Source organism: Tolypothrix sp. FACHB-123 (assembly GCF_014697075.1).
Lineage (GTDB): Bacteria > Cyanobacteriota > Cyanobacteriia > Cyanobacteriales > Nostocaceae > Aulosira.
Genome location: NZ_JACJRE010000052.1, coordinates 1 through 50,761, shown reverse-complemented (window position 1 = coordinate 50,761; position 50,761 = coordinate 1). Strand labels below are relative to the sequence as shown.

Annotated in this window: 41 protein-coding genes and 1 pseudogene; 13 read left to right on the top strand and 29 right to left on the bottom strand. The window is 40.9% G+C overall.

What is annotated here, in order from left to right; translation table 11 throughout:
* Positions 1-218, bottom strand: a pseudogene (locus H6G41_RS26335) (photosystem II q(b) protein); the annotation flags it as partial.
* A gap of 398 nt (positions 219-616) precedes the next feature.
* Positions 617-1,456: a prephenate/arogenate dehydrogenase gene (locus H6G41_RS26330; protein ID WP_190750156.1), complete on the bottom strand. Its 840-nt coding sequence runs from the start codon at positions 1,454-1,456 to the stop codon at positions 617-619.
* 83 nt (positions 1,457-1,539) lie between these two features.
* On the opposite strand from H6G41_RS26330, the gene H6G41_RS26325 reads away from it, so the two are divergent.
* The 3 genes from H6G41_RS26325 to H6G41_RS26315 all read left to right on the top strand — a co-directional run bounded on the left by H6G41_RS26325 (position 1,540) and on the right by H6G41_RS26315 (position 4,710).
* Complete coding sequence (locus tag H6G41_RS26325; RefSeq protein WP_190750154.1) at positions 1,540-3,105, top strand: pentapeptide repeat-containing protein; 1,566 nt, start codon at positions 1,540-1,542, stop codon at positions 3,103-3,105.
* Between the two features lie 57 nt (positions 3,106-3,162).
* Entirely contained in the window at positions 3,163-3,756 is a 594-nt protein-coding gene (locus H6G41_RS26320; protein WP_190750152.1) for a DUF1517 domain-containing protein, read from the top strand.
* A gap of 69 nt (positions 3,757-3,825) precedes the next feature.
* Positions 3,826-4,710: a hypothetical protein gene (locus H6G41_RS26315; RefSeq protein ID WP_190750150.1), complete on the top strand. Its 885-nt coding sequence runs from the start codon at positions 3,826-3,828 to the stop codon at positions 4,708-4,710.
* A 271-nt stretch (positions 4,711-4,981) separates the two neighbouring features.
* Here H6G41_RS26315 and H6G41_RS26310 read toward each other — a convergent pair whose 3' ends face one another.
* The 3 genes from H6G41_RS26310 to H6G41_RS26300 all read right to left on the bottom strand — a co-directional run bounded on the left by H6G41_RS26310 (position 4,982) and on the right by H6G41_RS26300 (position 7,243).
* Entirely contained in the window at positions 4,982-5,425 is a 444-nt protein-coding gene (locus tag H6G41_RS26310) for a tellurite resistance TerB family protein (protein WP_190750148.1), read from the bottom strand.
* A gap of 177 nt (positions 5,426-5,602) precedes the next feature.
* Complete coding sequence (locus tag H6G41_RS26305) at positions 5,603-5,740, bottom strand: hypothetical protein (protein WP_190544584.1); 138 nt, start codon at positions 5,738-5,740, stop codon at positions 5,603-5,605.
* Between the two features lie 582 nt (positions 5,741-6,322).
* Positions 6,323-7,243, bottom strand: a complete 921-nt coding sequence (locus H6G41_RS26300; RefSeq protein ID WP_190750146.1) for a histone deacetylase — start codon at positions 7,241-7,243, stop codon at positions 6,323-6,325.
* Positions 7,244-7,448: 205 nt separating this feature from the next.
* Between H6G41_RS26300 and H6G41_RS26295 the strand changes: the two genes are divergently transcribed.
* Positions 7,449-8,723, top strand: a complete 1,275-nt coding sequence (locus H6G41_RS26295) for a hypothetical protein (protein ID WP_190750144.1) — start codon at positions 7,449-7,451, stop codon at positions 8,721-8,723.
* A gap of 117 nt (positions 8,724-8,840) precedes the next feature.
* On the opposite strand, the gene H6G41_RS26290 is transcribed toward H6G41_RS26295, so the two are convergent.
* Positions 8,841-9,338, bottom strand: coding sequence for a hypothetical protein (locus tag H6G41_RS26290; RefSeq protein ID WP_190750142.1), 498 nt, complete (start codon positions 9,336-9,338; stop codon positions 8,841-8,843).
* 163 nt (positions 9,339-9,501) lie between these two features.
* On the opposite strand from H6G41_RS26290, the gene H6G41_RS26285 reads away from it, so the two are divergent.
* Positions 9,502-11,403: a serine/threonine protein kinase gene (locus H6G41_RS26285; protein ID WP_190750141.1), complete on the top strand. Its 1,902-nt coding sequence runs from the start codon at positions 9,502-9,504 to the stop codon at positions 11,401-11,403.
* Between the two features lie 187 nt (positions 11,404-11,590).
* Here H6G41_RS26285 and H6G41_RS26280 read toward each other — a convergent pair whose 3' ends face one another.
* From H6G41_RS26280 to H6G41_RS26270, 3 genes are all read right to left on the bottom strand, one after another.
* A complete protein-coding gene (locus H6G41_RS26280; protein ID WP_190750139.1) occupies positions 11,591-12,808 on the bottom strand; it encodes a M20 family metallopeptidase in 1,218 nt (405 codons plus the stop codon).
* Between the two features lie 190 nt (positions 12,809-12,998).
* Complete coding sequence (gene bioD / locus H6G41_RS26275) at positions 12,999-13,679, bottom strand: dethiobiotin synthase (protein ID WP_190750137.1); 681 nt, start codon at positions 13,677-13,679, stop codon at positions 12,999-13,001.
* 162 nt (positions 13,680-13,841) lie between these two features.
* Positions 13,842-15,530, bottom strand: coding sequence for a serine/threonine-protein kinase (locus H6G41_RS26270; protein ID WP_190750161.1), 1,689 nt, complete (start codon positions 15,528-15,530; stop codon positions 13,842-13,844).
* Positions 15,531-16,296: 766 nt separating this feature from the next.
* Between H6G41_RS26270 and H6G41_RS26265 the strand changes: the two genes are divergently transcribed.
* On the top strand, positions 16,297-17,319 hold the full coding sequence (locus H6G41_RS26265; protein WP_190750135.1) for a ribose-phosphate pyrophosphokinase: 1,023 nt from the start codon (positions 16,297-16,299) through the stop codon (positions 17,317-17,319).
* A gap of 425 nt (positions 17,320-17,744) precedes the next feature.
* Here the strand turns inward: H6G41_RS26265 and H6G41_RS26260 are convergent, their stop codons facing one another.
* Positions 17,745-19,034 carry a serine/threonine-protein kinase gene (locus H6G41_RS26260; protein WP_190750133.1) on the bottom strand — a complete coding sequence of 430 codons (1,290 nt, stop codon included), beginning with the start codon at positions 19,032-19,034 and terminating at the stop codon, positions 17,745-17,747.
* 254 nt (positions 19,035-19,288) lie between these two features.
* Here H6G41_RS26260 and typA point away from each other — a divergent pair, with 254 nt between their 5' ends.
* Positions 19,289-21,079 (top strand): translational GTPase TypA, encoded by a 1,791-nt coding sequence (gene typA, locus H6G41_RS26255; RefSeq protein ID WP_190750131.1) that lies wholly within the window; start codon positions 19,289-19,291, stop codon positions 21,077-21,079.
* A gap of 210 nt (positions 21,080-21,289) precedes the next feature.
* Complete coding sequence (locus tag H6G41_RS26250; RefSeq protein WP_190750124.1) at positions 21,290-22,204, top strand: hypothetical protein; 915 nt, start codon at positions 21,290-21,292, stop codon at positions 22,202-22,204.
* 78 nt (positions 22,205-22,282) lie between these two features.
* Here H6G41_RS26250 and H6G41_RS26245 read toward each other — a convergent pair whose 3' ends face one another.
* Positions 22,283-23,083 (bottom strand): SDR family oxidoreductase, encoded by an 801-nt coding sequence (locus H6G41_RS26245; protein ID WP_190750122.1) that lies wholly within the window; start codon positions 23,081-23,083, stop codon positions 22,283-22,285.
* A gap of 318 nt (positions 23,084-23,401) precedes the next feature.
* On the opposite strand from H6G41_RS26245, the gene H6G41_RS26240 reads away from it, so the two are divergent.
* Positions 23,402-23,710 carry a WGxxGxxG family protein gene (locus H6G41_RS26240; RefSeq protein ID WP_190750120.1) on the top strand — a complete coding sequence of 103 codons (309 nt, stop codon included), beginning with the start codon at positions 23,402-23,404 and terminating at the stop codon, positions 23,708-23,710.
* 175 nt (positions 23,711-23,885) lie between these two features.
* Here H6G41_RS26240 and H6G41_RS26235 read toward each other — a convergent pair whose 3' ends face one another.
* A complete protein-coding gene (locus tag H6G41_RS26235) occupies positions 23,886-26,981 on the bottom strand; it encodes a tetratricopeptide repeat protein (protein WP_308796484.1) in 3,096 nt (1,031 codons plus the stop codon).
* Positions 26,982-27,246: 265 nt separating this feature from the next.
* On the opposite strand from H6G41_RS26235, the gene H6G41_RS26230 reads away from it, so the two are divergent.
* Positions 27,247-29,706, top strand: coding sequence for a dynamin-like GTPase family protein (locus H6G41_RS26230; RefSeq protein ID WP_190750116.1), 2,460 nt, complete (start codon positions 27,247-27,249; stop codon positions 29,704-29,706).
* A 294-nt stretch (positions 29,707-30,000) separates the two neighbouring features.
* Here the strand turns inward: H6G41_RS26230 and H6G41_RS26225 are convergent, their stop codons facing one another.
* The gene (locus H6G41_RS26225; RefSeq protein WP_190750114.1) at positions 30,001-30,261 is read right to left on the bottom strand and encodes a hypothetical protein; all 261 of its coding nucleotides are present in this window, start codon (positions 30,259-30,261) and stop codon (positions 30,001-30,003) included.
* A 711-nt stretch (positions 30,262-30,972) separates the two neighbouring features.
* Entirely contained in the window at positions 30,973-31,797 is an 825-nt protein-coding gene (locus tag H6G41_RS26215; RefSeq protein ID WP_190750112.1) for an alpha/beta fold hydrolase, read from the bottom strand.
* A gap of 560 nt (positions 31,798-32,357) precedes the next feature.
* Between H6G41_RS26215 and H6G41_RS26210 the strand changes: the two genes are divergently transcribed.
* Positions 32,358-32,879 (top strand): DUF4878 domain-containing protein, encoded by a 522-nt coding sequence (locus H6G41_RS26210; RefSeq protein WP_190750110.1) that lies wholly within the window; start codon positions 32,358-32,360, stop codon positions 32,877-32,879.
* Between the two features lie 108 nt (positions 32,880-32,987).
* On the opposite strand, the gene H6G41_RS26205 is transcribed toward H6G41_RS26210, so the two are convergent.
* On the bottom strand, positions 32,988-35,057 hold the full coding sequence (locus tag H6G41_RS26205; protein ID WP_190750108.1) for an AarF/ABC1/UbiB kinase family protein: 2,070 nt from the start codon (positions 35,055-35,057) through the stop codon (positions 32,988-32,990).
* Between the two features lie 232 nt (positions 35,058-35,289).
* On the opposite strand from H6G41_RS26205, the gene H6G41_RS26200 reads away from it, so the two are divergent.
* The gene (locus H6G41_RS26200) at positions 35,290-35,655 is read left to right on the top strand and encodes a hypothetical protein (protein ID WP_190750106.1); all 366 of its coding nucleotides are present in this window, start codon (positions 35,290-35,292) and stop codon (positions 35,653-35,655) included.
* Positions 35,656-35,666: 11 nt separating this feature from the next.
* Here H6G41_RS26200 and H6G41_RS26195 read toward each other — a convergent pair whose 3' ends face one another.
* The 7 genes from H6G41_RS26195 to H6G41_RS26165 form a co-directional block, all read right to left on the bottom strand.
* Positions 35,667-38,606, bottom strand: a complete 2,940-nt coding sequence (locus H6G41_RS26195) for a CHAT domain-containing protein (protein ID WP_242038049.1) — start codon at positions 38,604-38,606, stop codon at positions 35,667-35,669.
* Positions 38,607-38,733: 127 nt separating this feature from the next.
* Positions 38,734-40,164, bottom strand: coding sequence for a CHAT domain-containing protein (locus tag H6G41_RS26190; protein WP_190750104.1), 1,431 nt, complete (start codon positions 40,162-40,164; stop codon positions 38,734-38,736).
* Between the two features lie 254 nt (positions 40,165-40,418).
* On the bottom strand, positions 40,419-40,922 hold the full coding sequence (locus H6G41_RS26185; RefSeq protein ID WP_242038048.1) for a tetratricopeptide repeat protein: 504 nt from the start codon (positions 40,920-40,922) through the stop codon (positions 40,419-40,421).
* Between the two features lie 528 nt (positions 40,923-41,450).
* A complete protein-coding gene (locus H6G41_RS26180) occupies positions 41,451-42,017 on the bottom strand; it encodes an RNA 2'-phosphotransferase (RefSeq protein WP_374939445.1) in 567 nt (188 codons plus the stop codon).
* Positions 42,018-42,089: 72 nt separating this feature from the next.
* A complete protein-coding gene (locus H6G41_RS26175; protein ID WP_190750100.1) occupies positions 42,090-43,403 on the bottom strand; it encodes an amino acid permease in 1,314 nt (437 codons plus the stop codon).
* A gap of 515 nt (positions 43,404-43,918) precedes the next feature.
* A complete protein-coding gene (gene mutS / locus H6G41_RS26170; RefSeq protein ID WP_190750099.1) occupies positions 43,919-46,525 on the bottom strand; it encodes a DNA mismatch repair protein MutS in 2,607 nt (868 codons plus the stop codon).
* A complete protein-coding gene (locus tag H6G41_RS26165) occupies positions 46,482-46,742 on the bottom strand; it encodes a hypothetical protein (protein WP_190750097.1) in 261 nt (86 codons plus the stop codon). The genes mutS and H6G41_RS26165 overlap by 44 nt, the downstream gene beginning before the upstream one ends.
* A 239-nt stretch (positions 46,743-46,981) precedes the next feature.
* Between H6G41_RS26165 and H6G41_RS26160 the strand changes: the two genes are divergently transcribed.
* Positions 46,982-48,235: a competence/damage-inducible protein A gene (locus tag H6G41_RS26160; protein ID WP_190750095.1), complete on the top strand. Its 1,254-nt coding sequence runs from the start codon at positions 46,982-46,984 to the stop codon at positions 48,233-48,235.
* 328 nt (positions 48,236-48,563) lie between these two features.
* Here H6G41_RS26160 and H6G41_RS26155 read toward each other — a convergent pair whose 3' ends face one another.
* The 7 genes from H6G41_RS26155 to H6G41_RS26125 all read right to left on the bottom strand — a co-directional run bounded on the left by H6G41_RS26155 (position 48,564) and on the right by H6G41_RS26125 (position 50,674).
* Positions 48,564-48,767 (bottom strand): hypothetical protein, encoded by a 204-nt coding sequence (locus tag H6G41_RS26155; protein ID WP_190750093.1) that lies wholly within the window; start codon positions 48,765-48,767, stop codon positions 48,564-48,566.
* Positions 48,768-48,778: 11 nt separating this feature from the next.
* Positions 48,779-49,030 carry a CTB family bacteriocin gene (locus tag H6G41_RS26150; protein WP_190750092.1) on the bottom strand — a complete coding sequence of 84 codons (252 nt, stop codon included), beginning with the start codon at positions 49,028-49,030 and terminating at the stop codon, positions 48,779-48,781.
* A 53-nt stretch (positions 49,031-49,083) separates the two neighbouring features.
* Entirely contained in the window at positions 49,084-49,335 is a 252-nt protein-coding gene (locus H6G41_RS26145) for a CTB family bacteriocin (protein WP_190750091.1), read from the bottom strand.
* A gap of 53 nt (positions 49,336-49,388) precedes the next feature.
* Positions 49,389-49,640: a CTB family bacteriocin gene (locus H6G41_RS26140; RefSeq protein WP_190750090.1), complete on the bottom strand. Its 252-nt coding sequence runs from the start codon at positions 49,638-49,640 to the stop codon at positions 49,389-49,391.
* Positions 49,641-49,693: 53 nt separating this feature from the next.
* Complete coding sequence (locus tag H6G41_RS26135; protein WP_190750089.1) at positions 49,694-49,945, bottom strand: CTB family bacteriocin; 252 nt, start codon at positions 49,943-49,945, stop codon at positions 49,694-49,696.
* A gap of 53 nt (positions 49,946-49,998) precedes the next feature.
* Positions 49,999-50,250 carry a CTB family bacteriocin gene (locus tag H6G41_RS26130; protein WP_190750088.1) on the bottom strand — a complete coding sequence of 84 codons (252 nt, stop codon included), beginning with the start codon at positions 50,248-50,250 and terminating at the stop codon, positions 49,999-50,001.
* A gap of 172 nt (positions 50,251-50,422) precedes the next feature.
* Positions 50,423-50,674: a CTB family bacteriocin gene (locus H6G41_RS26125; protein WP_190750087.1), complete on the bottom strand. Its 252-nt coding sequence runs from the start codon at positions 50,672-50,674 to the stop codon at positions 50,423-50,425.
* Positions 50,675-50,761: the final 87 nt, after the last annotated feature.

The following is a 50,761-nucleotide window of genomic DNA, read 5'->3' as shown; positions in this document are numbered from 1 at the left end:
TAGAGTAAGGAACCTGCTACTGGTTCGCGGATACCATCGATGTCTACTGGAGGTGCAGCGATGAAGGCGATTACGAAGCAAGCGGTTGCGGCTAATAGGGTAGGGATCATTAATACACCGAACCAACCGATGTATAAGCGGTTATTGGTGCTGGTGATCCATTCGCAGAAGCGATCCCATACGTTGGCGCTTGAGCGCTGTTGTAGAGTTGCTGTCATTGTTTTATGATTGCTAGTTGCGTTTTTTGTACGCAGGAATAATTACTTATGATGTTTTTATCTTAGAGACTTTGTTACAGATTGTAAAGAAGTTTTTCAAAAAATTTACTTAACTCGTTTATAAGTTTTGCTGATATATCTAGAAGATTATGAGAGCAGCATCTCAGCTTTGGTCAGTGAGGCGATGAGGAAGACAAGGGGGACAACGCAGGGGGCACAGGGTGCAGGGTGCAGGGTGCAAGGGGGACAAGGAGGACAAGAAATTTTAGATTTTAGATTTGCGTTAGCGAGTCCGCGAGCGTCTTTTGGATTTTAATCTAAAATCTAAAATCCAAAATCCAAAATTGTTTCCAATGCCCCATGCCCCATGCCCAATGCCCCATGCCCAAAACAGACTATTAATCAACAAAATCTGGTCGCACTTTTTGCGTAGATTGCAATTTTGCTTCTAAAGCTGTCCAATCTTCCTGTTCTATTAACTTGATTACTTCATCAAGCTGCTGGCGATATTGTTGCAATGACCCCAGCAACGCTTGCTGGTTAAATTGCGCCATCATTACTCCTAACTCTGGATTACCACCACCAACGCGGCTGGTATCGCGAAAACCGGAACTAGCTAAATTTTTCGCTAGTTGTAACACTGTAGGGTCGGTTTCACCCATGCAAGTAGCAATTAAGGATGCGCTGACCATTACAGGTAGATGGGAAATCCAACTGACTGCGCGGTCGTGTTGCTCTGGCTGACAATGGTAAATTTTTGCGCCAAGCGATCGCACAATTTCTTCTAATACTGACACTGCTGATGTGGGTGTTGTAGCAGTTGGTGTCAGTACGTAAGGGCGATCGACAAATAAATGCCGTTGTGCTGCTTCTATGCCGCTATCAGCGGTTCCTGCCATTGGATGACCGCCGACGAAATTCTGCCATAAAGGCGATATAGCCTGAACTATCGGTGCTTTTACCGATCCCACATCAGTAACTATTGTGGTAGCAGATAAATGCGTAATTAATTGCTGAACTTGGGGAACAATAAGAGCTATCGGTGTACAAATAAATACCACTTCTGTTGTAGCTAAGAGACTCAGATCTGCTGAAGCCTCATCAACGCTCCCCAGAGATACCGCCTTTTGGCAGGTTGATTGACGACGACTCACTCCGAAAACTTGATGTCCTTGCGATCGCAAATCAAAGCCCAAGGAACCACCGATCAGTCCCAGTCCTAAAATCCCAATTTTCATTTTTGATTTTGATAGTTAATCTTTTAAGTATTTTCTTTGTACTTGACCACCAATTTAAAGTTGGCATCTGAGGGGTAGTATTTATGACTATAGAAGACTTGTTGAGAAAATACACCGCTGGAATTTATGACTTTAGCGGTATCGACCTCTCTGAAGCCAACTTAAGTGGGGTGAAATTAATTGGTGTGAATCTTAGTCAAGCTAACTTGAGTGTTACTAATTTAAGCGGTGCCAATCTCAGCAAAGCTAACTTAACTAATGCCATACTCAATGTAGCTAGGCTCAGCGGTGCTAATCTTTCCCAGGCGATTCTCAATCAAGCTAGTCTCAACGTTGCCAATTTAATCCGCGCCGACTTGAATCAAGCCCAATTGCGGGAAGCTTCTTTAATTCGGGCTGAGATGATTAGAGCCAATCTCAGCGGTGCAGATCTATTTGCTGCTAACCTAACCAGTGCCGATTTGCGAGAAGCCACACTCCGACAAGCAAATTTCCGCAAGGCTAATTTGAGCGGTGCAGTTTTGCGAGGTTCTTCCTTAAGAGCCGCCAATTTAGAAATGGCTAATCTTCACTCTGCTGATTTAGTACATACAGATTTGAGTGGTGCTAATTTGCGCGATGCGGAACTGAGAAAAGCCAATCTCAGCCGCGCTAACCTCAGCGGAGCCGATCTGAGCGGTGCTAACCTGCGTTGGGCTGATTTGAGTGGCGCTAACCTGCGTTGGGCTGATTTGAGTGGCGCTAAGTTAAGCGGCGCTAAGTTAATCAGTACAGATTTAAGTAATGCTAATTTAACCAATGCCAGTTTAGTACATGCCGATTTAACCCAAGCAAAATTAATTAAGGCGGAATGGATTGGAGCCGATTTGACATCAGCCATTCTCACTGGAGCGAAACTTTACGCCACATCTCGGTATGGCTTGAAAACTGAAGGTATAACTTGTGAGTGGATTGATCTTTCTCCCACAGGCGATCGCTCCATCATCCAAAAGTTTAACGCTGAAGATGCGGGAGACTTTTTTAATGAAACCTCCCCCATCATCAGAATTATCGTTGACGCCCCCCTTGAACACGAAGCTAACTTTACCCTAGCTGGGGCTTACTACCAAATTTCTCGGCAATATCGGCGGCTCAAACAACCACCAACTATGGAAATTGGTCGTCGTCGGACTGTATTTACCTTCCGAGTTGAGCGTGACGAAGACTTATTTCCCCTTGCCTATATAGCTATTCTGCCATTTATGGATGCTAGCAGCACTCAACAAAGTATTGAAGATGTGATAGACATAATTAAAGGTGAAGATATTTCTTACATGGGTGTAAAAATACCCCATCGGGTGAGGCAATTAAGGGCAGCGATCGAGGAAGCTAGAAATAAAGCTCAGTCCCTTAAGGAAGTGCAAAAAACTCTGGCTTTAGCAGCCAAATTAAAATTTTTTAAAACTCCTACTCAAACAATTTTAACCAACTCTAGCGCCCAAACTTTGATTATTTATGACAATCCCTCTTTCGGCAAACGATTTATTAATCAACAGGATAAAAATGGTTCATTTTTTGATACTATATCCAGTGAATCTAGCCAATATCTTTTACCTACAGTCAAAATGATTAAGGATTTTGTTAAAAGTTTTCATTACATTGAAGAATGAACAATTATCAAGAGAATAATCCTTAATTAATAACTGATAAATTTGTGGAGGATGCAGATGCGTGATACTTTTAATAAAATGATCGGGCGGACTCGCTATGTTGTCTGCCGTTTATTTCTGCATTTAGGCGGCTCAGAAGTAGCGCCAATTTTAGGTATATTTAATAGTGCCGCTAGAGACGCAATCGATGCCGAAGGCGACTTACATGTCTTAGGAGAAAGCTTAGTAGAAATCTGTGAAACTCTAGCACGGTATGATGATTACTGGCTTTCTGCTGCTAACGAAGGTGATGTATTTTGGAACGAAGGCGAAGCTGGAGATTACGTCAATGAACTGTTTAGTGACTCTGCTGCTAGATATGGTGCGGAACTAGATTTAAATGATGATTCTGGATTTAACGATCCTTTATCTCTACCTGTAACCCGCAATATTATTGTGATGATTACAGTCGCTTTTGAAGGAGAAGTACCAGAGTTAGAAACAGATTTATCTAACGTTCAAGCTTTGAAGCAAGCTTTAAAAGCCCTAATTAATTTACACTACAAAAATAAATTACGGGCAGTGCAAGTGCATTTTTCACCAGCACAATTAGGTGATGAACTGACTAACGATCAGCTGTTGCAATATTATCCGGAATTAATTCCCTTGTAATTGGTGGGGTAGTCCGTACTTACAACATGTAGAGAGAAATTGTTAAGCTCATATAAGGATACTAGTGCAATGATCATGACCATATTGCGTAGATTTACAGCCGTTTGTTTAGCTATGAGTTTGTGTTTGACAACAGTAGCTTGTGGAGGCGGTTCCGACCAAGCCAACTCCCCAGCCAGCAATGTCAGCCAAACTTCTACAACTACCAAGCTAAGTGATGGGCAGTATCAATTACAACAAGCAACTTACGATGATGCTACTGGCGAGTATACGCTGTTTTTGATTAACAGTAAACCACCAACTTTTGTTACCGAGAACTTACAAATGGCTCGGCTGACAGATGAGGAAATCAAAGAAGGTAAGAAAAGCTATTTAAAAGTAGAAAGTGGACAGCCCATCTTATATTTAACAGAAGACTTTAAAATAGAGTACGTCCATAATGTCGTAGAGAACAAAACTAATCCCCAAACAGGACGCCAAGAAACAGTTGTTGTCCGTCAAGAGAATAGCTTCTGGACACCATTTGCGGCGGCTGTGGCTGGGAATATAGCAGGTCAGGCGATAGGTAGTCTCTTATTTAGACCCCAGTATTATGTCCCTCCTGTTTACCAACCAGGACAAGTTTTAACTGGTTATGGTGGGTATGGTAGCAGCTATGACCAAGCAGTTTCTAGCTACCGCAGCCGTTATAATCAGCCACCAGCAGCCGTGAGAAATCGCACTGCATTCCGCACTACAGGAACAATTAGAAGAACATATCCTAGCGGTTCATCAGTACGCAATACCCCAAATCGTAACAGTAATAGCCGTCCTAGCGGTTCTGGTTTTGGCGGTAGCGAACTCAGACCTTCTAATTCTGGATCTTCTAGACGCAATCCTAGCGGTAGTAGCTTTGGTAGCGGTGGACGTAGTAGCGGTCGTCGCGCACCTTCTTTTGGTGGTAGACGCCGTTAATTAAAAATCTCTCGGATGTAAAAAGTAGGGGTAGGTTTAGCGATATCATTAAACCTACCCCTATATAATCATTTTGTAGTTAGGACTTCAGTCCTGAATTATCAAGCTATTTATTGCTTGACAATGAATCACCAGTTAATGACTATAAGTCGCCTATTCTATAATTTAAGGTTGACTTAATAAATCATTTTTAATCCAATTAAATATTATTTTTTTGAGAGCCTATAGTTCTAAAAGCGATCGCTTAATAAAGTAGAACTCAGTTATCTTATCAACAATTTTTGATCGACATTACTTGCACAATCTGTATCGCCACTTCTCTAGATATCCCTAAAGCTTGATACAGATCGTTTAAGAAATATCTTTCTTCTTCTGTAACGATACCCTCAGTTAGGAGCAAATCTGTAGCTACAGCAAAAGCCGCTTCTCGCAATTCTTGGGTTAGGGATTCTTTCGCCGCATCAAATAAAACATTTATCCCATCACGCCGGAGGATGTTCAGGATTTTGTCAAATAACCTGCTCATCAACTCGTTGGTATAATTTCTAAAAAGCTTTGACCTTAATAAAACTGAGGAGATACAACGCACTTCATTATCTGACAAATGACCATCTATCGCGGTTGCAGCCAGAGTAATAGCAGCAAAGGCTTCTGCTGGACTAAGTGTCACTTGAACCTGGCTTTCTGTATCTAATACTGTGTCCAATAAACCCATTGTAGTTGCTCCTTGGTTGAGGTCTCAATAGCGATACAGTTCCCTGGAGGTTCTATCACTTTCAGACGAGCCTGTAACGCTGTGAGACTTTCATAAGTTTAGTGTTCCCAAGATTTCTTGACAGCGAACACATGCACTTAATAGGTTTTTGGCAAACAATCAACAGCCAGGTATTATTTAGCGTTCTCCAGTCTTTTCAATTGTTTCTATGACTGCCAAACCTATACCAGAGGCTGCTATGAGCACTATTGCTGATATCAAAAAGGCGTTGACAAGCATTTGCAGGGCATCATTGAAGAAAATGTAGGTGGTCATTACACTTCACCTTTATAACTCTGTGTTGCTAGTGCTGTTTAATCTCTTCACACCGTGATTGGTGTATTTCGTTGATAACTTCCTAGCAATTGCATCTTAACAAAACTTTAGCTGTTTAAAAACACATCTCGAATTTTTTCTTTTTGAAGATTCCATGAATTTTGCCGATTATTTGTGCAATTCAATACTGAAAATCGATTTATGTTAAAAATAAATCAACTTACTTATAAATATAAATACTTAACAATGGAGTTATTAGAAGCACTTTTAATATAAATGTTTGTTTTTATAAAAATGCACTTAATTGTCCTTTGGGCAAGGAATATAACGAAAGTATGTCAACGATTTAACTGATAAAAACACTAGTTATCAATGTGCTATTAAGCTCATAGCAAATAATAACAAAAAATTTTTTATAGCTAGCTTAGTAAAACTACAAAATTACTCAGTCAGCCACAGCCATTTGGTGTTAGTCCCCTCTGGTTTCGCTGGTTGAAGTCACTGCCGATGGATAAGCGAAATAAAACTTTATGAATAAATGTTAAGACTAGCTCGCTAGAACTGGAAGTCTGTGATCAATGCCTAAACTAAGCAGCGTTCGATGGTGCTGACAACGGATTCGGAAAGTGAGTCTAAATCATAACCACCTTCTAAGCCAAAAAGAATTTTACGAGTTAGCCCTAAACAATAGTCCATGAACAACCCATAATCTACTGGTTGCAAATTCATACTGGCTAAGGGATCGTCAGCATTAGCATCATAACCAGCGCTAATAATCAGTAAATCAGGTTGAAATTGGGCTAAAAAGGGCACTACTGACTTCTCAAATATAGGTTGATATACAGCTATATTGCTACCTGGAGGTATAGGTACATTTAAAACATTATTATGCAAGCCGCGTTCTGAGGCTCTACCGGTACCGGGGTAGCAGGGGTATTGATGGAGAGAACAATAGGCGATTTGCGGGTGATCTTCGACGATCGCCTGAGTACCATTACCGTGATGTACATCCCAATCGAGGATAGCGACGCGGTTAACTCCTGGTTGTTGTAGGGCGTAAAAAGCGGCGATCGCAGCATTAGAAAATAAACAAAAGCCCATACCTGCATCACTTTCCGCATGATGTCCAGGGGGACGGGCGAGGACAAAGGCGGGATTTTCGCTGGCTAATACAGTGTTAACGCCATCCAACCAAGCACTAACTGCTAACAATGCCACATCATAACTGCGAGGTGATACTGGTGTATCACCATCTAAGTAACCGCCACCGGCGATCGCGATCGCCTGGATTTTGTGGATGTAATCTGCTGTGTGCGCTTGTAACAGTACAGACATCAGCGATGAATTTTCTAAAACTGGTGTCGGCGATCGCCAGGAAATTTGATCTGCAAAATCAGCTGCTTTGATAGCATTGGCGATCGCGGTTAAACGTTCTGGTGTCTCTGGGTGATAATTTCCAGTCTTGTGATCTAGAAACTCATCGGAATAGATGACTGGTAGCATGGGGCAATAAGAGTGAGCAGCAAAACACTAAATGCTATTGTATCTTCCTCAGATTATCTAGAGCGATCGCTACATCAAAGTCTTGTCAAATCGCAGATAGATTTTTTAGCTGGACACAGTACCAACATATGTCACTGATAAATAAGATACAATGCCAGCAGCAATTCAGCTAATAACCTAATATTTAGACAATCGGAGCGTGCTTATGTCTAATGTTTCCAATATAACTAATCAAACATCAGAAAATAGTACAATCAGCAATCTCCAAAATACACTAGAGCAAGCTAAGAATAAAGAGAAAATTTTTGACAAATTTCTCAGAGAGGGAATTAATGCAGGTTCCACTGCTGAAAAGCTAGCATTATTATACAGAGGTGTAGAAAGTTCGCCTTATTTACAAGATATTAATAATTATCCAGAGCGGCTCAAACAACAACCAAATCCTGAAGATTTAATCTTTAAACCTTATCCTAAAGTTGGAGAAATGCCGCAAATTGACCGACAAGGTTTAGAGTTTCTCCATCCAGATATTAAAGAAGCTTGTATCTGTATTGGTCGCGTTAATGAAGGTAAAATCAAAGCTCATTGGCTCGGAAGAAATGCCCTCAATAAAAATCAGTTCTGGAGTGGTACTAAAATCATTCCTTTGCTGAATATTGTATCTCAAGCTAATACAAAATTTTTGCAATCAAGCTTAGAAAACTGTGTGATTAGAGATTCAGCAAAGCGTCAGAAAGATACTCCGTTTTTGGACATAGCATCTGACATCATTAGTTATCAAAAGCAGGTAGCAAGCTCTAATTCGCTAGCTGCTATGTGCAAAAGATTCGAGACTTGGGAAGGTTTAGAAACCTGGGTTAAGAAAGTCACTGGAAACCAAGATTTAGTCTTCCGGGGGCGTTATGGTGAAGATCCTTTTATTAATCAGCCTGAGCTGTTTGATTTAAAAACAAAAAAAGTCTTGCTCAGTGCTGCACCAGAAACAAATAGAGGCGATAATCTTGTCACGGCATACGATTTACTCCGGTTGCTGACCATGCTAGGGTGGCACCATCAGCTACCAGTGGAAGCAAGATTACCGGGCGCGCAATGGCACAGCTTAAGTCTGATTGTCAAAGCTTTGGGTAAAGATGCTTGTCGCTATACTGATATAGCCATCGAGACATTGGGATTGAAAAACTTTATTAGTTCTCCAGTGATTATCTCTAAATTAGGCGATGGCTACAGCGACACACGCAAAAGTACAGAAATAGTTTATATTGCATTCATCCAATTTATTTTGGATTTGCCACAATCTGGGAGAAAACCAGCCGATTTGATAACTTTGGGTTTAGCTTTACGGGGAGCAAAACCTTTCCTGGAAACTAATCCGGCGGCGATTGAACAAGCAAAAAATCGCGATGCAGTTGAGTTAGATGCCAGAATGGTAACTGAAGTCACTGAGATTTTGCGGCGAGTAGTTACACAAGAACTAGTGTAATTTTTATACTCAAGAACCACTTTATTTTTAACGAACCGCATTAGATGCCAAGAAGAGAGCAAAAAGAGTTTATAAGGAAACCCGTTGAAAATCCAAACGTCTTTAGACAGGGGAGTGTCAATCAGTAGGTAAATTGGCAAATACCTGTTCCACTAACTCTTTAGTCTTAACTTCCAAATGTGGCCAATCGACTTCTCCCATTTCATCTATTAAACTAGTGTCAATTTCTACAGCTTCGGCATTTACTGCATTGGGGCTGTAATTGATAAAACACACCTGATAACATAGATCCCACAAATCTATAGTTGCTTGCTGCTCTTGACGCTGCAAACGTAGGTGATATCCTGGATGGGGCACGGGTAGATGAGAAAGAGTTTTTCTAATTTCATCTGCCTGTTCTGGTGTCGCAGTTTCCATTTCTTGCAACAAATTAGTCACCATTGCTTTAGTTTCATCAGTAATATTCCCAGGCCAAATCAATACATCATGATAAGTCCCAATCCAGGAAGACATGTCTAGTTGCTTGCGAATATTATCAACTACACGGATGAAAGCAGGCTGCATCAAAATTTCAGCCTGTTGCCAAGTGACAGAATCGTTTATTTTCGGTGGCATTGCTAATCAGAAAGGATGTGAAACAAAAATTAACAAAGTGTGTTTTTTAAGAAAATTACATTTTGATTCCAAATCTTTTCTCAAGATAGCGGATTTCATGGAGGAAAATTTGGAGATATTGATTAGCATCTGGAAATTTGGGTGTTAACTCTGGGGAGGGAATATGATCGGTAAGCTACTAGACCATCGTTATAAAGTAATTAAAGTCCTCGCTACGGGAGGATTTGGTCAAACCTACATTGCGCAAGATACTAGACGGCCAGGTAATCCTATCTGTGTTGTTAAGCATCTCAAGCCGAGTAGTTCTGACCCCAGAGTTTTTGACACAGCCAAGCGCTTGTTTAACAGCGAAGCCGAAACTTTAGAAGTTTTGGGACAACATGACCAAATACCTAGACTCTTAGCTTATTTTGACGAAAAGCAAGAATTTTATTTAGTCCAAGAATTTATTGACGGAAATACTTTAAGTGAAGAACTATTACCTGGTCAGCGCTGGAGTGAAACTCAGGTAGTGCAATTATTGGTAGAAGTTCTGAGTATTTTAGAATATGTTCACAGTCAAGGTGTAATTCACCGCGATATTAAGCCAGATAACATTATCCGTCGTAGTTCTGATAGTAAATTAGTTTTAGTGGACTTTGGCGCGGTTAAACAATTACGTACACAGTTAGTTACGGCTGGGGTACAACCTAGTGCCACAATTGTGATTGGTACTCCTGGTTATATGCCTACAGAACAAGGACAAGGTAAACCCCGTCCAAATAGCGATCTTTATTCTTTAGGTATTATTGCTATCCAAGCTTTAACTGGAGTCCCAGCCGGCGCTTTGCAAGAAGACCCGAATACAGGCGAACTTTTATGGCAGCATTTAGTAAATGTGAATTCTGAGTTAGCGGCTGTGTTAACGAAAATGGTGCGCTATCATTTTAAAGACCGCTACCAAAACGCCACAGAAGCGCTACAAGCCTGCAAACAGTTTATGATTCCAATGGCGGTTGGTACAAAACACCAGGAATTGCAGCAAAATACTAGCAATCAAGCTCAAGTTAATAAAACTCCTACTCAAGCATTACAGCAGAAAACTGTTGCAGTTGCACCAGCGAATAAAGTAGCTGCTAAACCTATTCCTATTCGTCCCGATTCTAATAAACCAGATCCATTACCTTTTATAGTCGGGCTGATGTTGGCGGGTGGTGCTGCGGCTGTAGTCACAAATGTTTATCCTAGTATCAAAAATTTCGCAGCGAATTTAACAGGTAATAATGATGCTGCTATAGCTAACAAGTGTTTAGCGGTTGTGGTGGGTAATTCTAATATTAGGTATGAACCGAGTGCGATTCATTCTGATAATGTAGTGCAAACAGTGACTAATAATAGTAAGTTTGAGGTAACTGGAAAACGTACTAAATTGGGATGGATACAAGTAAAACTTAACTCCGGAAAATCCGCTTGGGCACATTCAGATGTCATCGCCAATAATGACCAATGGATTGCTTGTTTGCGCGATAAAGGTATTGCGATTAAGACAGTAAATGATAGTACTTTAATTGCCGATCGCCCTTTACCCAAACCCCAACCTCCTAAAGTAGCAACTTCATCATCCAGTAAATCTGACCCATTCCGTTCTGAGCCATTTACTTCCAATGGAGAAAAATCAGAGCGATCGCAGTCTACCGAGAACAGCGCCCAAGTTTTGGAACAAGCCAAGGAAAAGTATAATTCAGGAGATTTATTTGGAGCGATCGCTCTCCTCAAATCTGTACCCAAAACAGCCGCTTCTGATTTTAAAGAAACTGCGGATATGATTGCTCAATGGCAACAAGATTGGGCGAAAGCTGATGCTTTATTTAATGATATCAATACTGCTTTAGCACAAGGTCAATGGGATAAAGTTCTCGAATATAAGAAAAATCCGGAAAAACTGCCCAATATTAAATATTGGCAAGATAAAATGTCTCCCTTATTTCAAAAAGCTGCGGAAAATCTAGCGAAACAAGGACAACCTCAAGCCGAGCAAAAAGGTAATAGCGATTTACCAATTCAGGAGAAATCAAAGGGTCAATAGTCTTGCCTTAAATTGGGCATTGGGCATGGGAAGATTAATTTTTATTGTTCCTTGTGAGCGTAGCTCATTCGTTTCTCCTTGTGCCTACTTTGCGAGATGCTGCGCGAACGCCGAATGTGTGAGCTTTTCATAAGCATACTCAACAACGCCAAAATATTTATGCAATAAGTCTATTATTGACAAATGACTAATTCAAAAACTTCTCCACAAATCTAATAAATATTTCCACACCCATTGGTAAGGCGGTTTCATCAAAATCAAATCGGGGATGATGATGGGGATAAGCTAAGTCTTTTTCAGGATTTGCAGAACCAAGGAAGAAATAGCATCCAGGAACTTCTTGCAAGAAAAAGGACATATCTTCACCGCCCATTGTTTGACATTCTGGGACAATTCCGATGGGTGTTTCTACAACTTCTGCGGCGATAGATCGCACTAATTCAGCAATACCAGGATCATTAATGACTGGGGGATAAAGTGACACATATTCAAAGTCGTAATTTGCGCCATGACTGTGACATAATCCCGCAATTATTTGCTCAATTCGCTGGTGAAAATATCCTTGAAAAGCTGGATTAAAATACCTGACTGTACCTTTCATATTCGCGGTGTCAGCAATGACATTGTGTGCTGTACCAGCATGAAGCGCGCCTACAGTCACCACAGCAGAATCAATTGGATTAACGTTGCGTGCCACAATGGTTTGTAAGGCGTTGACAATTTGGGCGGCGACAACAATCGAATCTACTGTTTGATGGGGTATTGCGCCATGTCCACCTTTACCGCGAATTGTACAGTCAAATAATTCTACAGCTGCCATTAATGCCCCAGGTCGCACGCCAACGGTTCCCAAGGGTAAGTTATTCCACAGGTGTAAGCCAATAATTGCATCGACATCTGGGTTCTTCAGTACCCCGGTTTCAATCATTGGTTTTGCACCTCCCGGCCCTTCTTCTGCTGGCTGGAAGATAATTTTTACAGTACCAGCAAAATCATCGCGATGCTGCTGGAGATAGTAAGCTGTACCTAGTGCGATCGCAGTATGTCCATCATGTCCACAAGCGTGCATTACTCCATCATGCTGGGAACAATAGGGTACTTGATTGAGTTCCTGGATGGGTAAAGCATCCATATCCGCACGAATCGCCAATACCTTATCGTTACCGGGTTTGTTACCTTTAACAATCGCCACAATCCCAGTTTTAGCTATACCGGTTTGATGTTCAATTCCCCATGCTTGCAACTTTTGGGCGATAAACTCAGCTGTGAGTTTTTCTTGAAAACCTAACTCTGGTTTTTGATGTAGCGATCGCCGCCATTCTACCAGTTGCGTTTGCAATGAACGAATCGACAAGCGAACGTGAGATAAGTCAACAGTACCGGGATTTGGGAAGGTAGAAACCATTGTGAAGACACGCTAGTAGAAGACAACTGGTGGAAACGTTTAAGCTAATGCGCGTCTAAATTGCAAAACTATCAATCAGGGCTGTTAACTGTTGACTGTTGACTGTTGACTGTTGACCGTCAACAGCCTTCACGATAAATTGTGCAACTTAAAAGCAGAATAGCTGATGAGTTATGTTCTCAGTGTATCGTTATCTAAAATTTAGTGTTTCTAAATTTAAATTTGATGCTACTTGGGCTAGTTTATCTAAATCAGTCAGGTTATCGAGATGAGGTAAACAGCCTAAAACTGGGGTATGGGTGAGTGATTGAATTAACTCTGGTGGCGTTAAGTCGGCTATTTCTGCATCGGAACGGGGTTGTACGCAGTTGAGCACAATTCCTTTTAAATCGATGCGCGCTTGTCTAGCTAAGGCGACGTTAGCCACCGCTTGCGCGATCGCGCCTAATCTCACTGGTACTACTAAAATTGTCGGTAAATGCCAATCTCCGGCTAAGTCTGCTACCGTCAATTCGTCGGTGATGGGCGAGCCTAAACCCCCCAATGATTCTACCAGCACAAATTCTCGTTGCGATCGCAATTTAGAAAAAGCTTGCCAAACCACAGCTAAATCCACTTGGCGATTTTCCTTAGCGGCGGCGATTGGCGGTGCGAGAGGTGCTTGAAAGTACAATGGTGTAATTTCTTCGGCCGTTTGCTCTAGGGAAAACAGCTTTTGATACCACTCGCGATCGCCTTCTCCCGATTGAATTGGTTTCATAATTCCCCAGTTGCGCTGCGGAAAATATTTTTGCCAATAGGCTGCTAATGCTGTTGTCAAAACAGTTTTGCCAGCCTCAGTATCAGTGCCAGTAATTAGTAATGTATTCAACAATTTGTTCTAGAAAAATTGACTAACAGCTTCTATAGTTATTTTTCATCATACTTATATTTAGATTTATTTACAAGTGGCTTACTAGTTATAATTTTTATTGTTCTAATAACTAATAAACTATTAATTACTAGCTGAGGATATTGTGTAATTTATTTATATTTAAATTCCTGGACTAGTATTTGGAGTAGGTAGATCGATTGGGTTTTCTGTTGCAGTCGGACTTGTTGATGGTGTAGGTGTGTCGCTAGGTGATGGTGATGGTGATGGCGTTAGCGTTGGTGTAGGCGTTGGTGATGCTATAGGCGATGGCGTAAATGTTGGCGTTGGTGTTGGTATAAATGTTGGTGTTGGTGTTTCCTTAATTAATTTTTCTAACTCCACATTCAGAGTATAATCATTTTCGGTAATTCCAGGTTCTAGAGTTAATTGAATCGTGTATCTACCTGTTAGGGGTAATCTGCCATCATAAGATGGAACTTGATTTGCTAGATTATCGATTGGTTGTTTCTTACCATCTAAAATTGATAAAACTATGCCATTACCTGGCTCTAATACCGCAGTTAATCTTTGTCCTCTTTGACCAGCAAAACTATACTGAACTATTTGATTTTCTTTGATGGTATTTTCTACTGTAGCTGTATTAGATGCGTCAAAAATGAGGCGCTTACTCAAAATAACAGGTTCAACATTAGTTGGTGTTGGCGAAGGTGTTAAAGTACCACCAGAAATAATTGGTGAAGGAAAAGTTTGTGCTGGTGTTTCTTGTGGTGTTTGTGGCTGACTGCGAATCGAACTTACCAAAGCCCAAGAACCTACTCCTGCTAAGATAACTACTGCACTACCTATAGCCCCAATCGCTAAAGGATTATCTAAAACAGAACTACTATTACTAGGTGGAATTGCTGGTGCTGGCCGATTAGGTGAAGGTGAAGGTACTGGCTGAGGTTGACGCCCGCCAACCGCAACAGTTTGGAGATTCGAGGTATTATTGGGAATAGGGACATTGGGTTGATCGATAGCTTGCAATGCTTGAATGACTTCAGTAGCATTTTGATAGCGATCGCTTGGGCGATAATTTAACATCCGATTAATAACTTGGGTAAATCGGGGATTAACCCTCACAAATTGCTGCCAATGCCAAGATAATTGATTGTCATCAAATAACTCTCTTGGTTCTCTACCAGTCAGCAACACAATCACTGTCACCGCTAGTGCATATAAATCGCTATTAGGGTAAGCTTGACCTGCTTGCATCTGTTCTGTGGGAGAATAACCTAGTTTTCCCACACTAGTTACTGGTGCTGTACTATCGGGAGATTGCAAGCGCGTAGCTAATTCTTTCACTACCCCAAAATCAATCAAGACTGGTTTAGAGTCAGAATCCCGTAAAATTATATTTTCTGGTGAAATATCTCGGTGAATGATGCCACGACTATGAATATGCTCCAATACAGGCAATAACGAACCCATCAACAGTAAAACTTCCGCTTCTGTCAAAGTTTGACCTAAAGCTTGGCGTTCCGAAAGTATATTCCGGTAAGTCTTACCCGCAACATAATCTTCCACCAAGAACAAGCGCTGGTCTTGTTCAAATCTCTCCCGAAATTTTGGCACCTGTGGATGCTCGATTTGATATAAAATCGCTGCTTCTCGCTGAAACAGTTCTTGCGTCTTCTCCCACATAGAAGTTCCGACAGTGGTGGGAGTTAATTCTTTGATAGCGCAAAGTTCATTAAACCGTCTTTGGTCTTCTACCAAATAGGTTCTAGCAAATCCCCCTTGTCCGAGAATTTGAATAATCCGATAACGATTTTGTAAGATAGTACCAACGGTAATAGGTGGTTGCATAATTATTGAATAAGTGTTATCCCAAGCGATCGCTAAGTTCCCATCAAGATAGGTTTCAGCCGTCAAGATATTTGCTTGCGGCGATATTCTACCCTACCTTACAGGTACATATGGCTGCCGCCATCATTTTCAGGCATTTTCGCTAAAATTCGCCAACAGAGAATCAGACTTCCTCAACTTTATTGTTACACTCTCTTTGTCAGTACCGGAGACCTAGGATGTAGACCATCCTCAAAAAACCGCTCTAAATTTCAGCCCTAAGACTGATGCTAAAAAATTTCAACTGCTAATTTCTCTCTTTAACTTTGCCTTAACTGTGCTACTCTAGCTAACGGTAAACAGATAGGCATACAGGTATTGTGTGTAAATCCTGATAACTAAAATTTTTGTTTGCTTTTGCAGTTAGTATCATAGGATCATTAGCTGCTACTTAAGTGTTGAATTATTCATGTTCGACTCTAGAATATCTCGGAGTTGTTGGGCTGGAAATGTAAAAATTTTGTACCGCATTCCCTAAATATGTACGTATAACTAACAATCCTCCAACAAAAATCTGAGATTTGAGATTTTTCCGAGTTCAAGCAAAAATCCGAACAATAGCTCTAGTTAATAAAGTTGTTGTTCAGTTAAGCTATCAATAGTTTGTTTACCAAACGTAGTCAAAAATTAGCAAATCATAATTTTTAGGAGAAATGTTTTAACTTTTACAGATATTTTTTTACACTATTCCGGTTAAATTTGCTAAATTGCTGATGTTAAGATTGCCATGAATGCACATCGAGGATCTGCTGTGCTCAGTTCTGCAACTTTATCTAAAGTGCAGCCAGTTGCAACAGGAATAACTGAAAATAATCGCCTGCGGCTGTTTTCTGGCTCTGCCAATTTACAACTGTCTCAAGAAGTCGCTCGCTACCTGGGCATGGACTTAGGCCCCATGATCCGTAAAAGGTTCGCGGACGGTGAACTCTATATTCAAATCCAGGAGTCTATCCGGGGTTGTGATGTCTATCTCATCCAGCCGACTTGTCAGCCTGTTAACGATCATTTAATGGAATTGCTGATTATGATTGATGCCTGTCGGCGAGCTTCTGCACGCCAGGTAACAGCAGTAATTCCTTACTATGGTTATGCACGGGCCGATCGCAAAACAGCAGGAAGAGAATCCATTACTGCGAAATTGGTTGCTAACCTAATCACTCAAGCAGGAGCCAACCGTGTTTTGGCAATGGACTTACACTCAGCTCAGATTCAGGGTTACTTCGACATACCTTTCGATCATGTTTATGGTTCGCCAGTGTTACTAGATTATCTGGTGAGTAAACAGCTATCAGATATTGTAGTTGTCTCTCCTGATGTTGGTGGTGTAGCCAGAGCTAGAGCATTTGCTAAAAAGCTGGGTGATGCTCCCTTGGCGATTATTGATAAACGTCGCCAGGCTCACAACGTCGCCGAAGTCATGAATGTAATCGGTGACGTTAAAGGTAAAACTGCTGTTTTAGTGGACGATATGATCGACACTGGAGGCACAATTGCTGAAGGTGCAAAGTTACTGCGTGAAGAAGGAGCGCATCAGGTATACGCCTGTGCAACTCATGCAGTATTCTCTCCACCAGCCGTTGAGCGGTTGTCTCTTAGTGGCTTGTTTGAGGAAGTAATCGTCACTAACACGATTCCCATCCCCGAAAGCAATCGTTTTCCGCAACTGGTAGTGCTTTCAGTGGCTAATCTACTCGGAGAAACCATCTGGCGAATTCACGAGGATACTTCAGTAAGTAGTATGTTCCGCTAGCAAAAAAACGACTGTTACAGTCGTTACAGTTCTGCGTAAATAAGTATGAAGCCTGAAGTCTGAAGTAGAAAATTTTTCTTGCTTCATTCTTCAACCTTCATGGAGAGGGGAATCTCACTCTCAGGGTTCTAGTTCTGTGGCGATCGCTCTTTTATCCCATAATGTAATAAGTAGGTCGGTGCAAAGAAAGATAACTAGTGATGGCTGTCATTTGTCATTGGTAAGAGTGCGATCGCACAGCTAATTCACCTTTTTGAATAACTATAAATATAAACCTTTGCTATCTTTTCCATGACCTGATATTTCTAAACCAGCATTAAGTGTAGGTTGGGTTGAGGAACGTAGACGCGGAGCGGCTTCCCGCAGGGTAACCCAACATATATCAGCGTGTTGGGTCTCATGCTTCGACCCAACTTACAAAAATACTAAATAATACAATTTTTAATCCTAGAAGCAAAAGCATTTATCCGCTTTAGATCGCCTTCCCAATAATCACCAAGCAAGCCCCATTTCCATACAAAGCCTAACAATTCAAGATAATGTGGTAGATGTCCTTTAGGAGCATGGATACTAAAGGTAAATTGAGAGTACTTAATCCATGAGTTATTCACACGCCATCCAACATGATTACCAAATTGATCAATATTGCCTTTTACTTTATTCCAAATGCATTTTTGGGATTTGAAACCAAAACGTTCATTGCTATAATCTCTCCATAGTTTATCGATTATATAGAAGTCTTCACATGAGATTCTTTGAATAGATTCACAATCGAGCCAACGTCCTTTTGTTGGGCAGGCAATAGAAAGCATAAGATTGCTAGTTTCTAAATTGGCTGCTATCCAATTTTTGTCTGCTAACAAATCCCGCAGTTTATTGTAATCAGACTTAATTGGATTAGTACCTTCTCTATTTAATGAGACTAACCACTCTTGTATTGACTGAGGACGATTCTCAGGCTTTACCTCCATACCCTTGAGAATTGCCTGATTAACTTTATCACTGATACTAGAATTTATATTTTTTGGTTCTTCTAACGGCGTACCAATTGCTCTGATTGGAGCCATTGTTGGTACTTCTCCCGTTACCAAACAATACAGCGTTGCAGCCAAAGCATAAACATCTGTAAAAGCACCCCGTTTTGCACGCTTATCATATTGCTCAATTGGCGCAAAACCATCAGCTAGCATTTGTGTATGAGTCTGAGTCAAATTCTGAGAAAATTCCCGTGCTATGCCAAAATCAATTAATACGGCTTCTGATTTATTGGCACGCAACATAATATTTTGCGGTTTCACATCCCGATGCAGCAAGCCGTTATTATGAACTACAGTTAGCGCCTCACCAATCTGGTGAATATATCCTAAAGCTTCCGCCTCTGGTAAAATACCTTGATTCTCAATTTTATGGGCTAAATTTTCGCCATCAATGTATTCCATAACAATGCACCACAAGTTATCCTCATGGATTACCTCATCTATCTGCACAATATGAGGATGACTGCATTTAGCTAGTTTTATCGCCTCATTGACAAAATCTTGCTGAAACTTGGCAAAATCGGGACGGCGTTGCACTTTTTCATTCAAAGTTTTAATGACAACGTCGGAACCATGATGACTGCTAGCGCGGTAAGTGATACCAAAGCCACCCTCGCCTAATTGCTGTTCAATCTTATACTTACCACCCTGCAACTGCTGTCCCGATTTCCAAAGCATAGGCACAATTTATTAGTCTATTACTAAGTCAATTTTGGCACAACGGTAATTATTGTTTCTAAATATGGTCGTTGCCAAGTTGAAATTTAAAGTAATGGCTAAAAAAGTCCCCGGAATTGTGACGATTAAGCTAGAATTGTTAAAGCTTCTTTACAGAGTTTGTACTTTATCCTCAATTCTGTTAAAACAGCCTAGCATCATAACATTTACGATGTACATCTGAAAACCCCCTCTAGAGTTCACAAAAAGTTTCTATGACGCTCCCAATTCGTAACGTCGCCATTATTGCCCACGTAGACCACGGCAAAACCACCCTGGTTGATGCACTCCTCAAACAATCCGGCATCTTCCGAGAAGGTGAAGACGTTCCGGATTGCGTCATGGATTCCAACGCCTTGGAACGGGAACGGGGAATTACCATTCTCTCGAAAAACACAGCGGTTCGTTACAAAGAAACCCTAATCAATATTGTTGATACCCCAGGTCACGCTGACTTCGGCGGTGAAGTCGAACGCGTACTTGGCATGGTTGATGGTTGTATTCTGATTGTCGATGCCAATGAAGGCCCCATGCCGCAAACACGCTTTGTGTTGAAGAAGGCTTTGGAAAAAGGACTGCGCCCCATTGTTGTTGTCAATAAGATTGACCGTCCCCAAGCTGACCCCTACGGCGCAATTGATAAAGTATTAGATCTGTTCCTAGAATTAGGCGCAGATGAAGATCAGTGCGATTTCCCCTATTTATTCGCTTCTGGTTTGGCTGGTTATGCCAAAGACGACTTGGATGCGGAACCAGTGGATATGCAACCACTATTTGAAGCTATCCTCCGCCATGTACCACCCCCAGTAGGTGATGTTAACAAGCCTCTGCAATTGCAAGTCACAACCCTAGATTATTCTGAATATCTAGGACGGATTGTCATTGGCAGAATTCACAACGGTGTGATCCGCGCCGGACAGCAAGCAGCTTTGGTAACAGAAAGTGGCGCAATTGTCAAGGCTAAAATCACTAAGTTGATGGGCTTTGAAGGCTTGAAGCGGGTGGATATGGAAGAAGCATCCGCAGGTTATATTGTGGCTGTGGCTGGTTTTGCTGACGCCAATATTGGGGAAACAATTACAGATCCTAATGAACCCCAAGCTTTACCACTAATTAAGGTAGATGAACCTACCTTACAGATGACCTTCTGGGTGAATGATTCACCATTTGCAGGTCAAGAAGGTAAATTGGTAACATCACGCCAAGTACGCGATCGCTTACTGCGAGAATTAGAAACTAACGTGGCTTTGCGTGTGGAAGAAACCGATTCTCCTGATAAATTCCTCGTGTCTGGTCGTGGAGAACTTCACCTGGGTATTTTAATTGAAACCATGCGCCGAGAAGGCTATGAGTTTCAAGTATCTCAGCCACAGGTAATTTACCGGGAAGTCAACGGACAACCTTGCGAACCCTATGAACTTTTGGTTCTCGATGTCCCCGCCGATGCAGTTGGTAGCTGTATCGAACGTTTAGGACAACGCAAGGGTGAAATGCAAGATATGCAACCCGGTGGTAACGATCGCACCCAGTTGGAATTTGTTATTCCCGCCCGTGGCTTGATTGGTTTCCGTGGCGAATTCATGCGGATGACCCGTGGCGAAGGTATCATGAACCACAGCTTCTTAGATTACCGCCAGCTTTCCGGTGATATTGAAGCCCGTAACAAAGGCGTTCTCATCTCCTTTGAAGAAGGTGTTTCTACCTTCTATGCAATGAGAAATGCTGAAGATAGAGGTGTATTCTTCATCACTCCTGGTACTAAAGTTTATAAAGGTATGATTGTGGGAGAACACAATCGTCCTCAAGACTTAGAACTGAATGTCTGCAAAACCAAGCAACTTACCAACCACCGGGCTGCTGGTGGTGATGAATTAGTACAGTTGCAAGCACCAGTAGATATGAGTCTGGAACGTGCTTTAGAGTACATCGGCCCAGATGAATTGGTAGAAGTTACACCTCAATCAATTCGCTTGCGGAAGATGTCGAAGAAGTTAGTAAAACGTTAAGTAAATTTAAGTAATTTATTTTGAAAGCCCGCAACTGCGGGCTTTTTCTTTTGCTATTTACTGCATAGGAATGTAATACCAATTTGAAAAAAGAATGCGACAGATGGTAGGGGCATGGCAGTGCCATGCCCTCTAGAATATATTGATGTGTCGCAACCATTATTTGAATTGGTATAAGCTCATCTCATTGACGTTATATGTGAGGAAATTTTGGGCATTCTAGAAATAGAACTTGTCAATTACATTCTTCAAAATATAGCTGTAAGTCTAGCAATGAAATCTAAATTTTATACCTCTCAAGTTATCACTACTGCTAACAATATTGATGTAACTAAACTTCCGTGGGTTTTATATATTGATAAAAAATCACTTCCTACCTACGGTGGTATTTATTTTGTAGGAACTGATCAAGAACCCACAGCTTATATAGGTCAAGCCGTATGTTTCAAAAGTCGTTTTATTGCACATCATCGAAAAGAAGCCTTTGAGCAACTTGTTAATGAATATGGTCGTAAAGCTGTAAAAATACGCTATTGGCAAGCACCATTAATGCCTAAATCAGAGTGGATATCTTTCGTTTCTCAACTAGAGACTTTTTTAATAAAAAACTCACAAACAAGGTTTAACTACACAGCAGATTCACTTCCTAAAATACCATTTACAACTACACAACGTACTTATGTTGGCCCTATATATATCCAGTTAAATAAGTTAGGTGAATACTATGTACCAAAATCTTCGGATGGAACGGCAGGATTTTACTTTAGTGTTGAAAAACTTCACATGGCTGAAAATGCTATTAAATATCATTCTCCAACATTTATAATCTCCAGTGGTACTTGGAAAGATGCTTTATACGAATATAGGAATAATCTTGAGCCAGAGTGGAAGCAATACTCAACGCTATACTTCTTAGAAGTCAGGTTTCAGGCACGTTGGATTAACTATGTGGGACAGGGTGGCATAGAAGATTATGTTCTCTCTGGCGATCAGGCTAATTTTCATAGAATTTTCTTAAACCGAGAATCAGGCTTTAAGGAATTCTCAATTAAGTATTTAAGAACGGGATTAACTAATTGTAGTAGATCAGATTTTTGTGAAACTCTGTTGCATTTAACTAGATAATGCTTTTTCAAAATAGGTAAGGGCTGTCAACAGCCCTCACGATGGATTATGCAACTTAAAAGCAGAATAGCTTATTCATTATTTATTTGCTGAACCTGGCTCAGTCAGCTGGCGGTGCTGTTCGGCGTTGACGGTATCGGGTAAAACCTTGCTGACATTTCCTTGAATCTTCGTTTTGAGTGAGCCAGCGATTACATGATCCTTATCAGCCATCAAAGCTTCAAAACCTTGTTTAGCAACAACAGCCGGATCATCTTTTTTGTTGGCACCTACTTTGGTGTCGTCCATACCTGCACGGTGGAAAAAGTTAGTATCAGTAGGCCCTGGCATCAGTGCTGTAACGGTAATGCCTGTATCTTTTAGCTCATTGCGTAATCCTTCTGAGAAGGAATGTATAAATGCTTTGGAAGCTGCGTAAACTGCTTCAAATGGGCCAGGCATAATCGCAGCAATGGAGGAAGTGAAGAGAATTCGACCTTTGTTAAGTTCTACCATATCTTTCAGGACTCGTTTAGCGAGATGAACTGAAGATACGACATTCAGGTTAATCAGATTTAGCTCGTCTTGGAAATTAGTTTCACGAGCAAAGTCACCACCCACACCGACACCGGCGTTAATTGCGATCGCATCTACAGGTCGATGAGTCTCTTTAATCCTTTGGTATAATTTCTCAACTCCGTCATAAGTAGCAAGATCTGCTTCCACTGTCTCAACATTAGCCCCCAATTCATGAAAAGCTTGAACAGCTGGATCGATACTTGAACCTGTCGATGTTACAAGCAAGTCAAAGCCATTTTGAGCGAACTGTTTAGCCAGTTCGTAGCCAATGCCATTAGAAGCACCTGTTACCACAGCCAATGGTCGGGTTAAATTGTTCATAATTCTCGCAACTCCTGTTTCGCTTAGCACTGGAACTGTGACCTTTCAACCCTTACCATGCTAAGTAGGTAGTTCAGTGAGTGCGTCTTTCCACAGAAGTAAGCTTGTGTATCTTGAAGGTTACTTTAGGGAACTCCAAAAAATAAATTATTCCGTTTTATGTCGTTGATGGTTGACGGTTGACTGTTAATTAGGGAAGCGCGATCAAAAATGCGACTTCCAGAAGAGATGCATCTCCAGCTAACGAATGATTCTAGTTCCTGGAAAACTTCATAAACTGTGACTATTGCTTACAGAAATTCAAGTGGGGACTTAATTATGAAACGCTTTGGTGTATCCAAAATCGTCGGGACTACTGTTTTAGCGTTGAGTTTAGCGATCGCGCCTACAGTTTTACCTGCTTCTGCTCAAACCAATACTAATCCTGATGGGACTACAACAGGTACTACTACAACCGATACTACTACAACAGACCGCCCTTTGACTGATGGTAATTATGCTGATGGGGATTGGGGTTTGCTCGGTTTACTCGGTTTGTTTGGTCTTTTAGGTCGCAAAAGCCGCAGAGATGATAACACCGCTTATAGCAACCGTGATGTAGTCGGTTCTACTCGCTCCAACTTTTAATACTAATAGCTCCTGCAATTTTACGTAAATCCTTCCAAGAATTTTAAGTTGCAGCCTGCAAAAGCAGGCTTTGTTTTTTATTTAGCAAGGTAGCGAATATTTGATTGTCGAGTGATTGACAGTCAACAGTCAACAGTCAACGATAGCACTAGACTATTTTTTAATTGCAAATCCCCTACTTCATCACCCGCCAATTTCCTGAAGGAATAAAACTTGCCCAAAAATAAGGATGCTGATATTGCGGATTATTGAGTAACTCTAACTGCACCTCTCGCAACGCTTCGTGTCTACCCTTTCCAGCTTGTAATTTTTCATAATATTTCACCATTAAATCTTTCGTCCCATCATCAGCTACTTGCCACAAACTTAACAGTTGAGTTTGAGAACCTGCGATTACTAAAGCACGACGCAAGCCGTAAACACCGCCACCAATTTTCACATCACCAAGTCCAGTTTCACAAGCAGATAACACTACTAATTCTGTGCCGCGTAAATTTAACCCAGCAACTTCTAAAGCTGTAAGTACTCCATCTTCAGAATCATTTTTTTGTTTGGTTTGACGGTTATTGAACCCGGCTAAAGCCAACCCAGAACGTAATAGGGGATTTTCTAAATTTACAGCTAGGGGTTTTTCTAATTGCTGATTAAAATCATTGCTTCGGGGTGCGATTTCTTTGTCTGGTAAAAAGAAACCGTGAGTAGCTAAATGTAAAATAAGAGGTGCATTTAATTGTTTAATAGCCGATTCTGTGGCTTGTTTTCCGAGAAAGATATTTGTTTTGGGAAAAATCTTTTGGATTTGTTGCCCTTCTGCTAAAGTTGCTGTTAATCGGCTAACTGTTAAATTAGCAAAGTCAATTGAACGCTGATTTTGCGCATCACGGGATTTGGCTGCAACTGCGGTATCTTGTTGCTCATAGTCGATATCTGCAAAGACTACAGGATTTGCGGCGGCTTTAGCTTTAGTTTGCAAGTTTAGTAAATCTCGCCCAGTAGTGAGGTAAGAGAAAGCGTATCGTTGGACGAGATATTGATTTTGCTCGTCTTTGAGGGCTTCAAAAGGTATTAAGTTTAACTGCCCATCTGGTGAAAGCAACAGATGACGAGCATCACCTAATAGGGGACGGATGGGAGTCATGATTTGCTCATCTAAAGCACGGGCGAGTTTCTGGAGGCGAGATCCAGAAGTTTTGCCATCAGCAGGTTTGGGTATAATCCCACCCCGTTGTTTGGAATTAGGGTTATTTTCTTGACTAGATGCTGGAGCATAAATTAAAACTTGGCGGAAACTAGCAACAGATTTATCGATAGTTGTCGCATCACCTAAATCAACCCACTTCGGTTCTCCAGAAGCACGCAACACTACTGCTGCATAACGCGGTTTACCCCATTTTTCGCTCTCCTTTTTGGCTTTGGTATTAAAGGGATAATATTGGACAATTTCCACCAATGCAGCATCTTGGGGAATTTGGGCTTGGATGGCGGCTAATTCTACTGGTTGAATTGCTTGGCGGAATTCGGCACTTTTAGCACTTACTTGTTCTTCTAATTGTTCTTTTTGGGCTTCTAATTGTTGAATTTTCCCTTGATAAACGGCAAATTTTTCTTCCCCTTGTCCGCGATATACTAAAGCAGCTAGTTCTTGCTGCACGTTCAACCAATCATCAAACAGCTTTTTGGTTTCTGGCTTGTCTGCTAATTGGGTACGTAATGTCTGCACTGTGTCAGTCATGGCATCTAACACCCGTCCTTTACGTCTCAATACAGTATTTAGGGCAAGTTTGCCTAATGTGGGGTTTTGGGAAGATTGTTGTAAGGCAAGATTAACAGCAGCGTCGGTGGTGATACTAAAGGTTTGAGCGTAGTTTTGTTTTCTTTTTTCTGAACCTACAGCATAGATCAGTTGCAAATTTTGTTCTTCAATTGCAAGCCCACGGGTAAGGAAATCGGTGGTGCGGTTGATATCACCCTGTGCCCAATAAAGTGCTGCTAAATTGTTGAGACTGAGGGCGATATTGGGATGTTCTTTACCCAGTAGTTTCTCCCGAATTGCCAAGGAACGCAGGTAAAGCCCTTCAGCTTTGGTATAACTGCCTAGTGAGGAGTATAGTAGAGCTAAATTGTTGAGACTTTGGGCGACATCGGGATGTTCTTTACCGAGTATTTTTTCCCGAATTGCCAAGGAACGCAGGTAAAGTGATTCGGCTTTAACATTACTCCCCTGTGATCGGTAAAGTTCTGCTAAATTGTGCAAGCTGAGTGCAACATCGGGATGTTCTTTACCGAGAATTTTCTCCAAAATTGTCAACGAGCGGAGGTAAAGTGGTTCGGCTTTGGTGTAACTTCCCTGTAATTTGTAAATTAGAGCTAAATTATTTAAACCGAGTGCTACAGTAGGATTTTCTTTACCGAGAACTTTCTCCAAAATTGTTAAAGAGCGGAGGTAAAGTGGTTCGGCTTTGGCGTAACTTCCCTGTAACCGATAAAGTTCTGCTAAATTGTTCAGGTTAGTAGCCATAAGTGGATGTTCTTCACCGAGAATTTTCTCTGAAATTCTCAAAGCGCGGAGATAAAGCCCTTCAGCTTTGGCGTAACTCCCCTGTGACTGGTACAGTAAAGCTAAATTATTCAAGCTGAGTGCGACATTAGGATGTTCTTTACCCAATGCCTTCTCGTAAATAGCTAGAGAGCGGAGATACAGGGGTTCAGCTTTGGTATAATCCCCCTGTTCTCGGTAAAGTTCGGCTAAATTATTCAGGGTTTGGGCGACATTGGGATGTTCTCTACCCAATAGTTTTTCCTCAATAGCTAGAGAGCGTAGATAAAGCGATTCGGCTTTGACATGACTTCCCACTGAGGAGTAAAGTGCTGCTAAATTGTTCAAGCTGAGTGCGACATCGGGATGTTCTCTACCCAATAGTTTTTCCTGAATAGCTAGAGAGCGCAGATAAAGCGATTCGGCTTTGGCATTACTTCCCACTGAGGAGTAAAGTGCTGCTAAATTGTTTAAGCCTAGCGCCACAAGTGGATGTTCTGTACCTAATACTTTTTCGCGAATTGCTAAGGCTCTTTCGGCAAGCGGAATGGCTTGACTATATTTACCTTGGCGATATAACCTGACTGCTTGTTGACTCAGTTGATCGGCTTCGGCTAACTCTGCGGATTGTTGTGGTGATAATGGTGGTTGAGGAACTCCTGCAACTTCCCTTGGTATACTTACTAGTACTCCTAATGTCGTTGCTGTAGCGATCGCCCAAGTGAACAATTTCACAGAGTTGATCGGGAGTTTTTTGGAGATTTTTGCCAGATTGAATAAAGTTTGTCGAAGCATAAAAATTTGCTGATACTGTCGGGGCTATTACATATATCTCTGAGATTTGAGGGGTTATGCAGCTGGCATTATATTTTTTTAGCAACGCTTGCCCATCCATAGATAACATCGAAGAAGATTCACAATGTTTTATCGGTATTGTCACTGATTTAGATTGACTAAAAACTTGAATAGCATATAAATGTAATGTAATCAGGATAGAAATATGTCAGACTTGTCGCTTCATTGTCAAAATTTAAAAGAACAAGTTGAGTATATATTAAATCTTGTACAGCAAGAAGCAACATTTCGCTCTTATGACATTACATCTATCCAAACTTCTTTAGATAAAGCGATTTCTCCGCGATTTGAAATTGTTTTTGCTGGTGCATTTAGTGCTGGTAAATCAATGCTAATTAATGCCTTGTTAGAAAGAGAATTACTATACAGTGCAGAAGGACATGCTACTGGTACTGAGTGCAAAATTGGATATGCGGCAGCAAATGAAGAACGGGTAGTATTTACTTTTTTCAATGAAGCAGAAATTCGCGAACAAGCTTTATCTTTATGTAAAAAACTGGGATTTAACACTGTCGTAAATATCAATCAACCTGATGTAATTAATCTACTGAATCAAGGTTGTAAAGCAATTATTCAACAAGAGGGTGGAGAAAATAAATCGGAACGGGCAAAACAAGCTAATGCTTTAATATTATTGCTAGAAGGATATATGGCAAATCGCCAACATATCCACACAGTTAATAATGCCACTTATTCAATGGCACAATTTAACTTTAGCAATATCAAAGAAGCGGCAAATTATGCGCGTCGCGGTAGTAATAGCGCTGTGTTAAAACGAATTGAATATTATTGCCATCATCCACTTTTAGAAGATGGTAACGTACTGATCGATACGCCGGGAATTGATGCGCCAGTCGAAAAGGATGCACAGCTAGCTTATGAAAAAATTCAAGATCCTGATACCTCCGCAGTGGTGAGCGTGTTAAAATCGGCGGCGGCTGGTGATATGACGAAAGAAGAAACAAAGCTTTTGGAAACGATGCGGGGGAATAGCGGAATCCGCGATCGCGTTTTTTATGTCTTTAACCGCATTGATGAAACCTGGTATAATAATCAACTCAGGCAACGACTAGAAGATTTAATTAGCAGTCAGTTTCGCGATACCCACAGAGTTTATAAAACCAGTGGCTTGCTAGGATTTTACGGCAGTCAAATTAAACAAACAAGTCTACAAGATAGATTTGGTTTAGATTCTATTTTTGCCACTAGTGTTAAAGCGATCAATGGTTTGGAAGAAACGCCACAGTTTGTCCATGAATTTAACCGCTACTGTGCGGGTAAGTTATCAGCGAGTAAATTCCGGATTGCGGTAAATAACTTTGAAACTCCCAATGAGAACTATATTCGGATTTTAACTGAACAGGGGACGCCATTAATTTTACAGTTAATTCAAGATAGCGGCATTGAAGAATTTAGAACGGCAATTACGCGCTATCTTACCCAAGAAAAACGCCCACAGCTTTTCCTCAATTTAGCTGAAGATTTGCAAGATATTTGTATTCAACTTAAAAATCATTATCAAACTGTCTATCGAGAATTAGAGAGTCAACCGCAAGAACTTGAGCCGATGAAGGTGCAGGAATTGCAACGCCTGAATCAGCAATTACAGCAAGTATCAAAGGAATTTACACAGCATATTATTGAAGAAGTCAACCATTTAGTTAATAATACATGCGATGAATTTGAAACTGATTTTCGCCAATTACAAGCGCGAATGATTCGCCGTTTAGATGAATTACTAGAAAGTTTTTCTGTAGCTGATGCTTATCGCCGAGCTACTCTCAGTCATCCCCGCAATGCAACTGCACCGTTACTCGCCATTTTAGTAGAAGCATTTTATTATCTATCCAATCAATTAGAAGATAATTTAATGATGTCTTCTCAGCAGTTAATTGCTAACCTATTTCAGCAGTTAATGGAGAAGATTCGCAAGTCAGAATATTATCGTCAATTGTACAGTTTATTAGGTAATGATGGCGGGATTGAAGCCGAAATCAAGATTGCTGAAAAAATGGTTTCTCAAGCTTTAATTATTGCCGCCAGTGTAGAGTGCGATCGCTTTGTGAGAGAAAGCCCCAGATTTTACGACGAAGGCACTTTTTCTATCTATCACTTTCGGCAAACATTGCAGCAAACTTCTCAAGGTTACGACTGTCAAAGCATGATTGAAGCTGAACCAGCAATTAGGCAATTATTAAAATTAGATTTTGAGCCAAAAGTCTCCCAAACCATCCGTAAATCCTTCCGCCAAACTGTTAATCAAATCCTCAAAAATCAGTTATTGGACATGGCAGATAATCAAGCAGATTACATCTTGCAGCAGTTTCCCCAAGCCCGGAATTTTCTCGAACAAACTCTCGAACAAGAAGCAGAGAAGAAAATTCTCAACAATCAACGTTTGCTGCAAATAATTAAACAGAAAATTGCTGCCTATAATTTAGCTGCTTCTAGCATTAATACAGGTTTACAGCTCATGCAAGTAACCGAGCATTTGTTACCCTTAATTAATGATGTGAAATTAGAAGTAGAAACTGTCGATCCGAGGACTTCTAGTAACGGCTTTTTAGTTTCTGATGGATTATTTGATATTGTTGATAGGGCATAGGGCATGGGGCATGGGAAAGAACTTACCAATTCCCAAAAACTCCACTCACAAGCGATTATCTCTGTGTACTCTGTCTTAAAAAGTTATTTTCGCTGCGCCTCTGTGGTTTAATAATACCAATTTAAATAGTTTTCGCAGCACATCAATATATTCTAGAGGGCATGGCAGTGCCATGCCCCTACCATCTGTCGCATTCTTCTGTCAAATTGGTATAAATTGCTATTTAACCGCAGAGAACGTAGAGAAAAAACAGATTTTACAAGTCACGTTGACAGGATTATTCTCTTCAAAAGTCTAATTTAAACTATCGTGACGTTGCATAACTGGTGTCAATCCATATACAGGCCAAGGGCCACCAGGAGATCCTAGAGGTACGCCAAATGGATAATTTGTCCCACCAGAAACTTCATTAAGTTCGCTGTCTTCGAGTTCATTTAAAAGTGTAGATGCTTGTTCTAGGTTGCTGGTTTTGTTGTCTTTTTGTGGTTTCATAGTTAGTTCTTGAATGTTGACGACAGGAATATTTTTGATTCCTGTATGTAGTTTCAAATTCAAAAATCCTGTTTCCGGAAAAACTGCAAATTTTATACTGGCATTAAAATTCAGCCTTAACTTTTTTAGTTATAAAAATTGCATAAAATATCACTTCAATAACAAATATTTTATGCAGTTATAAGCTTGCAATCCCTGTAAATACTCAATTCTTGCTAAAGTATCCATCAATTTGTCTAGGCAAATAGTAGGACATGGCAAAAGAAATAGCACTTAAGTATGAACGACGTTTTTTAACTAGATAATGTATAATATTTCGCGATCGCAGCTTTAATTGCTTCCCGACTTTCACTAGCAGAGTTACCATGACTCTTTTCTATTTCCGCCACTTCATCGGCTAAAGATTCATCTTTAATCGCTTCTTTTAACCAATGAGAATAATCTCCTTGTTGCAGATGAAATAACCAAGTTTCCTCATCAACACCTTCAGCTATTTGCGTAAATAAAATTAAGTTTTGCGCGCGCAGATTTAACGATGATGGGCTTCATCTACAACTATCCAGTAAAGTAACGCATAGGAAAATTAGAAAACTGGTAATTGGTTCACTTAGGGAATTCTAAGTAAAAAATATTTCATTGCTCTTGTTCACCGTCAACAGTCAACCGTCAACAGCTGAAAGCGGAATAATTTATTTTTTGGAGTTCCCTTATTAGAATGACTTGCCCTACCAGCTTTCTTTATCCAGCTTGAGAGGTAAAAATTTAGTTGGAAAATCAGCCTTTGAGAAAGGATAGAATATCGTTGTTTAGCTGTTCCCTATGGGTATTAGTTAAACCGTGAGGTGCGCCTGGATAAACCTTGAGGGTAGCATTTTTGACAATTTTAGCGGATGCGATCGCCGCCGCCTCAATCGGTACGATTTGGTCATCATCGCCATGAATAATCAGGGTTGGGACATCGAACTTTTTCAAATCTTCAGTAAAATCGGTCTCCGAGAAAGCTTTGATACAGTCAAATGCATTTTTATGACCAGCCAGCATCCCCTGTAACCAGAACCAATCAATCATACCTTGGGAGACTTGCGCACCCGGACGATTGAAGCCAAAAAACGGGCCGCTAGCTAAGTCCTTGTAAAGTTGCGATCGGTCGCTTAGGGAAGCAGTGCGCAAACCGTCGAACACTTCAATGGGTGAACCATCGGGATTATTCTCTGTCTTCAGCATCAATGGTGGAACAGCAGATATCAATGCAGCTTTGGCGATTCTACCTGTACCATGACGACCAATATAGCGCGCTACTTCACCACCACCTGTAGAGAAACCAATTAAGATAACTTCTTTTAAATCTAGGGTTTCTATCAGTGTAGCTAGGTCATCAGCATAGGTATCCATCTCATTCCCGTCCCAGGGTTGGCTAGAACGCCCATGTCCCCGTCTATCATGTGCGATCGCGCGATAACCGTGATTGGCGATAAAAACCATCTGATATTCCCAACTATCAGCATTCAGCGGCCAGCCGTGGCTGAAAATCACAGGTTGTCCAGCACCCCAGTCTTTGTAATAGATCTGTGTGCCATCTTTAGTGGTGATTGTACTCATGAAATTCCTCATAAATGGGTAGGGATTTAATTGGGTGAATGCAATTATTCAGCCAATACAAACTCAAATTTGCCCATAGTCACAAGCAAGCAATTAAATAATTCACACCATTAATTAAGGTGGCGTGCTTTATCTTGCTTATTTGCCCTTTTTTATATCCAAGCCAATTATGCAGCCTATATACCCACACTTAAAGCAAAAAAAGCAATATCTATCTTAAGAAGTACCTCAAAGGATAAATATCTACTCATATACTCACAAGTTCTTCACAATTTTTGCTTATTATGAAAATAAAAGCTCAAAACCAAGATAAATTCAAGAATTACAGCCCTGTATCTTTCGAGGAATAGCTAACCTCATATCAAGATTGTAGATTCCTATCTGATTAAATTTTCTTTAGCGATGTATTGGATACAAGAATGAGATGAAATCCCTTATTTCCAATACCAGCTATTTTGTCATAGCCATAAATTGTTTTTTTGGGAAACTTTTACCCTGATTTCATAGAGCTTTGAAAGATTTTGACAACAACCTTGTAACACACAAGGGGGTTAAAGGATATGAAACGTACTTTAATTGGTACAGCTTTAGCATTAGCAGTAATTCTATTCAATCCTATTGCTGCTGCCTATACTAAAACTCCTGCTAATCGTAACTTAGATAGCATCATATCTCAAGTTCAGGAAACAGCAACTCTACCTGAAATAGTTACAGAAGGATTAGAACTTTATAAACAGGGAAATGTTGAAGCTGCGGTGAATAAATGGACTAATAGCATGATATCTTTGTTCAACGAAGTTTCTATGGATTCTGATCAGAAACAAGAACAGATAAGATTGTTGAAAGAATCTATGCCGATGATTACGATGATGCTCAGTACTGTGAGAGAAAAATACGGAAATTGCCAGGAGTATTCAGTTATTAAGTCAATTCAACGTAATCCATATGTTCGCAGTATTTATCTTGAGATGAAACAGGAGAAAGGTTCTTTTTATATGGAGTTTATCACTGTAAAAACTGATAAAGATTGGCGGATATCTCATTATCATTTTAGTCCAGATATTGAAGATATCTTTCGGTAAATTAAGTGCGATCGCATTTCTAATCTGCCATGAAATACACTCAAATAAAAACCCTCACCTTGATTACACAAAATGTAAGGTGAGGGTTTTGAACTATCAAAAAGATGATTACACTCGCGCAGGTAAAGGTAACCTTGCTGGCTGGTTCAAATTACCACTTGAACTAGGATTAATATCATCCGCTGCTAATAAATCGCGAATTAATTTAGTTAAAGCCTTTTGCAGCAAGCGATTAGTAATTTGTTGACCTAAACGCTGTACTCCAGGATTTAAAATTAATTGCGCCATCTGGGGAGCAAGTTGCACTGGATCGAAACCACGAGTATCTCGGAGAATAGTCAAAATTTGTTTGATATGCTCTAAGGTTTGCTGTTGTTCAACTGTGGCTGCGGGAACTTCGTTAATCGCTGTAATTCCTACCTGTTCGCGTAGCAAATATGTGAAGTTATGCAAAACGTTTTTACTTAAAGCATTGAGTCCATTGACAAACTCATCTACCAATTTGTCGCGAATAAAACCGCCACGTTCGGAAGCGAGAAAATCTACTCCTTGATTGATGACTAGATTTAAATCGTAGTCTTCATTACCACGCGCATTGCGTAATAAGTTTTCTAACCTATTCCAACGGAATTTACCTTCTTTAAACAGTAAATCTTGTAATGATGCTCTCAGCGCTGGTGCGGTATCTGTTAACAAGCGTTTGGCTACGTAAGGATAAGCTTCACTCAAGACTTTAAAGTTGGGATCGATAAATATTGCAATCCCTTCTAACGTTACTAGAGAACGAATAATTAAAGCGTAGTAGGGAGGAACGCGGAAAGGATATTCATACATCAAAGCTGAGAGTTCATCAGTGATGCTTTTAATATTCAAATCTGCAACACTTGCACCTTGAGCATCTGCAAAGACTCTTGCAAAGGCGGGAATAATTGGTGTTAAGTCGGTTTCTGGGGAGAGAAAATCTAACTTAACGTAGTCTTTGGCTAAACCATCAAAGTCACGGTTAACAACATGGACGATCGCCTCAATTAAACCATAACGCTGGGGTGGTTTAATCTCGCTCATCATGCCAAAGTCGAGATAAGCCAACTTACCATCAAAGGTGGCTAATAAGTTACCGGGGTGGGGATCGGCGTGGAAAAATCCATGTTCTAGCAACTGACGCAGAGAACATTGTACCCCCACTTCAATTAAATAACGAGCGTCTATGCCTCTGGCTTTAATTTCCGGGGTTTGGGTTAATTTAATCCCGTTAATCCACTCCATCGTCAATACGCGACGATTGGTATATTCCCAATAGATTTTTGGAACGTAAATATCTTTGAGATGACCATATAACTGGAAAAAACGCTCAGCATTTTCTCCTTCATGTATATAGTCCATTTCTTCAAAAATGCGATCGCCTAATTCATCGAGAATCCCGACTAAATCGCTGCGTACGCGCTTAAAGGTTTTCTTTGCCCAACCAGCTATGCGCCGTAAAATATATAAGTCAATGGTAATTCGTTCTCTTAAATCGGGACGCTGGACTTTAACTGCTACTTCTTCACCAGTTTTCAGCTTACCTTTATAAACTTGTCCCAAAGAAGCTGCTGCAATTGGTGTGGCTGAAAGTTCTGTATAAATTTCGTCTGGCGGTGCGCCGAGTTCTTCTTCAATAAATTGGTATGCAATTTCGTTGGGAAACGGCGGTAATTGGTCTTGGAGTTTGGTAAGTTCTTCTAAAAATACAGGAGGAACTAAATCTGGCCTTGTAGATAAAGCCTGACCAATTTTGATGTAAGCAGGCCCTAATTTAGTTAATAATTCTCGCAGTTGTGCAGCACGGCGACGGTCATTTTTCACCACAATTCCCCGTTTGCTGTCCCACCACAAACCCAAAGCAAAGGAGAGTGTCGGCCCTAAGACAGCAAAAATCCGCCCTAAAACTTGGAGAGGTCTGTCTTGATAATGCGCTGCAATCTCAACAGGATCGTAGCGCGTCATCTCAGTTTCTCTCTTATTGGTCAAGGCTCTTTGTTGCTCGGCTGCTATCAGTCTTGGCGATTTCACCACCAAGCCTTGGTTGTCATTTGCGGACACAACTTCAGCAACATATACCTCGTCACGGCGGTTGTTGCTACCGCCATTGTCCTCCTCGATCGGTCGGGAAGCTGGGGGAAGTGTTTTCACAATCATGAAGAATGCCACCGGTCGAATTGATTATGTTAAGTATTGTAACAATATGTTTTACGTTCAGCACCCCGATTTATTAACAGAGAGCGGTTTTGTCTCCAGATTATCAGGATTTCTTAGCTGAGATGCCCTTTAGCAAATAATCCTTAATCCAGGAGAGTCATTACATTATATTTGTTATGTTTGTTGAATTTTATCTGTCTTGCGGTTAGTGGGTTAGCTTTCCCCATCTCCTATGCCGAAAATTGTCAATTTCATTAGCGGACACCTTGACTTAACACCAGCAGAGTTTGATACCTACTACCGTCCGGAAATCGATCGCGCGATCGCCCAAAATGAATCTTTTATTGTTGGCGATGCTAAAGGCGCAGATACCCTAGCGCAACAGTATCTGATAGAAAGAACTCAAGCGGTGACTGTCTATCACATGTTCGCCAGTCCGCGCAATAATGTCGGATTTCCCACCCGTGGCGGCTTTCACAGCGATGTTGAGCGCGATACCCAAATGACATTAGATTCCGATCGCGATATTGCTTGGGTTCGTCCGGGAAGAGAGCGATCGGGAACTCAAGCCAACCGCGATCGCCGATTAAAAACATAAATTACGAATTATTATTCCGCTTCGCCAATTAACGTAAACGCAGACCAATGCAAAGGATTGGTATATTTATCCTTCGCTGTTAACATTGCTTTGCGTAATGCTGTAGCTTTGTCAAGACCTTGTTGCAGATTTTGATAAAATTCCGTCATTAAAAATGCTGTAGAACCATCATCTACAGCCCAGAGAGAAACCATCACGCTGGGAACACCTGCGCTAATCAAAGAACGAGATAGACCAATTACACCATCACCTGTAATCCGACCTCTACCAGTATCACAAGCGCTGAGAACAACTAAATCTGCATTGATTTTCATATCTAAAATTTCTTCCGCAGTTAGCAAACCATCATCTTTAGCAGATGGAGTTAAAGCGATCGCACTTCCCAAACCCCGATTATCATCCAGTAAGCCATGTGTTGCTAAATGAATGTATCGCGCTTGCGGCATTTTTTGCGCGATCGCTGTTTCTGTGGCTTGATTACCTGTGATCGGTTTGGTTTTCAATAGAGGTGCGATCGCAGTTGCTTCACGTTCTGCACCCAATAATGGCGGTAACTTGATTGGTTTTTCTCCTACTTTTAAAGCTACACTCGGCATAGTAGGATTACCGACTACCAAAGCTTCTCCTGTCCCGATTTTCGCTTGTCCATTTTTCAGCTTTTGCTTGCGTGTTAAATCCAATACCTGAATTGATGGCGCAGTTAAGATAGTGTGTTTTTCAATTAAATATTTATTGTCTGCATCTTGCAACGCTGGGAAAGGAACCAAAAACAGCGAACCTTGAGGTATAAATATTACCCGGTCGTTGGGGTTTTTGGGTAGACTATCTGCGATCGGTTTAATTAACAGTTCATGTAACTGCTTTAAGCGTTGATTTTGCTGAGTTTTATCTACATTATTACCAGCAACAACGATACCACCAGCCCGACTATTAATATCTACCACACCAATAGAAGCACGCACATTGGTGACTAATTGGGATAAATTTATATTTTCTTTTTCCAATAAAGACTTAAGGTCACTGCGATGAAATGAGACTTCACCTGTAGGTTTAATCACCCAAATATATAATTCTGATTCTTGAGCTTGTGATTTACCTGCTATTTTGAAATCATCTGTAACTACTGAATATTGAACGAGAGTAGCATTTTGTAATTTGGCAATTTGTTTAATTTCTTTAATGTTTGGTGGAGTTGGGAATTGTTCATTGGAGTTAATAGATAATCGAGAAGCGAGTAAATCGACAAATGCGCGTCCTCGTCCGCGTTCAGCTATTTCTAAAGCGGCTTCAGTTCTATTTTGAGCAATTAGGACTTTTTGTAAAGTGTTGTAGGTATTACGTTGGGTTTCAAAAATGGAGACTTTTTCACTATCCTTTAATTCTCGACCCCGGAGAGATTCTTTAACTTTTATGCTTTCAATTAGGGTACTCTCGGCTAAAGTGAGATTGCCTTGTTTATAGAAAGCAAATCCTAGATTATTTAGTGCGAGACTTTCACTATTACGGTCTTTAATTTCTCGCGCGATCGCCAAGCTTTGTTGATGATACTCAATAGCTTTAGGGTAGTCTCCCAAGTAACCGTAAGCAGTACCGAGATTTCCCAGTGACTTACCCTCACCTTGACGATCTTGAATTTCTCGTGCGATCGCCAAGCTTTGTTGATGATACTCAATAGCTTTTTTGTAGTCTCCCAAGAAATAGTAGGCAAGACCAAGATTTCCTAGTGCTGTACCCTCATTTTGACGGTCTTGAATTTCTCGTGCGATCGCCAAGCTTTGTTGATAGTACTCAATAGCTTTTTTGTGGTCTCCCAAGAAATAGTAGGCAAGACCGAGATTTCCCAGTGCCTTTCCCTCACTTTCACGGTCTTTAATTGAGCGCGCGATCGCCAAGCTTTGTTGTGAGTATTCAATAACTTTAGGGTAGTCTCCCAAGTAACCGTAAGCAGTACCGAGATTTCCCAGTACCTTACCCTCACTTTGACGGTCTTTGATTTGGCGTGCGATCGCCAAGCCTTGTTGATAGTATTCAATAACTTTAGGGTAGTCTCCCAAGGAACTGTAAGCAAGACCGAGATTTCCCAGTGCCTTACCCTCACTTTGACGGTCTTTGATTTGGCGTGCGATCGCCAAGCCTTGTTGTAGGTACTCAATAGCTTGTTTGTAGTCTCCTAAATAAACGTAGACAAGACCTAGATTCGAGAGTGCTGCACCTTCACTTTGACGGTCTTTGATTTCTCTTGCGATCGCCAATAGTTGTTGTAGATACTCAATAGCTTTGGGGTATTTTCCCAAAGAAAGGTAGGCAAGACCGAGATTTCCTAGTGACTTACCCTCACCTTCACGGTCTTTAATTTCCTGTGCTATGGACAAGCTTTGTTGTAGGTACTCAATAGCTTTAGGGTAGTCTCCTAAATAAACGTAGGCAAGACCGAGATTCAAGAGTGCTGCACCTTCACTTTCACGGTCTTTAATTTCCCGTGCGATCACTAATACTTGTTGTTGGTACTCAATAGCTTTGGGGTAGTCTCCCAAAGAAAGGTAGGCAAGACCGAGATTCAAGAGTGCTTTACCCTCACTTTGACGGTTTTTAATTTCCTGTGCTATGGACAAGCTTTGTTGTAGATACTCAATAGCTTTAGAGTAGTCTCCTAAATAAACGTAGGCAAGACCGAGATTCAAGAGTGCTTTACGCTCACCTTCACGGTCTTTAATTTCGCGGTAGATAGAAAGTGCTTGCTGCCAAGACTGCAATGCTGCTGTAAATTGACTTGTCTGAAGCTGCTGAATACCTAGCTGCAACAATCTGTCTGCTTCGGCTTTCCGTACATCTGTTGTTTGCGCCAAAACTCGCGATGCTGTTACCATTGGCAAATTAAAAACAGAAGAAGTAGAAACAATCGCTAATAAACAAACAAAAATACCAAAGCCACTTTTATAAAAACGCATCATAAATTATTAATGATGAATTATGAATTATGAAGTCGTAGGGGCACGGCATCCATAATATTTTGCAGCATCATATAATTTTATCAGTGCCGTGCCCCTACAATTTTTAACACCAAGCGAATTGACACAATTAAGGCAAACCCACTAATATAAACATCCCCCAATCCAACGGATTAGGATTTCGTTTCATCGTCGCCAACATCGCTTGTCGCAACGCCGCAGCTTTATCAGAATTTTTACTTAAATTTTTATGAAATTCGGTCATTAATGCTGCTGTTTGGTCATCAGGAATATCGCCCAAAGTTCCGATTACACTGTTTGCACCCGCCACAAAAAATGCACGAGATAAGCCAATTACACCATCACCTGTGATTTTTCCTAAAGCCGAATCACAACTACTTAAAACAACTAAATCTGCTTTTAACTTCAGCTTATTAACTTCACTACTAGTTAACCAACCATCATCTTGACTCGAAGGTGCAAACGCCAATAAACCAGGAATTTCTAAAGCTTGTGCTAAAAATCCTGTAGTTGCTAAATGAATAATTCTGGCGGTGGACATTTGCTGGACAACCGTTGTTTCTGTTGCCGCATCTCCTATTAACGCTTGAGTATTATAGATATTGGCAATACTTTTTGCTTCCTTTTCTGTACCTGGTAGGGGTGGTAGTTGGTTAAATTTTTCATCCTCATATAAAGGTTTAGTAGGTAAGGTAGGATTACCAACTATCAGCACATTTTGATTAGCATTGGTATTTGCAGCGCTGCGTTTTGCCAATAAATCTAGAACTTGAATTGCTGGTGCAGTAGCAATTGTATGTTTTTCAATTAAATATTTATTATTTTCATCTTGTAGCGCCGCAAAAGGAACTAAAAATAGTTTATCTTGAGGAATAAAAATTACTCTAGACTCTGGGTTTTTGGGTAAAAGGTCGGCAATTGGTTGAATCAGTATTTGATTTAATTGCTTCCAAGTTAATTTAGAAGGATTTTGTTTGCTGACTGTTGCTCTGATTCCACCTTTATTTAGCTCAACTCTTGCGCTACTATGTGGTTGAACTTGCTTAATCAAATCTGCCAGTGTCGTCTTTTCTTTTTGTTGCCAAGCTTGTAAATCAACCTTACGCAGAGAAATTTCACCAGTAGGCGGAATCACCCAAATTACCAATTCAGAATCTTGAGTTTGTCTTTTACCATCAACAGTCACATCTGCTTTTAAAAGTGTATATTGCACAAGGGTAGCATTTTGATTTTTAGCTACTTGCTTAATTTCCTCAACCCTTGGTGTATCTACATTTTTTGTTGGTAAACTTTGAGCTAATAAATCTACTAACCCTCTTTCTCTTCCACGTTCAGAAATTTCTAAGGCTGCTGTGGGTTGATTTTGGGCAATCAGCGACTTGAGCAGATTGTGAGAGATAGGAGTTTGCTTTTCTAATATTGATGTTTTATTGATATTTGTTAATAAAAGTGGCGATTTATCTAATGCTATGGTCGAAGCTAGAGGTAATGTTAAGCAAGTAACACAGCTAATGAATGCCAGAGCTAATTTTTGTTGCATATTTTCCTATCTATAAATAAATTTAGCCAGCAGTTTTTTCTGATTTGATAATTCAAGCTAGCTACCCAGATACCCGACTTATTAAATAAATCGGGTATCTAGTTTTATCTGAGTTTATCATTATACCTGGGGATGTAATCTCTGAGGTTATCAGACATTTAATAATTGTAGGTGCGTTGTGTTACGCGACAACACACCCTACATTATTAGCAACCATCGCGTAAATTAAGAATTACGAATTACGAATTTAGAAGTTACGCATTCCGTATCCGCTCTAAAGCATCAAGAGATTTTTGAGCCATTTCTGTTTCCCCTGCCTTTTGGAAAATATTAGCTGCTATTTGCAAATCAGAAATTGCTTGCTGCTTGCTACCTAAGGCATAATTAGACATACCTCGGAACAAATAAGCATAACCAATATTAGAATTCAGGTTAATAGTTTGGTCAAAATCTGCTTTGGCTTCTTGATATTGCTTTAAGTTAAAGTAAGCAAAACCTCTACCAAGATAGCCATAGGGATTATTGGGTACTATTCGGATTGCTTGGTTAAAAGCTTGAATAGCGCCGCGATAATCATCCTTTTCTAATAATGAAAATCCTTGGTTAATATAGGTTTTGAAATTATCGTTATCAGTTGTAGATTGAGTGAATTGAGTTTGTACATCGTTGGTGGGTAACTTTTCAGCATTGGCTTTAGGAGCGCAAACCATTAAGCCAAATACAACCATCAAAGATGCTAAACCTTTAATACCTTTCATTTTTTGTTCTCCAATAAAATACATGACAAACAGTTGTGAGTATGGACTGGAATTAATCATCCAGGGAAAATTGCTAGTAGAGATACCGTGACATTGGTTGCCTTAGTTAGCAAAACCTTTTGCTTTGGTTGTCTCACTGTTCTATAGTTCTCAGCTTGTCGAACTTATGCAGTTTTAGAAAGTGAAGCAATTTTCCTTTCCTGTTTATCTATATCTCTGGGAGTTAGGGGGGTATGCAGAAAATATTGGGCATGGGGCATTGGGCATGGGGGAAAATCTTCTCTGAATCATCCCAACCACTATATTTTCTCTGCACGACAGACACTTTGCTTAAGTCGGCAAAGCCGTCCACGCAAGTGTCCTCCTCTGCGTACTCTGCGGTTCAAAAATAATTTATCCCAATTAAAAAAACAATGGGACAGATGGTAGGGGCATGGCACTGCCATGCCCTCTAGAATATATTGATGTGCCGCTAAAGTCCTCAATAGGAAATGAATTCCCAATTATAGTGCCCGTCGTACTGTCGAGTTAAATTTTTTGCAGATATTCAGGCGGTACATTGTCAACTAACCAAACACCATTATCAGAACAGTAGAATTGATAACCTGCTCGATACATTGATGCAGTGTCTACAGCCAAGACTACAGGTTTTCCATGTCTAGCACCAACAGTCTGGGCTGTGGCAATATCTATTGATAAATGGACATGGTGCCGTGACATTTTAGAAATTCCTGTTTGTAGAATTGACTCTACAGACTTATGTCCTGTACCGTGATACAACACCTGTGGTGGAATAACTGGTTGGAATTGCAAATCGACTTCTACACTATGTCCTTGATTAGCACGGATGAGAGTGCCTGTAGAGTCAAAGGAAAAGCGCTTTTTATCATTAGTGACGACTACTTCTTGCAATTCCTCCAAGGTGAAGGGAAATTGATGCTTGGCACAGGCTGCTAAAAGTTCTTGCACTTCCACCCAGCCACCAGCAGCGAGTTTAATACCAATGCTATCTGGTTGGTGGCGTAGATGTTTGCTGAGATATTTGCTGATTTTAACTAAGCGATTGTCCATTATTTTGGGCGCTGTGCGTGTCATTTGTTATTTGTCATAATCCTTAATTTAATTACGAATTACGAATTACGAACTTGTACTGAGCTTGTCGAAGTATTACGAATTATTTATTATTGTTGACCAAATCTGTTTACCGATGATGGCTAAGGCCAGGGAAATCATGACGATGAGTGTGGCTTTACCACCAGGAACAAGTGATTGATAAACTTTGTTTGAATGTTGGTGTCGTTGCTTCCATGTCATTAATACGGGAATAATTCCACCTAAAACGGAGATGCTAAATGTACCAACATAATCTAAAGCCGTAAAGAAAATGTTGGGATTGATGACTCCGAAACTCATAGGCGGTAACAGAATCATCGAGTAAAGGCGTAAGCGACTAGAAAGTTGTATTTGGGTAGCTAAGAATATCTCTTGGAAGAAGTCTAGCAATCCATAAACAAAGCCGATGAATGATGTGGCGATCGCAAATTCTGAGAAAATTGACACTAGCACTCCTAACCATTCTCCTGCACCACCCGATCGCAAAATTTCTAAAGGGTCAAATATTGTTTGACCATTACCAGTATTATGAACCATATCTGGGCTGACGCTTCCCAAGATGACTGCATTCCAGGCTAGGAACATAATTAAGGGAATCGCGGAACCAATGACAATAGACTGACGAATTTTGCTTGTATCCCCTTCTAGCTGAGTCACGACCACTGGCACAATATTATGGTAAAACAAGGCTACAGCCATGACTGACACAGCGCTGCCGACTGCACTCCAATTTTGAAAGAAAAACTGTGTAGTCTTAACTTGTCCGCCAGCGAGTAATAAGAGTCCTAAAAATGAAGCGAGGACAATAGCGACAAATACACTATTAAGTTTTTCGACAAACTTGTCTCGCCCAAAATACATAATCCCACCAAATACAAGTGTGAACACAGTTGTTCCTACCCATGCAGGGACAGCATTTTCTACGCCTAATAAATTAGCGATCGCATTTCCTAAAATCTCTCCGCCTTGGGTGGTGTAAGCTACTAGCAAGGCATAGTGTAAAAACAAATATGTACCGCCAGCAACTCGCGCACCAATCAAGCCGAGGGTGTTCTCAATCATCGCTAACATCCCCACACTCGGACGCCCTGCTAGCCGCATTGTATTGACTGAGGCTTCTGCAATCAATAAACCAGATACTAAAGTGTATAACCAGACTGCAATTAATAGGGCTGTGGATGGAACAATACCAGATGGTAAAGTTACCGCAGGTAGAGCTAAAATTCCCGCACCTACCGTAGTTCCCGCAACTAAGGCTGTACTTCCTAATACGCTACCTGGTTGATGACTTAGCTGCTTTCCATCAAATTCCAGGTTAGAAAACAACCGAGTATTTTGTTCTTCATGGGATTTGATTGCAGTCTGCATAGGAGTCTTGCTCAAGTATGGGTGCAATTTGCTAGGTTAACGTTACGTTATGTAACCAATCTTAGCAAAACCTTATCAGTGGTTTAGCACAGCTTGGCATTCTCCATTGGTGTCAACTTGAGCTTCTAAGGCTTACCCCATAGGCTTTTCACTCCATCCCTTAATCCCCTGCCCGTAAATGGGCTACCGTGTACACACAAGTCGAATTTTTTCTTAAATCCCAAACTTCTAAACAAAACCTTCTGCCCTCTGCCCTCAGCATAGCTGCCTTCTTCAATGAATTCGAGTAGTCGTTTATTGATTCGGGGTAGTCATTTATTGATTCGGGGTTGTCGTTTATTGATTCGGGGTTGTCGTTAGGGTGGGGTAAAACCCAAATTCTTGAGCAACTTCAGACTTGTTTGTACACCGTACTAGGCACAACAGGGAGAACCCCCGCAAGCGCCTGCCTTGGAAACCCGTCCAACGCAGGGCTGCCCCAATGCCCAATGCCCAATGCCCAATGCCCAATGCCCCTAAAGATTTTCCCGTAAACCCATCGCAATTTTACTGTGTTTTTCTATTTGTCCCATGACTTGTTTTGCCCGTTTAATTACTACCGCAGGTAAACCGGCTAATCTTCCGGCTTCGATTCCGTAGGATTTATCTGCACCGCCTGGTTGAACTTGGTGTAAAAAGATAATTTGGTCTGGTAGTTCTTTAACTGTCACTTGATAATTCGCAACATTGGTTAACATTCCCGCGAGTTCGTTTAATTCGTGGTAATGGGTAGCAAAAATTGTTCTGGCTTTGATATCTGTAGCTAAATATTCAGCTACCGCCCAAGCTATGGAAAGTCCGTCAAAGGTGGCTGTTCCTCGCCCAATTTCATCTAATAATACTAATGACCTTGAGGTTGCATGGTTGAGAATATTTGCGGTTTCGTTCATCTCTACCATAAATGTAGATTGACCTGTGGCTAAATCATCAACTGCACCTACACGGGTAAAAATGCGATCGCATACTCCCAATTTAGCAAACCTTGCCGGCACAAAACTCCCCGTCTGCGCCATTAACTGTATTAATCCTACCTGACGCAAATAACAACTTTTACCACTCGCATTCGGCCCTGTAAGAATAATTAAGTCAGGGTTGACTGTTGACTGTTGACTATTGACTATTGACTGTTGACTGTTGACTGTTGACTGTTGACCTAATTGTGTAGAATTGGGGACGAAGAAGCCAGCAGGTAAGGATTGTTCGACTACTGGGTGTCTTCCTTCGACAATTTCTATTTCTCTTCCGGGTACAATTTCGGGACGACAATAACCTTGGTTTACGGCTAACTCGGCTAAACCACACAAAACATCGGCTGCTGCTACCGCCCGTGACAGGTTGCGGATAATTTCTGCTTGTGCGCCGACTTCTTCCCGCAAGGCGACAAAAATCTCATATTCCAACTGATTTAAATCATCGCGGGCTGAGAGAATTCTGGCTTCCCGTTCTTTTAATTCTGGGGTGATATACCGTTCTTCATTCGTCAGGGTTTGCTTGCGGATGTAGTTGGCGGGTACTTGGTCGGCTTTGCTGCGAGAAATACTAATATAGTAACCAAAGGTTTTATTAAATCCTACCTTGAGATTAGGAATACCTGTTCTAGCGCGCTCATCTACTTCTAAATTCGCAATCCATTGTTGATCCCCTTCTACGGTGGCTTTGCTTTCATCTAATAAATTATTTACGCCAGCCCGAATTAAACCGCCTTCTTTAATATGTATGGGTGGTGTTTCTACTATATGGGCGTGGATTTTTGCGGCTAATTCTTCTAATACGGGCGGTGCTTTTTGTAAGGCTTTGAGAAATGGCGAATTGGCTTCGACAACTAACTCCGCTAATTCTGGTAAGCGAGAAAGAGAATCTGCTAACGCCATTAAATCTTTGGCGTTTGCTGTTCCCGAACCAGCCCTACCTGTTAACCTTTCTAAGTCGTAAATTTGCTTTAATAACTGGCGCAATTCTTGACGCAGGGAGGTATTTTCTACTAATTCTTGAATGGTATCTTGCCTAGCACGAATACCTTTAATATCAATTAATGGTTGCAATAACCAGCGCCGTAACGCCCGCCCGCCCATTGCAGTGCTAGTTCTATCCAAAGCCCAAAGTAGAGAACCGTGAAAAGTTCCATCGCGGACAGTTTGCGTAATTTCTAAGTTGCGGCGGGTTTGATGGTCTACTATTAAATAATCGGTGACGGTATAGCTGCGTAATAATTGCAGGGGTAATTGGTTTTCTTTTTGGGTATCTTCGAGATATTCCAATAACCCACCAGCAGCGCGTACAGCCAGGGGGAGATGTTCGCAACCCAATCCTTCAAGCGATCGCAGTTTATATTTCTGCAATAATCTACTTCTAGCTTCACCTTGAGAAAATGAAGATTGCGATCGCAAACAATAACAAAATGTCGGCGGTAAACATTGGGGTAAATGGGGCGAACTTTCTCCCGGACGCAGTAAAATACCTAAATCTGGGGCGTTGGTAGGAAACAGCACCTCGGAAGGCTGTAAGCGCATTAACTCTTGCGTCAGGTGTTCTAAGTCACTACCCTGAGTTGTCAGAAATTCCCCCGTAGAAATATCTGCATAAGCCAAACCCCAATGATTAGCCGCAATTACCACAGCAGTTAAGTAATTATTGCGACTTGCTTTTAGCATTCCTTCTTCTAGCAAAGTCCCAGGCGTGAGGATGCGGGTTACTTCCCGACGCACTAAACCCACAGCTTCCGAAGCATCTTCTACTTGGTCGCAAATTACTACTGCATAACCCTTTTCCACCAGTTGAGTAGTGTAGCGTTCCCAAGCATGGTGCGGGACACCAGTCATCGCCACCCGTCCCACTTCACCGCCGTGTTTGCTAGTCAGAACTAATTCCAGTTCCCGCGAAACAGTCACAGCATCTTGAAAAAAAGTTTCAAAAAAATCTCCCACCCGATACAGCAATAGCGCATGAGGATACTTATCCTTCACTTCCACATAATGCTGATACATCTTGCTCAGTTTACTGCGGTCTACTAATCGCGTATCCGAATGCGGCGTAGTCGAGTTACTGGGTTCCGTTGGCTGGATATCGTCGTAAGAAGCGGTCATAAATCCTAGAAGTTACGCAGGGAGATGCCACAGGATCTGATGATAGCGTCTTTTTGGGTATGGGGCATAGGGCATTGGGCATTGGTAATTTCTTTGCTATGACGGTAGTTGCTACCACAGGGGGAACCCCAACGGACACTTGCTTCAAGTTGGCAGAGCCGCTCAACACAGTGTCCTCCGTACCCGCATTTCTCACAAGCAGTAGGGGCGGGTTCACAGATATGATTCCATTATTCACGACTATCTCGCTTAACCCGCCCCTACGACCTCTGGACAAAGAGAAATCTAGGTATTGAAAAATTTGGTGAGAAATCCAGGCGTAACGCACTGCCCCCCACTGCATCAAAGTGGGGCTTCAATATCTTGAGGTTGGCAGGTAAAATTAGGGTTTCTCTAATTCTCCCCATTGTGGAGAAACATTTGGACAGGGGTTCATAAATTTAAAATCTAAAATCTATGAGTGCAGAAATTATTTGTGTTGGTACAGAAATGCTGTTAGGAGATATTCTGAACAGCAATGCCCAATATTTAGCTAAACAATTAGCCCAACTAGGTATTCCCCATCACTATCAAACCGTAGTCGGAGATAATGTTGAAAGACTCAAGCAAGTTATCGATATTGCTACTTCCAGGGCGCAAATTTTGATTTTTACAGGTGGACTTGGCCCCACCCCAGATGACCTTACCTGTGAAACCATCGCTGATTTTTTTGGCGCGCCTTTGGTAGAAAAGACGGAAATTATCGAAGATATGACGGCGAAATTTGCCCAACGGGGTAGATTGATGAGTGCGAATAACCGCAAACAAGCTTTAATTCCCCAAGGTGCAGATATTTTACCTAACCCTACGGGCACAGCACCGGGGATTATTTGGCAACCCCGTCCCGGAGTGACCATTTTAACCTTCCCTGGCGTACCCTCAGAAATGTATCGGATGTGGGAAGAGACAGCAGTACCTTTTCTCAAAAGCCAAGGCTGGGGTCAAGAAATTATTTATAGCCGCAGTTTAAGATTTTGGGGAATTGGTGAATCTGCTTTAGCTGAAAAAGTCGCTCCTTATTTTGACTTGACTAATCCCACAGTTGCACCTTATGCAGGTAATGGGGAAGTGAGATTGAGAGTTTCTGCTAAGGCGGCTTCGGAAGCAGTAGCAGCCGATTTAATTGCACCGATTGAACAACAAATCAAAGAAATTGCTGGCTTAGATTATTACGGTGTTGATAATGATACCTTAGCTGTGGTAGTGGGTAAGTTATTGCAGGCATCGGGAGAAACTTTATCAGTAGCCGAATCATGCACTGGTGGGGGATTAGGGCAAATGTTAACCGATATTTCTGGTAGTTCGGAATACTTTTGGGGCGGTGTAATTTCTTATGACAACTCAGTGAAAGTGGGTATGTTAGGCGTTAACTCAGAGGATTTGGATAAATTTGGTGCTGTGAGTGCTACTGTTGCTGAACAAATGGCGCTGGGAGTCAAAACTCGCCTGGCGACGACTTGGGGATTAGGTGTAACTGGTATTGCCGGCCCAACAGGGGGGACAGATACAAAGCCTGTAGGTTTGGTTTATGTGGGTTTAGCCGGGCCGAAAGATGAACTCACCAGTATTGAGTATCGGTTTGGCTCAACAAGAACTCGCTCTTATATTCGCTATGTCAGCGCCTGTGGTGCGTTGGATATGCTACGGCGGAAGTTATTGACTAGAGATTGACGCGATTCATTCCTTTAAAATTAGCCGTCATCCACCAAGGATGCGGCTAGTTGAATAGGTCTATTTAATTACAATTTAATTATGGTTGAGCTTTTGTTTAATCGTCTCTATTACCGATTTAATATTAGTAGCGATCGCATTTATAGATACTGGACTAAAATTAGCAATTTGTAGCTCTGGCAGAATCTCTTCTCAAGATATATTTGGATTAAATACTAGTAATAAAAAATCACCCTGTTTAGTGCTAAACAAGGGTGAGGTTTGTGTGGATGAGAAGAAATGAAGGAGATTAGACTTAAAGCCAGTTCAATTCAGAGAAAATTTATAATTAAATCACAGGAATGCTAGGTTTAGTGTTGAATACTGGTGGTGTTGGCTGAATAACTGGTAACTCTTTTTGAAGAAATTCGTTAATAGCTTGAGATATAGTTCCTTGAATATCTGGTATTACTACATCTACTCCACCTGCAACGTTATACATTTCTTGTTCAGAAAGTTCAACTGCACTGATGTTTTTAATTTCCTTAGACATAGTTTTGCTCATTAACCAATTGCAATATTCAAACCAGCAGAAGTAGAAATTTCTTTGATGGCAGCAATTGAACCAGTACTGCTACCATTCGGGCCGGCTGAAGTTTGTTGGGCAACTACTAATTCTTTTTGGAAGAATTTGTTGCCAGCTTGAGAAGCATATCCTTGAGCATCACCTATGACTACAGATAATCCACCAGCTACGTTATCTAGTTCTTGTTCAGAAAGTTCAACTGCAACTACATTTTTAATTTCGTGAGACATTGTTTTACTCCTAATTTTGTGTTGATGAATCAGTATGTTTGGGAATTAATAAATTAACCGATTGCAATGTTCAAGCCAGCAGAACTAGCAACTTCTTTTAAGCTGGTAATTGAACCAGTGCTGCTACCATTGGGGCCGGCTGAAGTTTGTTGGGCAACTACTAATTCTTTTTGGAAGAATTTGTTGCCAGCTTGAGAAGCATATCCTTGAGCATCACCTATGACTACAGATAATCCACCAGCTACGTTATCTAGTTCTTGTTCAGAAAGTTCAACTGCAACTACATTTTTAATTTCGTGAGACATTGTTTTACTCCTAATTTTGTGTTGATGAATCAGTATGTTTGGGAATTAATAAATTAACCGATTGCAATGTTTAAACCAGCAGAACTAGCAACTTCTTTTAAGCTGGTAATTGAACCAGTGCTGCTACCATTAGGGCCGGCTGTGGTTTGTTGAGCAACTACTAACTCTTTTTGGAAGAATGTGTTACCAGCTTGAGAAGCATATCCGTTAACATCACCTATGACTACAGATAATCCACCAGCTACGTTATCTAGTTCTTGTTCAGAAAGTTCAACTGCAACTACGTTCTTAATTTCGTGAGACATGGTTTTACTCCTAATTTTGTGTTGATGAGTCAGTATGTTTGGGAATTAATAAATTAACCGATTGCAATGTTTAAACCAGCAGAACTAGCAACTTCTTTTAAGCTGGTAATTGAACCAGTGCTGCTACCATTGGGGCCGGCTGAGGTTTGTTGAGCAACTACTAACTCTTTTTGGAAGAAATTGTTATTAGCTTGAGAAGCATATCCGTTAACATCACCTAGAACTAAAGCTAGTCCACCAGCTACGTTATCTAGTTCTTGTTCAGAAAGTTCAACTGCAACTACATTTTTGATTTCGTGAGACATTATTTTACTCCTAATTTTGTGTTGATGATTCAGGATGCTTGAGAGATGGGAAATTAACCGATTGCAATGTTTAAACCAGCAGAAGTAGAAATTTCTTTGATGGCAGCAATTGAACCAGTGCTGCTACCATTCGGGCCGGCTGAGGTTTGTTGAGCAACTACTAACTCTTTTTGGAAGAATGTGTTACCAGCTTGAGAAGCATATCCGTTAACATCACCCAGAACTAAAGCTAATCCACCAGCTACGTTATCTAGTTCTTGTTCAGAAAGTTCAACTGCAACTACATTCTTGATTTCGTGAGACATTGTTTTACTCCTAATTTTGCGTTAATTGGTAAAGGCGTTGCGTTGCATATTTCTGGGATAATTTGTTTGATTCAGAGACAATTAGACACAGATACAATGCGAGCTTTGAAAATTGAATGCTAAAATTTCATCCCTTGTTTCCGCAACGCCGATGTCAATATTTTTGGCAGAATTAACCAATTGCAATATTCAAACCAGCAGAAGTAGAAATTTCTTTGATGGCAGCAATTGAACCAGTGCTGCTACCATTCGGGCCAGCTGAGGTTTGTTGAGCAACTACTAACTCTTTTTGATAGAAGCCGTTAGTAGCTTGAGAAGCATATCCTTGAGCATCACCTATGACTACAGATAATCCACCAGCTACGTTATCTAGTTCTTGTTCAGAAAGTTCAACTGCAACTACGTTCTTAATTTCGTGAGACATTGTTTTACTCCTAATTTTGTGTTGATGAATCAGTATGTTTGGGAATTAATAAATTAACCGATTGCAATGTTCAAACCAGCAGAACTA

Bases quoted from the DNA above. Each gene is read 5' to 3' on its own strand.
- H6G41_RS26330 (WP_190750156.1), bottom strand. From the start codon at position 1,456: ATGAAAATTGGGATTTTAGGACTGGGACTGATCGGTGGTTCCTTGGGC.
- H6G41_RS26325 (WP_190750154.1), top strand. From the start codon at position 1,540: ATGACTATAGAAGACTTGTTGAGAAAATACACCGCTGGAATTTATGAC.
- H6G41_RS26320 (WP_190750152.1), top strand. From the start codon at position 3,163: ATGCGTGATACTTTTAATAAAATGATCGGGCGGACTCGCTATGTTGTC.
- H6G41_RS26315 (WP_190750150.1), top strand. From the start codon at position 3,826: ATGATCATGACCATATTGCGTAGATTTACAGCCGTTTGTTTAGCTATG.
- H6G41_RS26310 (WP_190750148.1), bottom strand. From the start codon at position 5,425: ATGGGTTTATTGGACACAGTATTAGATACAGAAAGCCAGGTTCAAGTG.
- H6G41_RS26305 (WP_190544584.1), bottom strand. From the start codon at position 5,740: ATGACCACCTACATTTTCTTCAATGATGCCCTGCAAATGCTTGTCAAC.
- H6G41_RS26300 (WP_190750146.1), bottom strand. From the start codon at position 7,243: ATGCTACCAGTCATCTATTCCGATGAGTTTCTAGATCACAAGACTGGA.
- H6G41_RS26295 (WP_190750144.1), top strand. From the start codon at position 7,449: ATGTCTAATGTTTCCAATATAACTAATCAAACATCAGAAAATAGTACA.
- H6G41_RS26290 (WP_190750142.1), bottom strand. From the start codon at position 9,338: ATGCCACCGAAAATAAACGATTCTGTCACTTGGCAACAGGCTGAAATT.
- H6G41_RS26285 (WP_190750141.1), top strand. From the start codon at position 9,502: ATGATCGGTAAGCTACTAGACCATCGTTATAAAGTAATTAAAGTCCTC.
- H6G41_RS26280 (WP_190750139.1), bottom strand. From the start codon at position 12,808: ATGGTTTCTACCTTCCCAAATCCCGGTACTGTTGACTTATCTCACGTT.
- H6G41_RS26270 (WP_190750161.1), bottom strand. From the start codon at position 15,530: ATGCAACCACCTATTACCGTTGGTACTATCTTACAAAATCGTTATCGG.
- H6G41_RS26265 (WP_190750135.1), top strand. From the start codon at position 16,297: ATGAATGCACATCGAGGATCTGCTGTGCTCAGTTCTGCAACTTTATCT.
- H6G41_RS26260 (WP_190750133.1), bottom strand. From the start codon at position 19,034: ATGCTTTGGAAATCGGGACAGCAGTTGCAGGGTGGTAAGTATAAGATT.
- typA (WP_190750131.1), top strand. From the start codon at position 19,289: ATGACGCTCCCAATTCGTAACGTCGCCATTATTGCCCACGTAGACCAC.
- H6G41_RS26245 (WP_190750122.1), bottom strand. From the start codon at position 23,083: ATGAACAATTTAACCCGACCATTGGCTGTGGTAACAGGTGCTTCTAAT.
- H6G41_RS26240 (WP_190750120.1), top strand. From the start codon at position 23,402: ATGAAACGCTTTGGTGTATCCAAAATCGTCGGGACTACTGTTTTAGCG.
- H6G41_RS26230 (WP_190750116.1), top strand. From the start codon at position 27,247: ATGTCAGACTTGTCGCTTCATTGTCAAAATTTAAAAGAACAAGTTGAG.
- H6G41_RS26215 (WP_190750112.1), bottom strand. From the start codon at position 31,797: ATGAGTACAATCACCACTAAAGATGGCACACAGATCTATTACAAAGAC.
- H6G41_RS26210 (WP_190750110.1), top strand. From the start codon at position 32,358: ATGAAACGTACTTTAATTGGTACAGCTTTAGCATTAGCAGTAATTCTA.
- H6G41_RS26205 (WP_190750108.1), bottom strand. From the start codon at position 35,057: ATGATTGTGAAAACACTTCCCCCAGCTTCCCGACCGATCGAGGAGGAC.
- H6G41_RS26200 (WP_190750106.1), top strand. From the start codon at position 35,290: ATGCCGAAAATTGTCAATTTCATTAGCGGACACCTTGACTTAACACCA.
- H6G41_RS26195 (WP_242038049.1), bottom strand. From the start codon at position 38,606: ATGATGCGTTTTTATAAAAGTGGCTTTGGTATTTTTGTTTGTTTATTA.
- H6G41_RS26190 (WP_190750104.1), bottom strand. From the start codon at position 40,164: ATGCAACAAAAATTAGCTCTGGCATTCATTAGCTGTGTTACTTGCTTA.
- H6G41_RS26185 (WP_242038048.1), bottom strand. From the start codon at position 40,922: ATGAAAGGTATTAAAGGTTTAGCATCTTTGATGGTTGTATTTGGCTTA.
- H6G41_RS26180 (WP_374939445.1), bottom strand. From the start codon at position 42,017: ATGACACGCACAGCGCCCAAAATAATGGACAATCGCTTAGTTAAAATC.
- H6G41_RS26175 (WP_190750100.1), bottom strand. From the start codon at position 43,403: ATGCAGACTGCAATCAAATCCCATGAAGAACAAAATACTCGGTTGTTT.
- mutS (WP_190750099.1), bottom strand. From the start codon at position 46,525: ATGACCGCTTCTTACGACGATATCCAGCCAACGGAACCCAGTAACTCG.
- H6G41_RS26160 (WP_190750095.1), top strand. From the start codon at position 46,982: ATGAGTGCAGAAATTATTTGTGTTGGTACAGAAATGCTGTTAGGAGAT.
- H6G41_RS26155 (WP_190750093.1), bottom strand. From the start codon at position 48,767: ATGTCTAAGGAAATTAAAAACATCAGTGCAGTTGAACTTTCTGAACAA.
- H6G41_RS26150 (WP_190750092.1), bottom strand. From the start codon at position 49,030: ATGTCTCACGAAATTAAAAATGTAGTTGCAGTTGAACTTTCTGAACAA.
- H6G41_RS26145 (WP_190750091.1), bottom strand. From the start codon at position 49,335: ATGTCTCACGAAATTAAAAATGTAGTTGCAGTTGAACTTTCTGAACAA.
- H6G41_RS26140 (WP_190750090.1), bottom strand. From the start codon at position 49,640: ATGTCTCACGAAATTAAGAACGTAGTTGCAGTTGAACTTTCTGAACAA.
- H6G41_RS26135 (WP_190750089.1), bottom strand. From the start codon at position 49,945: ATGTCTCACGAAATCAAAAATGTAGTTGCAGTTGAACTTTCTGAACAA.
- H6G41_RS26130 (WP_190750088.1), bottom strand. From the start codon at position 50,250: ATGTCTCACGAAATCAAGAATGTAGTTGCAGTTGAACTTTCTGAACAA.
- H6G41_RS26125 (WP_190750087.1), bottom strand. From the start codon at position 50,674: ATGTCTCACGAAATTAAGAACGTAGTTGCAGTTGAACTTTCTGAACAA.